Origin of the sequence: Paenibacillus tengchongensis (assembly GCF_008973665.1) — a bacterium.
In the GTDB taxonomy this organism is placed as follows: Bacteria; Bacillota; Bacilli; order Paenibacillales; family Paenibacillaceae; genus Paenibacillus_AQ; species Paenibacillus_AQ tengchongensis.
Window position 1 is genome coordinate 1 of the sequence record NZ_WACP01000004.1, and the last position, 57,671, is coordinate 57,671.

Sequence of the window (57,671 nt, forward strand, 5' to 3'; positions counted from 1 at the left end):
TATCCATTAGAGGCTCCTTTGTAAGGGGGTATGGACAACGTGCCTACCTTCTTACAATAGAGTTTTTTCTATTTATGGACAGTTAATTTATACCATTTGGCTAATGTCAGCTTTTATGCAACGCTAGTGGATAATCGCCACTTAATCGCAGGGAAAATGATGCCTGGTGTGAATTTTAGCCGGAATAGATGGCGGAAATCCAACTAGATTCGGAAAATGGCAATGTGCGCGAAAAATAAGTAGCGGAAATCCAACGAACTAAGAACGAACTAAGAACGAACTAAGAACCCACTAATACGAGCTAAGAACGAACTAAGAACGAACTAAGAACGAACTAAGAACCCACTAATACGAGCTAAGAACGCACAAGCTAGAAACGCACGAGCTAAAATCGCACCAGCTAAATCGCATCAGCTAAGAACGCACCAGCAAAACCCCACTAGCCCCTGACCGCATCAAATAGCTTTCTGCCATCTATAGTTACAAAACCGGAATGTCCTTGGAGTTGACTTGGTCAAGCCCGGTTATTACTCCACCTGCAGCTTCTTGGCCAGTGCTTCGCCATCGGCTTCGGCCGGAGCGGCGGTCTGGTTGCTCTGGCGCAGCGGCAGCTCCTTCAGGAAGAAGACGAGGATGAAAGCAGCCACGAGAACGATGGTACCGGTCATGAATACGGTGGACAAGGTCTGTCCGAGCGCATCGCGGATGCCGTCGATCATTTGTACGAAGAGCGGCTGCACGTCAGCCGGCAGGCTGGCTTGCGTCTGCTCCAGCAGCGGCTTGTTCATCAGCGCCGTCGGGTTCGCGAAGGCGGTCAGCTGCTTGGAGACCTCCGGATCAAGCTGGCTGAGGCCTTGAGCGGCAGGAGAAGAAGTCAGCGCTTCTTTGAGATGCTTAGTCAGGTTGTTGGACATTACTGTACCCATTACGGCGATGCCGATAGTGCCGCCCAGGTTACGGAACAGCTGGGTCGAAGCGGTAACGGCTCCGAGCTCCTTGTGGGATACGGCATTTTGCGTAGCCAGCGAGAAGACCGGCATGCCCAGGCCAAGGCCCAGACCGAACACGATCATGCTCAGGATGGCTGTAGGCACGCTGTTCATGAAGATCATGATGGCCATACCGCCGATCATAATCGGTACACCGGCCATCGCAAAACGTTTGTATTTCCCTTTCTTGGCGATCAGCTGGCCGGTAACAGCACTGGCAATAACCATTACAATGGACATCGGCATGGTGACATAACCGGCATACGTAGCGGAAATGCCCAGCACGCCCTGCACGAAGAAGTTCAGGTAGATGAGTGCGCCCATCATACCGAAGTTCATAATGAAGCCGATCAGGTTCGAGACGGTAACGACACTGTTCTTGAACAAATGCAGCGGCAGAATCGGATTCTTCGCTTTGGTTTCAGTAAAGATAAAGATCAGCGCCGAAACGACGGAAGCGGCCAGCAGCCCCAGAATTTGCGATGAGCCCCAGGCATACTCCGTACCGGCCCACGAGAAGGCGAGCAGCAGCGGAACAATCGTTGTGGTCAGGAACAGGGAGCCCAGATAGTCGATGCTGGTGGATTCGCCGCGTTTCGCTTTCGGGAACAACGCCATAATCAGGACGAAGGCTACAACACCCAGCGGCAGGAAAATCCAGAACAGCCAGTGCCAGTCGAGATGATCGATAAGATAGCCGCCAAGGGTTGGTCCCAGAACACTGGAGAAGCCGAATACAGCGGTCATCAGACCCATCCATTTGCCGCGTTCACGCGGCGGGAACAGGTCCCCTACAGCGGTGAAGGCAGTGGACTGGATAATACCGGCCCCAATCCCTTGAATCCCGCGGTATAAAATAAACTGGTGCACATTGTCGGAAGTGCCAGTCAGAAATGCGCCGACCATAAACAGCAGGATACCGGTCAGCAGGAATGGCTTGCGTCCAAACATATCGGACAGCTTGCCGACAAGCACGGTAGCAATCGTAGAAGTGAGCAGATAGATGTTGATTGTCCAGGTATAGAGATCCATCCCGTCAAGGATGGCGATAATGCGCGGCATAGCCGTGCTTGTAATTGTCTGGTTGATCGCGGCGAACAGCATCGCTGCCATGATGGCGATCATAATCGTAAGCTTGCGCTTATTGGATAAATGTTCCATATAATTTCTTCCCCACCATTTTTTATTATTTGTCTAATTCAGCTATCAATGCGCCAAAAATACGCCGCAAATGCTCAATATCTTCGTCCGGCAATATCCGGAAATACGATTCCAGCACCTCCCTCTGCTTGTTCTCCACCACTTTAATCAGTTCTTTGCCTTCGGTTGTAATCGTGATGTTAACCACCCGGCGGTCGCCGGAAGCCCGTTCCTTCTGCACATAGCCTTCGGACAGCAGGCAGTCCGTTACGCCTGTAATGGCGGCGGGTGTCATGTCCAGCGCAGCAGCCAGCTGCGAGACCATCATCGGCCCGTCTTTGCATATGACAAACAGTGCTTTGAACTGTGTAAGGGACAACGGAAAGCCTTGCTTATTCCACTTATGGGAAATCCCCTTCAGGAAGGTCTTGAACATGGATGAGATTTCAATGAAATCTTTATTGGGATCGGTCAAATTGTCACCTCCGGAAACACCACTAACGGACAAGATCATTTAGTATTTAATGATTAACTAATTAATAGTTAAACACTAAATTATTAAGCTGTGAACTAATATATCACCTGCCCATACTTCAGTCAAGCCGGCAAAACAGCTCAAAAAATGGCGAATCCGGCGCTCACAGACGATTTATCCCTAGACTCTGGAGAATATAATAATCATTCAGGCCCTGGTGCCGGATGATATCGCTTGCAGGATTTCAGCAAGGAATCTTGCGGGACATCCGTTTTCTTTTATACAATTAAAATAAGAACTTTGTGATCATAAAAGTTTCAATAGGATGTGAAACTGATGCGTATGAATATTCTCGTTACGTTAAATTCGCATTACATTAAGCCGCTGACGGTCATGCTGAAATCCCTGTTCATCAACAACCCCGGTGAATCGTTCCACATTTATCTGATGCACTCCAGCATGACGGAGGAAGAGCTTGCAGGCATCCGCAGCTATGTGGAGCGGGAAGGGCACGCCCTATCGGTTATTACCGTAAGTGATGACATGTTTAAGGATGCGCCGGTCATCAAACATTATTCCAAGGAAATGTACTACCGGATTTTGGCCTATCAATTTTTGCCTGAAGCACTGGATACCATTCTTTACCTGGACCCGGATCTTATCGTCATCAATGAAATCCGCAGCTTGTACAGCACGGATATCTCGCATGCGCTGTTTGCTGCGGCTTACCACGACAGGCTGTCGGTCAAAGAGATCAACCGTTTGCGTCTGCGGCCGTATGACATCGAAGCCTATTACAATTCCGGGGTTCTGCTGATGAACCTGGCGCGGCAACGGGAGCGGATTGATGAGCATGAGGTGTTCGCTTTTGTGGAGGAGAACAAGCTCCGGCTGATTCTGCCTGACCAGGACATTATCAACGCTCTGTACGCCAAGGACATTGTGAAGGTGGATGAAGTGCGCTTTAACTACGATCCGCGGTATTATTTCTACTATAAATTAGCAAGCAACGGTAAAGTGGACATGGATTATGTCGTCAAGCACAGCTCGATTATTCATTTCTGCGGCAAGAAGAAGCCCTGGAACAAGAACTACTCCGGCAACTTCCATTCCCTCTATAAGCATTATGAAAAAATCGCACTGATGCCGCAGCCGGTGTAACCCGCCCGGCTTTTCTTCGGCAGAACAAACAAGGCTTCCCTTATTCGCTTGGGCGAAAGGGAAGCCTTGTTTAGCGTGGAGGAAAGATTAGCCTGCACCTGGACCCCGGCTAGAGTCCGCCGGTGTGCAAGGCATGGACGTACACCAGGTTGCAGATGAGCTTCGCTCCTGGCCGGCTGTACCGGCGCTAAGGAGCCCGGAGCCTGCCGGCATACGCTGCAGTCTGAGCGGGCGTGCACCTGTGTCACCGCCTGGGCCCCTGTTGCGCCGCTGCGTTAGCCCAACTGCTCGACCTCGCGCATCCAGAGCGCGGAGGAGGCATCGCTTGGCATCCGCCAGTCGCCGCGCGGCGAGAGGCTGACCGTACCGACCTTCGGCCCGTCCGGCAGGCAGGAGCGCTTGAACTGCTGCGTGAAGAAGCGGTTCACGAATACGCGCAGCCAGCCGACGAGCTGCTCCCGGGTGTAGCCGTCGCCGAAGGCGTGCTGGGCGAGGTGCAGAATTTTGGCCGGGCCAGCGCCTGTCCGCAGCATATAATATAAGAAGAAATCATGCACGATATAAGGGCCGAGAATATCCTCGGTCAGCTGGACGATCTCGCCAGTGGCCGACGGGGGCAGCAGCTCCGGGCTGATGCCGGTCTCGATGATGCTGGTCAGCAGCTTCTCTACCGTCTCGTCGGCTTCGTGATCGGCGTACCAGCGCACCACGTATTGGATCAGCGTCTTCGGAATGCCCGAGTTGACGCTGTACATCGACATGTGGTCGCCGTTGTAGGTGCACCAGCCAAGGGCCAGCTCGGACAGGTCGCCGGTGCCGATGACAATACCACCGTTCTTGTTGGCGAGATCCATCAGAATCTGCGTACGCTCCCGCGCCTGCACGTTCTCATAGGTCAGGTCATGGACATCCTTGTCGTGGCCGATATCCTTGAAATGCTGGAGACACGCTTCCTTGATATCGACCACCATCAGCGAAGCGCCGAGCGCCTTGATCAGACCGACAGCGTTGTCGTAGGTGCGGTTTGTCGTACCGAAGCCCGGCATCGTCACCGCGAGCACATCGCTGGCCGGACGGCCGAGCTGTTCCATCGCCCGCACGGCGACCAGCAGCGCCAGGGTCGAATCCAGCCCGCCGGAGATGCCGATGACGGCCTGCTTCGTCCCGATATGCCGGATCCGCTTCATGAGGCCGGTGGTCTGGATGGACAGAATCTCCCGGCAGCGCTCGTCCCGTTGCTGCGGGTTGCCCGGAACGAACGGGTTCATCGCCACCATGCGGTTCAGCTTGCGTTCCATACTTTGCGGAGCAGGCTCCGCGTAAGTAATCTCGCGATAGTTGCGGCGTCCCTTGCCGGAGCGGAAGGTTCCCATGACTGTACGCGAATACTGGAGGCGCGGCACGTCGATGTCGGCGAGGGTGAGCCGGCTCTCGAAGGTGAAGCGATCCGATTCCGCCAACAGCTGGCCGTTCTCGGCAATCAGCGAATGGCCGCCGAACACGACATCCGTCGTCGATTCGCCGGCGCCCGCGCCCGCGTATACGTAAGCCGCTACGCAGGAGGCGGACTGGCTGCTGACGAGCTGGCGGCGGTAATCCGCCTTTCCGACAAGCTCATTGCTGGCCGACGGGTTGAACAGCAGCACTGCACCGGCCTGGGCCAGCAGGCTGCTTGGCGGAACCGGTACCCACAGGTCCTCGCAGATTTCCACGCCGAAGGACAGATTGTCGTTGTCCTCATGGACGAAGATTAGATCCTTGCCGATAGGTACACTGCTGCCTCCGATCCGCAGCTCGGTTACTTCCAGCTCCTCCGCCTCTGCGAACCAGCGGGGCTCGTAGAACTCACTGTAGCCGGGAAGACAGGTCTTGGGTACAATGCCCAGTATTTTGCCCTGCTGCAGCACGGCGGCACAGTTAAAGAGCCGGCCTTTGATGGAGAGGGGCAGTCCGGCGACGACAACCAGGTGCCGTCCTTCCGTGGCGGCAGCCAGCTTCAGCAGCGAATCCAGTGCCGCATCCAGCAGGGTCTGCTGAAGGAATAAGTCCGCACAGGTATAACCCGTAATGCACAGCTCGGGCAGAACCAGGTACTCGGCCTGCTGCTCCTGGGCTTGCCGGATGATCTCGATGATTTGCGTGGTGTTAAACTCGCAATCGGCCACCCGCAGCTCCGGGGAGCCGGCGGCTACTCTTGCGAATCCGAAATTTTGCATGGGTTTCACCTGTTTCTTTGGAATAATGACATCTTCAATTCATTGTACCCATCCTGTGGTTGCATTAACAAGTGCGACCTTCTGCGTCAGCGGAATCTGGAATAGCGGACGGGTGAACTGCCCGCTCTATGATTACATATTCTTTTGACAGGGGGGTTCTTCGTGGACTGGATCTGGAAATCAGCACTGCTGGTCTCTGCGGGAATGATTCTGCTGTGCATTGCCGGGCGCAAATCGATTTCACAAAAGACCATCGCACCACGGTAATCATGATCTCCACCCGGAACGACAATCGTCCAGCCGATTGCCAACCATGACTTATGAAAAGCCATTGACTCGGCTGCGGTGTTTATCCTGTTCCTGCTGCTGATCGAGTAGTTGCAGCTGAAGTTCGATTGGATGGAGCGCCTGTTCAATGGACGTGCGAAGCTCCTTGTCGAGAACGGCCAAATTCAGACCCGGAACCTGCATTCCTTGCGGATGTCCGTCGACCAACTGGAGATGCGCCTGCGCCAGAACGGCATCGCCCGGATCAGCGATGTGAAATATGTAACGCTGAAGCCCAAGGGTGAGCTTGGCTATGAACTCATGCGGCACGCCCAGCAGGTGACAGTCGGTGATCTCGAACGCCTGCTGCAAGTCCGGTTGGCCGCACCTCCGGAGCTGCACACCATGTTCCAGGAAACCGCAGGCCAGCGCCATCCGTCTCCTACTGATCCCAAGCTGCAATAATGTGCAGGCAGGAGAGAGGTTGTAGCGGGAACCCGGTAATGAGCAGCATTCCCCGGTAACCTTAAATGCACTTTGTACAACTAAAACTGCTGGTTGGCGGTACATAGGGGATGTAATTGCATTCGGTGCAGCTATACTCCGATCAAAATGCCGCTTCCCCGGAATTCCTTCTCTTTAGGTGTACTAAATACAATTAAACTGAAGGATGAGCTGCTGCTGGATTAAATAGCTGTACACTATACACTTATCCTGCTTAAGTATCGGTAACAGAAGGGGAGCAGAGGCCTAAACAGAAGAAGCAGTGTTTCTCCGGGAGAAACGCTGCTTCTTTGGCGTGCCTAGCTTTATTAGGTATATTTCATCGGGCTACACTTCGTCATATAGCCGCTGCAGGTAATCGATGCTTCCCGGCAGATGCTCTTCAGTGGTGCTCTCCAGGATGCCCTGGATATGCGGGCGTCTATATTTCATATAGCGCAGAATCGGTGCGAATTGCAGCCTGCCCTGCCCGACAGGGACAATGACAATCTGCCCGTCCCGGACGTCAAAGTCCTTCAGATGGATGAGGGCAATCCGATTATCCAGCAGCTCCAGCGCTTCCTGGATGACCTCTTCTTGCCGGAGGTAATTGTCCGGTGACATGAGGTTCGCGCAATCCAGGATGATCTGCAGATTGTTCGACGGAACCAGCTCCAGCAGCCGTTTGGCCAGGGGAGCAGAGTGGAGTGGATGGTTCTGGCCAGCCTCGATGCCGACCGTCACGCCGAAGCGCTCCGCTTCCGTTACCATCCGCCGTACGGAATCGACGACCTTCAGGAAGGCATCCTCCGTAAAATTGTCCGTCGTATACCCTTGGCCCACGCTACCGGTCTCCGTTCCGACGAAAGTGGCGCCGAAATCACGGGCCAGGCGCAGATGCACGGCGAAATCCTGCAGCGCCTGCTCTCTGGCAGCCGGGTCGGTGGCCACAATGTTGACGTAGCAGCCGAGCACGGCGATACGGATGCCCGCCTGGCGGAACGCTTCGCCGAAATAGGCGGCTGCTCCCGGGCTTAGGGAGGACAGGGCTGGAACGCTGTCCGGGAACGATTTGCGCGCCGCGAACTGGATATGATTGAAGCGGTAAGCCTGCAGCTTCCGGACGAGCTCCGGCAGTGACTGGTGCCGGATGTCATGGGCGCGGACTCCAAGATTCAGCGGAATGCCGGGTCTTAGATTCAGGCCGCTTTCCGTCCCGGCGCCCGGTACCAGCGCCGCCAACGCCGGACAGCCGGCAATCGCGGCTCCTACAAGCTCCGCTATGCGAACAGCGCCTTCCTCGCTGAAATGCGTATCATCCGTTACACCTTCCGGATAGTTCGGATGCTCTCCCGGCGCCAGGTGCAGGAGCAGCCGCCTGGAACCTTCGGTCCCAAGCGACCGGTACAGCTCCTGCGAAGCGGCAAAGATGTCCAGCAGCGGCGTTCCCGTGGCTTCCGCCACCTCGCGCATCGCCTGCGGATAGGGCCCGACCGCAAGCGGGTCGGGTTCTCCGTCCGCTGTGAACCGGCGGCGGCTGACCGAGGTCAGCAGCACGGGGAAGCCCCCGCGGCTGCGGGCGGCTTCGATGAACAGCCGGAGATTGCTGCGGTAATCACGATCCGGATCGGTATAACGAAGAGGGTCTTCGATCTTCTCATCATTATGGCCGAATTGGATGAACAGGTAGTCTCCGCTGCGGAAATCGCGGAGAATATCGTCCAGCCTTCCTTCAACTATAAACGATTTGGTGCTGCGGCCGTTGATGGCCCGGTTGTCTACGGCAATGCCGGGAGCAAGCTCCTTCGGCAGATGCTCGCCCCAGCCGGTCTCAGGCTTGCGGTCAGCGGCCTTCCGCGCCGCTGTGGAATCGCCGGCTATAAATATAGTAGGCATGCTAGTCGACTCCTTCCACAGCTATTCGGCCGTTTCGAACCCGAAATAACCGGCGGCATTGTTGTAGGAAATATCCTCTACCAGCTTGCCGAGCAGAGCGGCATCGTCCGGCGCTTCGCCCCGGTCCGCCAGCTCGCCGAGCAGGCCGCACAGCACCCGGCGGAAGTATTCGTGGCGGGTATAGGACAGGAAGCTGCGGGAATCCGTCAGCATCCCGACGAAGTTGCCGAGCAGCCCGCCTTCGGCCAGCAGCGTCATCTGCTGGCGCATGCCGCTGTAGGTATCGTTATACCACCAGCCCGAGCCGAGCTGGAATTTGCCGACGGTATCCTTCTGGTAGCAGCCCATCAGGGCGAGCAGGGAAGGGTAGTCCCCGGGATTCAGCGAGTAGAGAATGGTCTTCGGCAGGCCGGAACCGCATTCCGCGCGGTCCAGCAGTTGGGACAGCGATTCGGTCAGCGGCAGATCGTTCAGGCCGTCGTAGCCGGTATCTGGTCCGAGCTTCCGGAACATTGGCGTATTGTTGTTGCGGTAAGCATGGATATGCAGCTGCATCGTCCAGCCTTTGTCGTGATAGAACCCGATCAATGCCGTCAGCAGCTCTGTCCGGTACAGAGTGATCTCTTCCGGTGACAGCGTCTCGCCGCTGAGGCGTTTGGCGAGAATCCGTTCGCACTCGCCTTCGTCGCCTGCCCGGTAGCGCAGCACATCCAGTGCATGGTCGGATAGGCGGCAGCCGTTCTCATGGAAGAAGTCGACGCGGCCGCGCAGCGCTTCCAGCAGGGCGGAGTAGGAGTTCACCTGGACTCCGGAGGCCTCCGTCAGTTTTGCCAGCCAATCGGCGAAGCCGGGAGCGTCGATATTCAGCGCCTTGTCGGGGCGGAAGGTCGGGAACACACTGAAGGTGGTTTCCTCTTCCTTAAGCAGGCGGTGATATTCGAGCGTATCCACCGGGTCGTCGGTGGTGCAGATGACCTTGACCTTGGAGCTGCGGATCAATCCGCGCCGTGTGAATTCCGGCTCCGCCAGCTTACGGTTGACTTCCTCCCAGATGGCCGGAGCGTTCTCTTCATTCAGCGGCGTATCGACGCCGAAGAAACGGCGCAGCTCCAGGTGAGTCCAGCTGTACAGCGGATTGCCGACCGCCTTCGGCAGCGTACGCGCCCAGGCCAGGAACTTGTCGTAGTCGGATGCGTCGCCCGTAATATGCGATTCCGGTACGCCGTTGGCCCGCATGAGACGCCACTTGTAGTGGTCGCCGTAGAGCCAGGCAGCCGTCAGGTTGGCAAAAGGGCGGTCCTCATAGATTTCCTTCGGGTCCAGATGGCAATGGTAGTCGATGATCGGCATCTCTTTGGCATGCTGGTGGAACAGCGCTTTGGCGGTATCCGTGGTCAACAGAAAATCATCATTTAAGAACATGAATGCGTCTCCCTTAACTCATAATAGAAATAGTAGTCCGGTAATTAGAGTGTAACCCCTGTTTTAAAAATCGCCAGCTCGCGCACTTCGTTCTGCTCATTGCGCGTCTTCTCGCCGCTGGCGACGCGGATAATGTAATCGATGAATTCTTCCAGCACCTTCTCCATCGGCTGTTCAAGCAGCGGTCCGGCGTTGAAATCCATCCAGTGCCCCTTCTTGGCGTACAGCTCGTTGTTTGTTGCCACCTTGACGGTAGGCACGAAGCTGCCGAACGGCGTTCCCCGGCCTGTAGTAAACAGCACCAGCTGGCAATCTGAAGCGGCCAGTGCGGAAGCGGCCACCAGGTCGTTGCCCGGCGCCTGCAGCAGGCTAAGGCCTTTCTTGCGCAGCTTCACGCCGTATTGCAGCACATCCACAACCGGCGAGGAGCCGGCTTTCTGCGTGCAGCCCAGCGATTTGTCCTCCAGCGTGCTGATGCCGCCGGCCTTGTTGCCCGGGGAAGGATTCTCATACACAGGCTCTCCGTACGAGAGGAAGTATTGCTTGAAGTTGTTGATCAGCGAGACGATGTCTTCAAATACCTCACGGCTCTCGGCACGGGCCATGAGCACCTTCTCGGCGCCGAACATCTCGGGGACTTCCGTCAGTACCGACGTGCCGCCCTGGGAGATGATGAAGTCGGAGAAGGCGCCGAGCAGCGGATTGGCGGTAATGCCTGAGAAGCCGTCGGAGCCGCCGCATTTCAGCCCGATGTTCAGCTCGCTGAGCGGCACAGGCTCACGGACGTCGTCCTTGGCCGCCTCGTACAGCTCATCGAGCAGCGTGAGGCCGGCTTCGACTTCGTTGCCGACTTCCTGGGCCACGAGGAATTTCACCCGGCTTTCGTCATAATCGCCAAGAATGCTGCGGAACTCCGAGACAATGTTGTTCTCGCAGCCCAGACCGAAGACGAGCACGCCGCCGGCGTTCGGATGGTTAACGGCATCCAGCAGGATGCTGCGGGTCATCTTATGGTCGTCGCCCAGCTGCGAGCAGCCGTAAGGATGCTTCAGTACGGTAAGATTGTCGAAGCCGCCAAGATCGGGATGGCTGGCCTTAAATTCCTGGATCATCTGCTCGGCGATGCCGTTGACGCAGCCGACCGTCGGAATAATGAACAGGTCGTTGCGGATGCCGACCTTGCCGTTCTTGCGGCGGTAGCCCTGGAAGGTCAGATTGCGGCGGGGATAAACGACCGGATGCAGTTCAGGCTTATATTCATATTCTTCTTCTCCGGCCAGATTGGTCTTGACGTTATGGGTGTGCACCCAGTCACCGGCTTCAATATCCGCGATGGCGTGGCCGATCGGAGAACCGTATTTCATGATGTTTTCGTCTGTTTTGATGGCCGTCAGGGCGATTTTGTGGCCTTGCGGAATATCCTGACGGGCCGTGACCTTCACCCCGTCAATTTCCAGCTCTTCCCCGGCATTAACAGGGCGCAGGGCAACTGCCACCGTATCGCGGGCATTCATTTTCATCAGACGTTTCACGTTAAGCGTCGTTTCTTGCATGTGGACCACCCTCCTGAAAGTTATAAATGTCCGTCCAATTTATCCGAAAGTTATTACTGAACGACAAGCTGCACCAAGACAGAGCGGCTGTCTGTGCTCTCCAGCTTCAGCAGGTCGGACTCAAGCGCAGCCTTAAGCCCCGGTACCTGCGTCAAATCCTGGCCCCACAGGCTTTCATCGCTGAGAATACTCTGCAGAAAGCGTTCACGGTCCTTCCAAGCGCGGTCAAAGGCCTCCAGCACATCGGCACCGTCCTGGCGCTGGATCCGGTCGCCCCGGTAGCTGAGCAGCAGTCCGGCAAAAGCAAGCGTCATCCGCTCCGGCAGTACGCCGCGTTCCTGACGGTACCGGAGCAGCACAGGCAGCAGGCGCGTCTTGAATTTGGAGATGCTGTTGAGCGAGATGGAAGTCAGCTCATGGCGGATAAACGGATTCTTGAACCGCTCCAGTACAGCTTCAGCATAGGAACGCAGCTCCGATTCCGGCAGATCGAGCATCGGGATCAGCTCCTCCTGCATCAGTTCCTGCACGAAACGGTAAAAGGCCGAATCATTCATTACATCCTCAACGGTCTCCAGGCCGGCCATCAGACCCAGCGGAACCATTGCCGTATGCGGTCCGTTCAGCAAATGCACCTTGCGTTCACGGTAAGGCGTCATGTCGGCGGTAACGACGACGTTCAGTCCGGCTTTGGCCAGCGGCAGCTTCTCTTCGAGCCAGGCCGGTCCTTCGATGACCCAGAACAGGAAAGGCTCGGCTGTAACCATCAGGTTGTCGAGATAGCCCAGCTCTTCTTCCAGCTGAGCCGCCTTGTCGCGCGGATAGCCCGGAACAATGCGGTCGACCAGGCTGCAGCAGAAGGTGTTCTCGTTCTCCAGCCAGGCCAGGAAGCCTTCACCCAGCTGCCAGTCTTCCGCATAACGGCGGACGATCTCCAGCAGCTTCTCGCCATTGCGGTCAATCAGCTCGCAAGGAATAATGACGAAGCCTTTCTTGCCGAGCTCATAACGTCTGTGCAGCAGCGCGGTCAGCTTGGCCGGGAAGCTCTTCGGCGGAGCATCAGCGGCAGCATCGCCCGCATGATAAGCGATACCGGCTTCTGTGGTATTGGAGGTGATGAATTCCAGTTCGTCGTTCTCCGCCAGGGCAAGGTATGCTTCATAATCGGTATAAGGATTAATCACCCGGCTGACGCTGGTGATGATCTCGCGGGAGTTGACAGACTGCTGGTTCATAATGCCGTTCAGCAGCACCGTGTATAAGTTGTCCTGCTCGGCCATCAGCTTGCCGAGGCCTTGCTCGATCGGCTGCACAAGCACGGCGCTGCCGTTAAACAGACCCTGGGAGTTCATCTGATGCAGCTGCCAGTCTACGAAGGCGCGCATAAAGTTCCCTTCGCCGAACTGGATCATCTTCTCGGGATATTCCGTCAGGTCAGGGCGTGCGGAGCGGGAAAGTCGGTTAGTCATAGTGTCACAAGTCTCCTTTTAAAATAAATTGGAATGATGCACACGTGAACATTTTATTTAAAAAATGGACTCCTTGCCGCGCGGTTTGCAGGGCTGGGGACAGCCTGCGGCGGCAGGAGTTTTTTCTAAATACGAAATTGTAAAAAGCCTGTTGGGACAGATGTTACAGCCCGGCAACGGTATCCCGCACCACAAGCGATGTCTTGACGAACAGCTGCTGCGGAGTTAAATCCGGCTGCTGCATTAGCTGGATCAGCATCTTCGTGCCCAGCTCGCTGATGTCGGCAATCGGCTTGCGCACGGTAGTGAGCGCCGGGTTGGTATAGCGCGCGAACATAATATCGTCGAACCCGATCAGTGAGACCTGCTGCGGGACGGCGGCGCCGCTGGCGTAGCAGGCGTTCATCGCGCCGATGGCCATGTCGTCGTTCGAGCAGAAGACGGCGGTCGGCGGATCGGCCAGCTGCAGCAGAGCGGTCATTGCCGAATATCCGCTTTCGATGCTGTAATCCCCGGCGGCGAAATAATCCGGACTGAGGCTGAGGCGATGGGCGATCAGGCTGTCCATGAAGCCCTGTTTGCGTTCAGTGGAGGATTTGAACCCCGGCTTTCCTTCAATAATAGCGAATTTCCGGTGACCTTGAGATACTGCGTAATCCAGCGCCTCTTTGACGCCTTCGCGGTCATTGGCCACAACGTTCATGATCCCCGGGTCCTCCAGCTGGCGGTTCAGTACCACAAGCGGAATGCCCATCGTCTTGACATGATAGATGAACGCATTGTCCTCGTCGCTCTGGCTCATCACCAGAATGCCGTCGAACCGCTGCGGCTGAATCGCGGCGTAATTGTGGACGCTGTCGATGCCGTGTACGGTCAGGTTATAATTCTCGTCGAGCGCATGACTGATGCCCTTGATGGCATCCACCAGGAAGCTGGAGGAGGTGCCCTGCTCAATGCTGGAGAAGAACAGCCCGATGGTAAAAGAGCGCTTGGTCACCAGACTCTTGGCGCTGTAATTGGGTACATAATTCATCTCGGCGGCGATTCGCTCGATGCGGTCCCGGGTGACCTTCTTGATCAGCGGGCTGCCGTTGAGCGCCCGGGATACGGTCGTATGGGAGACGCCGGCGACGCGGGCGATATCCTTGATGGTAATCATAGCATCTCTCCGGGCTGCAGAATTGTTAACGATTCCAGTTTAGTTCCTGGCACTCTACAAGTCAAGGCTTAAATGAAATGCACACGTTAAAATTTTTGTGGAATTGCTTCGCCCAGGACGCTATAATCAACTTGTTTGTATGATCGAAAAGGCGCGCTGTGAACAACCGGTGAACAGCGGGTGAACCGGAATTACAAGGAGGAGCATGTATGCTGGTTGGACAGGAGATATTTTGCGATTACAGCTCGATACAAGAGGCGGTCAATGCCCTGGAGGCGCTGCCGGCGGGCGAGCCGGAGACACTGGTAATCCTGCAGGGCGTTTACGAGGAGAACGTACAAATCTACCGATCGGATCTGACGGTGGTCGGCCTCGGCCATGTGGAGATCCGGGGCTCCCGTTATGCACGGCAGCGGGATGAGGCGGGGGAGGAGATCGGTACCTTCGGGACTCCGACACTGTTCCTGGGGGGTAGACGGCTGCTGCTCTCCAATCTGACCGTGACCAACACGGCAGGAGCGGGAGAAGCCGTCGGGCAGGCGCTGGCCGTATACGCCAATTGCGACGAGGCGGTCTTCCGCGGCTGCACGTTCAAGGGCCACCAGGACACGCTGTTTACCGGACCGCTGCCTCTGGTGGACAAGCGGGGCTTTGCCTTCGGGGGTGTTCCGCTGCGGGAGCGTCATGAGCAGTACCGCCAGCTGTATCAGGATTGCCGGATCGAAGGAACCGTCGATTTTATTTTTGGCGGGGCGGCCGCTTATTTTGAACGCTGCGAAATCCGCAGCCTGCGGCGCGATACGGACAGTCCTTCATACGTTACGGCGGCCTCCACGCCGGAAGGCCAAGCCTACGGTTATGTATTCCGGGACTGCTTCTTCACTGCTGAAGAAGGTGTACGGGAAGTATACCTGGGGCGGCCTTGGCGGGGCTACGCCAAGACGGAGCTGGACGGCTGCCGCCTGGGCGGACACATTCATCCGCTGGGCTGGGACAACTGGGGCAATCCGGACAATGAGCAGACGGTTACCTACCGGGAATACGGCGTTGCGGCCGATGACCTGCGGCGTACCAGCCGCACGTCCTGGACGCAGCTGCCGGATGCGCAGGCGAAGGGTCCGGCTCCGGCAGAAGTGTTCGCCGGAACGGATTTCTGGCGGGATACTCAGCACCCGGGTTCATAGCGCTCTGATGATCTGGGTTTCTCGACAATCGGAGGTGCAAGAATTAGGAGTAAAAACTACCTCTAATTCTTGCATCTTTATCTTAAGATGGGTATAGAGGTAAAAACTATCTCTAATTTCATGGATATAGCTGGTTTGGCGTTTTTAAGCAGAAATAGAGGCGGGAAATGCCACTAATGTTCAAAAAAACGGGCTATGGGCCGGAATTAGAGGGATAAAATGCCACTAATTTCGGGCCATCAAGCAGGTGCGCTTCGCGGCATCAAGTAGGTTATGTGCGCTATGTAAGTCATGTTTGCTATGTGGCCACGAAACTCATGTGTGCTTGCATGCCATGTGCACCATGCCTGTTATGGATGCCAGGCAGGCGGGCAATTTGCACCATGCACCAAGCTTGCCATCGAGCACATTAAGCCACGTTCCCATCTAAACCAAACAGACCGTTCCCGGGGAAACGGTCTGTTTGGTTTGTGCCTGCTCAGGCCTTGTTATGCTGGAATTTCGTAATCTCCCGGTCGTAGTGGGAGACGGTGCCGTCGTATTTTTTCAGGCGAACATAACGCTCGGAGAATTTCTCAATGATCCCGTATCCGACCTGGGCGTACATTCCGTCGGGATCAAGCTGCAGCGCGGACACATAGGTTTGCGACAGGGCTGCGACAAAAAAATCGAGATTCTTGCTCAGTGTCTGCGGCATAAGGGGCACCTCCTGTTAACCCGAATATTTAACAGTCATTGTAACACGGACGGTGATCACGTTGACAGAGGAAAATGCAAACAGTTGGGACGATTTCGTGATTAGCCGGCTGTGAAAATGAACATAGTTGACATAGGGCTGTCCGGTTCTCTATGTTACGCTTAGCAGGACTTCCCTCGCCGGAAGAATACAGGAAACGAACACATGCTGGAGGGAAACAATATGGCAGAACCTTTGAAAGCAATGTATAACCAAGCGTTTATAGATAACTTGGGCGGGATGATTCAGACTGCTTTTGCCGGATTTGACAGGGATGGATTTGTCCGCTCCGCCTTGCGGGAGCCCTGGGAGGAATTGGAGCTGAAAGCGCGGATGCGGCGTATCACGGAAACGCTGGGCGCTTATTTGCCCCCGGATTATGAGGATGCGCTGGCAGTCTTGTTTGCGATAGACGGGAAATGTGCAGGATTTCCGTATCTGATCTTTCCTGATTTTGTTGAAGTGTATGGTCAACAGGAGAAGCATTGGCAGCTCTCCATGACTGCGCTCGAGCGGTTTACGGGCAAGTCCTCCGCCGAATTTGCCGTGCGCCCGTTCCTGCTGAAGCAGCCGGAGCGCATGATGGCGCAGATGCTTCAATGGTCGCGGCATCCCGATGAACATGTGAGGCGGCTGTCCAGCGAAGGCTGCCGCCCGCGTCTGCCCTGGGGGCAGGCGCTGCCGCTGTTCAAGCGCGATCCGGCGCCTGTTCTGCCGGTGCTGGAACAACTTAAGACCGATCCTTCGCTGTATGTGCGCAAGAGTGTAGCCAATAACCTGAACGACATCGCGAAGGATCATCCGGAGGTGGTCATCGCACTGGCCCGCCGCTGGATAGGCACAAGTGCCCCTACCGACTGGATTGTGCGGCACGGCTGCCGCTCGCTCATCCGCAAGGCTGTGCCTGAGGTTATGGAGCTGTTCGGTTATGCCGCCGGGGCGGAGCATGACCCCCTGTTTACGGAGGCCTCGCTGTCTGCCGAACCGGAGCAAGTGCAGATCGGCGACAGCTGCAGGCTGGACTACCGGCTGAAGATCCGGGAAGGCGGGCCGGTGCGCATCCGGGTAGAATACGGGATCGATTTCGTGAAGGCCAGCGGCAAAACCTCGCGCAAGCTGTTCCTGCTTGCCGACCGGACGGTGCCGGGAGGTAGCGCGGTCGCCGGCATGCGCGAACACAGCTGGCGTGATCTGACGACCCGGCGCCATTATCCGGGAGAGCACCGGATCGTATTGCTCTTGAACGGGAATGAAGCGGCAAGCATGGTTCTGAACCTTCGCACATAAATTTTTTATTTATTTTTTTGCAGTAGCTGAAACCTTTCTCCCCCCTTTGTCCGTCTACACATAGAGAGAGTATGAAAGGATGAAGGCACATGCGCAGACTGCTATTCCGTCTTCCCATATTGCTGCTGCTACTCCTGGCCAGCTGCGGACCTGCGGACGATAATTTGGCCCGGCCCGGTATGCCGGAACGGATGCCGGACGATTTTGCCTTCTCCGTCCGGTTCGGGATTACGGGGCGGAACGAGATCGATACCTTTGCCGGTACGGTGACCAAAGATCTGGTCAGCAGCGGGACGGCCACGGTCAACTTGACACTAAACGAAGACGAGCTCTTAGAGATTTACAACCGCATGCGTGAACTGCAGGTGATGGGCGATCTGAAGCTGGAGACCACTACATTGGGCTGTGCGCAGATTCCCTATGAGGAAGAGCACTGGCGGATCCGGGTAGACGGTGCGGAAGTGCTATGGAGCTGGTCGGAGGAACGGTGCAGGGTTACAGAAGACGCCGCCCGGCTTAAGGCTCTGCGCGAATATGTAGACGGGCTGATCAAAGCGAAGACTGAATATGCGAAGCTGCCGGAAGCAAGCGGCGGCTATGATTAAGAGCTATTACATACCGGCATGTTTAAGAGGTTGTTCACGCCAGGCTTTATTCTGGCCAGAACAACCTCTTATTTTATATGATGATCCGCTTAGTCAGGGTCTGCTTAATCCTTGATGTTCCCGGCCATCTTCAGCCGTTTGGCGATTTCCTTGAATTCTTCTTCGGAAATTCCAGGTGCAAATTCCTCGGGAACTTCCGGGGATGGCGGAATCGGCACACCCTTCGGTGCTCCCGGAATGACCTCCAGCGGTGATCCGTCCTCCGGATGAGTGCCTTTCCAAATTTGGCCGATGTCGGTAAAATCCTTGTCGCTCCAGGTATAGAGCTTCGTATGCACGCCTTTTTCCTCATATTTCGCAGCTTCACTGAACTTCTTGTTGCTGAGCGAAGGGATTGGCACCAGCTTGGTAACGTTGACGCCGGTAGCGATTTCCAGCGCTTTGGCATAGGCCACGACATGGACCCCGCCGCGCACCAGCAGGAAACCGACCACGGCTCTTGCCGCAGGATGGTCCGTCATTTCGTATACCTTCATTTTATGGGTGCGGGCGCCGCATTCCAGGAAGAAATTATGCAGCAGATCCTCGACCAGGTTGCCGCTGTTGAAGACATACGTCCCGTTCCAGGGGTTGCCCATGGAATCGAACGGCATCGCCCCTTGGGCGCCGGCCAGGAAATGATAGGACAGCCGCGCATCCTTGACCGGTGCAAGCGGGCTTGAATCCGGCTCCTTATACTCGCTTGATCCGCGTAAACACTTGTTGACGGCGTGGGAGACCAGCTCCACATGACCGAGTTCCTCCGCCGTAATGCTCATCACCAGATCATAGAACGGCTTCAGCTTGTCCTTGGACCGGAAATTGAAGGATTGGTATAGATAGTTGTTCAGCGTCGACATCTCTCCGAACTTCCCGCCCAGCAATTCCTGCACGGCCGCTGCCGCGTTGGGATCGGGCTTTTCCACCTCGGGAATTTCTATCATGATCTCATCCATACGTTTGAACATGTATCGATTGTCCTCCTTCGCTCTGAGCAATAGAGTAGATGCTGCTTTGCAAAATTAACCAAATTTTGCATTTGCCAAACAGATGCGAAAGAGAGTGAATCGTATAATGTTCATATAACAAGGTGAAATAGCGTGTGACAAAAATTCAAACTTTTAGACGGAAGCAGTTTCGAGGCTATTTCCGCACCTCTGTAACGCCCGTAACGATTCCCTGGTCGGCGGAATTAAACGTGGATTGATATTGCTCATTGGCAAAATACACATTTCCCTGAACAGTGGCATTCATGACAGTGAAGCCGTCGGCCTCGACATAAATGTCCCCGGCAAAGATGCCCCCCTGAAGCTGGGTATTTTCGCTGCGGATCGTCATTTTCGGTGCTGTAAGCCTGAAGGAAGCGGTAATATTATGCTCCGCATCCTGGGTATAAAGGGCGATTTTGCGCGCCGGCTTCTCCTTGTTGATAAATTCGCCTTCCACGACCAGGTCCTCAGTAAATGTCAAATCATTGAGGGTGGCAGCTATCCAGGTGCCTTCTTTACTGATCGCCTGTTTGAAAGCTTCATTGTTGTCTACTACAGAAGCCGTAGTGACGGCATCGGGAGCTTCGGTCGCCGCCGCTGATCCATTGCCTGCCCCGTTATCTGCGTTGTTGCCGGAATTGCCGCAGCCGCTGAGGACAAGCAGTGCCAGCGTGAGTGAAAGAATGAAGGGGGTGATTTTGTTCATTCGTGTTGCCTCCTTAGTTGGTGTGATCCTATTATTTACCGGTCGTTCTATAAATGATAAAATAAACTCCGTAAAGGAGCGGGTGACGATGGCCAGAAGCAAGGAATTTGACGTCGACGATGTGCTGGGCAAAGCCATGGACATCTTCTGGCGGCAAGGCTATGAAAATACCTCCATGCAGGATCTGGTTGCCGGAATGGGCATTCATAAACGCAGTATGTACGATACCTTCGGCGACAAGCATACATTGTACCTTAAGGCCATGGACCGGTATGCCAAAAGCTTCGCGGCCAGAACCTATGGGCCGCTTGAAGCGGTTCCCTCCGTCAAAGAAGCGGTCCGCCGGCTCTTTGAAGCCGTTGCTTACCGGGCGGAGCACGAGCCGAAGGGCTGTCTGCTGGTGAATTCGGCAGTCGAGCTGTCACTATCCGATCCGGAGGTTGCGGACCGGGTTAACGATGCCTTCTCAGGCACCGAGAAGGTGCTGGAGCAACTGATCGCCAAAGGCCAGGCGAGCGGCGAGATCACAGCGGGGCTCCCGGCGGCAGCGCTGGCAGCTTGCCTGCACAACGCCCTTGTCGGGTTGCGCGTCATGGTGAAGACGGCGCCGGATAAGGAGAAGCTGCAAGCCGTCATTGATACGACGCTGGCGATTCTTGATTAATTCGCTACACCTAGTATAAGCAGCCGGACGGAGAAATATCCGGAAAGACAGGCTTCGGACTTCTATTGGAGGCTTCTATCCGGCCGGGGTTTGGATTACAATATTCTTCTGACGCTTATGAAGCGAATAGAACGATTCAGCATGTAGAAGGGAATGTGCCAATGGCCAAGCAAAAATATTACGTAGTATGGGAAGGAAAGCGGCCGGGTGTATACGGCACCTGGGCGGAATGCCAGGCCGAAACCAATCATTACACCGGCGCGAAATATAAGTCCTACGAATCGCGGTCTGAAGCCGAGGCCGCCTTCAAGGCCGGCTGGAAGGGCAACTGGGGTAACGGAGCCGCTTCCGGTGCGGCCAAGGGGAAGCCGGGTTCTGTCTATAAGCGGAGCGCGGCTGCCGCGGCCGAACCTTCGGAGATTGATTATGACAGCATTTCCGTGGATGTGGGTACGCGCGGGAATCCGGGTCCTGTGGAATACAAGGGTGTGGATACCCGGACCGGCGAGGTGATCTTCTCCTGCGGGCCCATCCGCAAGGGCACGAACAACCTCGGTGAATTTCTGGCCATTGTCCACGCGCTGGCGCTGCTGAAGAAGCAAGGCAGCAGCATGACGGTCTATAGCGATTCGGCCAATGCCCTGAAGTGGGTGAAACAGAAAAAAGTGGCCACCACATTACCGCGCGATGGTTCCACGGAAGAAATCTGGACACTGGTTGACCGGGCGGTACACTGGCTCCAGACGAATACTTATGACAATAAGGTGCTTAAATGGCAGACCGGCGAATGGGGCGAGATCAAGGCGGACTACGGTCGGAAATAAGCTAATAATCGGGTAATAACGGGTAAAGAATGAATCATACGGGAAAGCGGAGGAGAACATCATGTTCGGCAACGATTGGGACGAGGTGCTGCAGGAAGAGACGCAGAAGGAGTATTTTCAGGAATTACGCTACACATTGGCGCGCGAATATAAGCAGCATACGGTATATCCGCCGAAGGAAGAGCTGTTCTCGGCGCTCAAGCTGACACCCTACGGCCAGACACGGGTGGTTATACTCGGACAGGACCCTTATCACGGGGCGGGGCAGGCCCATGGCTTAAGCTTCTCGGTGAAGCCTGGAGTGCGCGTACCGCCGTCCTTGCGCAACATTTATACGGAGTTGCACGACGATACCGGAGCCCCTGTTCCTAATCACGGCTCCCTGCTGCATTGGGCGGAGGAGGGGGTACTGCTGCTCAATGCCGTACTGACTGTGCGCGAGGGGCAGCCCAATTCGCACAAGGGGCTGGGCTGGGAACGGTTTACGGATGCGATTATGGAGAAGCTGAATGAACGCAGCGAACCGCTGGTATTCATTCTCTGGGGCAGTCATGCACAGGGCAAGGGGGCGTATATCGACCGCAACCGCCATCTGGTCCTCCAGTCTCCCCATCCCAGTCCGTTCTCGGCGCATCGCGGATTCCTGGGCAGCCGCCCGTTCTCGAAGGCCAACAGCTTCCTGGAATCACACGGGATGAATGGCATCGCTTGGTCCATACCAAATCTATAGGATACTTGAGACAACGTGAAGGGGGTGGACACATGAAGCATTGGGTTGGCAGAGCGGTCATCATGTATTGCGGCGAGAAGCCGTACACGATTCTAAAAGGAGTTCTGCGCAAATGGGACACGCAGGCCGGAGTAGCAGTCATCGGTCATCAGGAAATTGCCGTCCCCTTTCACGATATTGTGTTCATTAAGGCGCTGGCCCCGAAGGAACGGGCGCTGGCGCCGGTGCTGCACTCCGTCGGGTATTGCCTGAGGGAAAGGCTGCAGTTCGACAACGCCATCTATTTCAAATCGGCCGTCACCGTGTGGAAAGGCGAGCAACTGATCGCTTATAATACAACGATTATCTCGCACACCAAAGGTTCGGTCACCTTGCAGGGCGGGCAACACGTGCCGAAGGGCGCGCATCTGTTTGTTGTCCGCTCCCTGCGCGGCTGATTCGTTCTTCCGGCGCCGGGCTATCATTTATACCCGCCTGTAACGAAACAAAGGCCGTCCCCGCAGCAGCATTCGCAGCTGCCAAGGGACGGCCTTTTTACAGTTTACATCTGTTCGTCCTGCACGGGTTGCTTCTCATCTCCGCGTTCGGCAACAATGATGTTATAGACCTTGAGGAAGATGATCTTGAAGATCATATAGACGGGTAAGGCGATCAATACACCGATAATGCCGTAGAAATCCCCGCCGATGAGCACCAGGAGCACGGTCGTGAGCGGATGCACATCGAGTGATTTGCCGTAAATGATCGGAGACAGCACATTATCCTGAATCTGCTGGGCAACGATGATAATCGCGACCGACCAGATGGCCATCGTCGGAGATTCAATGAAGCCGACAATGACGACGGGAACCGAGGCCAGCAGCGAGCCGACATAAGGTATGAAATTCAGCGGAATGGAAATAACCGCCAGCAGCAGGGCGTAAGGCAAGCCAATCACCAGGAAGCCGATGTAGAGCATAACGCCCAGAATCACATTGAGCAGGACACGGGTAACGATGAAGCCGCTTAGAGCCGTATCAATTTCCTTGAGCGTATCCTGGCCTTCCTTACGGAATTTGCGCGGAACAAGCCCGACTAAGATCGGGTTCAGCTTATGCCCGTCCTTCAGCATGTAATACAGGATGATCGGCAGCGTAGCAATCACTACGAAAATGCTGGAGACGACACTGATCAGGTTGCTCATGGAATTGGTGACCCAGGCAATCGCCCGGTTCAAATACTCGGTAATCTTGGAAGTCAGCTCAACATCCTGCTGGAAAAAGCGCGACAGCGCCGGCTCATTCTGCAGCCGCGTAATCTGACGCTGAATGTCCTGGACCAGATAAGGTGTATTATTGATAAAGTTCTGAATCTGCTCGCGCAGCGTCGGCCATACAAGCATCCAAAAGAGCACAAAAATACCGACAATCGCCAGGTAAATCAGCAGAATAGAAAGCGCACGGTTTATCTTTTTACGCTCCAGGAGCTTGACCAGCGGCCGCAGCAGGTAGTAGAAGAATCCCGACAGCATCATCGGCACCAGCAGCAGGTTGAAGATATTGATCAGCGGGTTAAACAGAAAAATGACCTTAGAGCCCAAATATAGAATGGTCAAAAAGGCGATAATAGCCAGACTTGTCCGAAAATACTTGCTTTGCAGCACAGCGGCACCTCATTTATGTATAAGATATGACTCTTTAATACGGCGGAGATTTATCCCGGTTCTATCTTTTTAACCTATTTTAAAAGAATTGATTCAGCCGGTGAATCCGGTTTAAGCAAATGTGTCTGCGGTTAATACCGGTGTATCGGGAGGGATGTCATGTGACCAAGCTTGTAGTGGGGATATTCGGGCATCACAGCGATGCTGCGTTGGCCATTGAAGATCTGTTGAGCGGCGGAATTAAAAAGAAGCAAATATCGGCGGTCACTAAGCAAAAGAATACAATGGCGCGTATCAGCGAGGATACGGGGATCGGTCCAACAAAGCTCGGGGCGGGAAACGGAGGCATGTTCGGCACAGCCCGGGAAATCGGCGTAGGCCTTGACATGATTCCCGACACGGCAGTCGCCGCAGGTCCTGCTGCCACTAAGCTGGCTGGGGCGGATCTGGATATCGACGGCCTGGCTGTCAGTCTGATCGGCAGCGGCATTCCGCAGGAGGATGCGCTTAAATATGCTGAGCATGCCGATCTTGAGCATATTATTGTGTTTGTGGAGCTTTATGCCGAATCCGGGGCGGAGGAGCAGGAGAAGGCGCACGCGATCATGGCCGGGCACAATGCTCTGCCGCTGTGAGCTTAAGCTGGTTGTCTGAAGAACAGGAACATTAACGCGGCAGACGGGATTTTCGTTTGGCCGCTTTTTTTTTCGAGCGGACGAACAGAATCGGCTCTGTATCGACCTGGCCTCCTGTACTTTTCGTTGCTTCCCTGGCCTTAACCAGCGCCAAAAAATCGAAAAGATCTCCTAAAACGTTAAATCCGGCAGCGAGAATCGCCAAATCCTCCGCAGAAAGCTCCTCGGATTCAGCCGGAGTTTCGCCGGTGCCTCCGCTTGAACTGTAGCTCTTATTGTTGTTATTGGCCATTGTCTCACCCGCTTTTCGCCATATGTATTATAGCTTATGAAAGGAACCGGTTAGAGGAAATGGGCATTCAGGAGCTTATTTCGCTGAGGCTGCTGTGTGCGGGGGGATTAGAGTTGAATGGTGCGGCTCTGAGCAAACTATGAATGAAGTGATTAAAAATAATCACTTTACAGTGAATGAAAACGCTGTTAAAATCATAAATGAGCAGAAATGATCAATAATAATCACAAATGAGCAAATGAAGAATTAAATGGAGTGAGCGATATGCTGTTTGAGGAAGAAAGAAAACGCAGCATTGTGCAATATATCGACAATCATACCCGGGCCTCCGTGCAGGAGCTGAGCCGGGAACTCGGCGTCTCGGAATCAACCGTACGGCGGGATTTGAAGGAGCTGGAGGAGGCGCGCTTACTGAAGCGCACCCACGGGGGAGCGGTATCCCTGCGCGGAGCCCAGTACGAACCGGCTGTTCCCGAGAAAGAGGAGCGGCTCCTTGAGGAAAAGCAGCGGATCGCCCGCAAGGCGGCGGAGCTCGTATCCGAGGGAGACACGGTTCTGCTCGACGGAGGAACGACAACCCTGCAGGTTGCCCGTGAACTGAAGGCGTTCAGCCGTCTTACTATCATCACCAATTCGCTGCTGGTGCTTGCAGAGCTGAAGGACAGCCGCCATTTGGACATCTCGATTACCGGCGGAATGCTGCGCCCGGATACGCAGGCCTTTGTCGGGCCGATGACCGAGCGGTCGCTGGAGATGATACGGGTAGACAAGGCGTTCATCGGCACGAACGGGCTTGACGCCCGGGAAGGCATGACGACGCCGAATATGCTGGAAGCCGCTACGAAGCGCAAAATGATTGCCGTGGCGAAGCAGGCCATACTGGTCGCCGACCACAGCAAGATCGGCCAGGTGTCCTTCTGCAAGTTCGCCGATCTCCAGGAGCTTGACCGCTGTTTAATGGACGCGCAGACACCGGACAGCTTCCTCCGTGATCTTCGGCAGCAGGGCGTGAATTATACGCTGGCTTAATGACCTGTAGTTACGACCACAACCTTGTGACAGAAACCTGAAAGGGCTCATCATTCGATCGTATTTAAATCTATCAATAATCGAGGGATAACCATGATCTATACAGTGACGCTTAACCCTTCCATCGATTACATCGTGGAAGTGGATGAAGTAAAGCTGGGCGGCCTGAACCGCATGAAGCGGGACCTTAAGCTGCCCGGAGGGAAGGGAATCAACGTTTCGCGTGTGCTCACCCGCCTTGGCGTGCCGAATACGGCCACTGGCTTTCTCGGCGGATTTACCGGAGGCTACATCGGGGAATGGCTGAGCGCTGAGGGCATTACCGGCGATTTCGTTAAGGTGTCCGGAGATACACGGATCAATATCAAGCTGAAGGCCGGAGAAGAGACGGAAATTAACGGCGCCGGGCCGGAAATCAGCCCGGAAGAAGCGGAGGCGCTGCTGCAGAAGCTTGATGTCTTGCGTCCCGGCGATATCGTCGTCCTTTCCGGCAGCATACCTCCGTCTGTAGGCGGCGATTATTATGAGCGTCTGATCGCCGTATGCAAGCGGAAAGGCGCCGAATTCGTCATCGACACGACGGGCGAACCGCTGAAGAGGGCTTTAACGCTCGGGCCGCTGCTCGTCAAGCCGAATCATCATGAGCTGGCCGAGCTGTTCGGCGCCCAGATTCTCTCCCGTGACGAAATTATCGTCTACGGGCGCAAGCTTCTGAAGATGGGTGCACAGCATGTGCTGATCTCCATGGCCGGCGAAGGCGCGCTGCTGCTTAGCGGCGGAGAGGTATACTCGGCGAACGCGCCGAAAGGGGAAGTCAAGAACTCTGTCGGCGCAGGCGATTCGATGATTGCCGGATTTGTCGGTACGCTGTCGCAGGGCGGAGATGTGCGCGAGGCATTCCGGGTAGGCGTCGCCTCCGGAAGCGCCACGGCGTTCTCCGATGATCTGGCGGAAGGCGGGTTCATCCGGCAGCTGGAACCAGGCATTCAAATAACTCAACTGTAATGAAGACATCATAGATCGAACCAGGGAGTGATCAACATGAGAATTACCGATTTAATGATACAGGAAACCATGATTCTGGATTTGCAGGCGACCACGAAGGAGGCGGCGATCGACGAGCTGATCGCCAGCCTGGCCGCCAGCGGCCGGATCAATGATCCGGTGCTGTTCAAGGAGAAGATTCTGGCCCGCGAAGCCCAGTCCAGTACGGGAATCGGCGGCGGCATCGCGATGCCGCATGCCAAGACGAAAGCGGTGAATGAAGCGACGGTAGTGTTCGCCCGCAGCACCGGCGGTGTGGATTATGAAGCGCTGGATGAGCAGCCGGCCCATCTGTTCTTTATGATTGCCGCTCCGGAAGGCGCTGGCAATGTGCATCTGCGCACGCTGGCCGCTCTCTCGCGGCTGCTCATTGAAACCGAATTCACCGCGCAGCTGATGAACGCCCGCACACCGCAGGACGTAGCGGCGCTCTTTGACGCCAAGCAGGCGGAAGAGGAAGCACGGGAGGAACAGGAAGCCGCCCAGACTGCAGCCAGCCAGCCGGCTGCCGAGAAGGCTCCGGCGGCGCAGGCGGCGCAGGCGGCTCCGGCATCTAAAGGCTTTGTCGTTGCTGTAACAGCGTGTCCGACTGGCATCGCCCATACTTTTATGGCTGAAGATGCCCTGAAGAAGAAGGCGCGGGAGATGGGGGTAGACATCCGCGTCGAGACGAACGGCTCGGAAGGCGCCCAGAATGTGCTGACGCCGGACGAGATTGCCCGGGCCAGCGGTGTTATCGTGGCGGCCGACAAGAAGGTGGAAATGGAGCGGTTCGCCGGCAAGCCTGTGCTGCAGACACCGGTCAGCGACGGTATCCGCAAACCGGAGGAGCTGATCAACAAGGCACTGAAGGGGGATGCTCCAACCTACCGCGGAACCGGAGCGCCAAGCGGCGGCGATGCCCAGGAAGGCAAACGCGGAAGTGTCGGAAGCAAGATTTATAAAGACCTGATGAACGGCATTTCGCATATGCTGCCGTTCGTGGTCGGCGGCGGTATCCTGCTTGCCGTGTCCTTCCTGCTGGAGCAGACCCTGGGTGCGGATAATCCGCTGGTGGAACTGCTGATGAGCATCGGCGGCGGAGATAACGGGGCGTTCCACTTCCTGATTCCGATCCTTGCCGGCTTCATCGCCCTCAGCATCGGCGACCGGCCGGCGCTGATGCCGGGTATGGTCGGCGGCTTCATGGCCCTGAACTCCGGTTCCGGCTTCCTTGGCGGTCTGGCCGCAGGCTTCCTGGCCGGTTATGTGATTCTGCTGCTGCGTCGGGCGTTCGCCGGACTGCCGAAATCACTCGAAGGCCTCAAGCCGATCCTCTTGTATCCGGTATTCGGCCTGCTTATTACCGGAGCAGTTATGTTCTATCTGTTTGATCCGGTCTTCAGCTGGCTTAACGAGCAGCTCATTGATGGACTGAACAATTTGGGTACCGGTAACGCTGTACTGCTGGGCCTGGTGCTCGGCGGCATGATGGCTATCGATATGGGCGGACCGTTCAACAAGGCGGCCTACACGTTCGCTATCGGCGTCTTCACCTCCAGCGGCAATGAGAACGGCCTGATGATGGCCGCCGTTATGGCCGGAGGCATGGTTCCTCCGCTGGCGATCGCACTGGCTACAACGCTGTTCAAGCATAAATTTACGGAAACGGAACGTAAATCCGGACTTACCAACTATGTGCTCGGGCTTTCGTTTATTACCGAAGGTGCGATTCCGTTCGCTGCAGCCGATCCGCTGCGTGTACTGACCTCTTGCATTATCGGTTCGGCCATCGCGGGCGGCCTCACACAGCTATGGAGCCTCAACGTGCCTGCACCGCACGGCGGGATCTTCGTCGCTGCCCTGTCCAGCAACGCGCTGCTGTTCATTCTGGCGGTGCTGATCGGCGCCGTGGTGTCTGGCCTGATACTCGGCTTCTGGAAGAAGCCGCTTGCCAGTAAATAGAAACATCCAACGAAAAGAGCCCGCAGTTCCATTCCGGAACTGCGGGCTCTTTCTTCATCAGCGGCTGTGCTTTCGCTCGATATGCGTTTGTAATGTAACTTAATGCGCGGCTCTGGCCTTGCTCTTATTTCCGTGCAGGAAGTAATATCCGATAATCATCGCCAAGATCAGCACCCCGAGCGAAGCGTACAACGTTCTGTAGCCGGTCGAAGGGATGATAAGGCCCAGCGCGTAAGGACCGAAGCCCAGACCGGCATCAAGGAAAATAAAGAAGGTCGAAGTGGCCAGTCCCATCCGCTGCGGCACGGTCGATTTAATCGCAATGGCCTGGGTGGTGGACTGCATATTGCCGAAGCCGAGGCCGATCAGCACGCCGGCAAGCAGCAGTACTGTGCTCGTGCCTGCCGCGCTGAGCAGCAGCAGCCCGAGACCGTAAGCGATAAACGCCGGATACATAATGTGGTTCTCGCCCTTCGCGTCCATCAGCCGACCTGTAAACGGGCGTGAGGCAAGCACCGACACGGCGTACACAATGAAAAAGAAGCTGGCCGCTTCCACCAGCCCGATTTCTTTGGCGAAGAAATTAATATAGGACAGCACGCTGGAATAGGCGAAGCCGGTGACCAGCACGACCACTGCAATCGGCAGGGCTTTGGGTTCAATCAGCTTGGACACGCTGAACGGTTCCCGCTCGGCTCCGGCGCTCCGGCTGTGCTCAGTTTCGTTGGTGCGTACCGCCAGCGCTCCTATAAAGCTGATGATGCTAAGCGCGAAACAGAAGGTGAAGATCGCGGTGTAAGAGGCGATCTGCGTTAAGTATAGGCCCAGGAATGGCCCGATCGCTGTCGCTAACGTCGTGCTCATGCTGTAATAGCCAATCCCTTCGCCTTTGCGCGATGCCGGAATGATCGCCGCAATGAGCGTTCCGGTTGCAGTACTGGCGATGCCGAGGGCAATCCCGTGCAGCAGGCGGGTAACGAGCAGGAAGGCTATGCCTGCTTCAATATAATAGAGCAGGGAAGTCAGGATAAAGAGAAACAGCCCGAGAAACAATATTTTTCTCTTGCCGAAGGAGTCGATAATGCTGCCGGTCACCAGCCGCCCGATAAGCGCACCGATAATGAAAATGCCGGTCGCAAGGCCCGCCTGGCTGGTAGAGGCGTGAAGCTCGTCTACAGCATAAGCCGAGATGATGACGATCAGCAGATAAAAGACAAGCATGACAAAAAAATTGATGACGGAAACGACGGTGAAATTTTTGGTCCAAAGTGGTTCTTTTGAAGCCTTCACTTACAGGAACTCCTTTAATCTGGATTCGAATGCTAGGATTAATGTTCGCATAAACGGCTATAAGCTGTCAATAAAAATGGAAATAACAAACAATTAAATAATATTATTACTCTTCAGGACGACTCTTTGCTTTTTTTGGCCGGTCCCGCTCCATTTTGCATGCGTAATTCGGTATAATTAGCCATATAATCTACAGAACACAAAGGAGAGAGCGAGATGATATTGCACAAGGGGGAGACCTTATTCCGCCAGGGAGATCCCGGCCAGAATCTGTTTCGGGTGAAGAGCGGCCTGTTCAAGGTTACGCGGCTGCACGAGAACGGGAACATGGTGCTGTTCAACCTGCTGATTCCCGGAGAGACAGTTCCCCATCATTCCCTCATTTCGCCGAAGGAGGCGCATGGAACGGCTGTCGCCATGATGAAAAGCGAGGTGGAGATCATTCCCGCCGCGGAATGGTACCGCGAGCTGCGCGATGATTCGGGGAAGGTGATGGAGATCGCACTGCTGCTGCAGGAGAAGGTGCGGTTCATGCAGACGCGCATTGATCACCTTACGGTCGGATCGCCGGGAGAGAGGCTGGAGCTGCTGAAACGCTGGCTCGGCGAATACGCGCATGGCGCTACACTTACCGACCTGTTGACGCAAGAGGAGATCGGACAATTGATAGGCGTGCGGCGCGAGACAATCAACCGTCTGCTGCGCAGCCAGGACTGATGGATGAAATGCCTGAACGGACTTCCCTGCAGCGGCATCATTTGCGGGAAGGCTGCACGGAAATTTGCTTTTTTTTGGCAAGCTGTTTAGCCTTCACCCTTCGCGTGGTATAATGTAAGCAGAACATATCCAAATAAAGAAAGGATCAGGATACCATGTGTCCCCGAAGGACGATTCCCCAAAGGACGATTTGGAAACGTTATGATCTCTCTTATACTTAGCTTCCCTGCCGGAGATGCGCGTCGTTCAATCAGCTGACGAAGCCGCCTCGAACGCGGGAAGGGAGCAGGAAGTATGCGAAGGACCAACTCCTCAAGGTATACCCGTCGTAGAGGCTGCGGATACGTCTAGCCGCCATTTACGATAAGGGGAGACCTGTATGAGGAAAGACAACGGCGGTATGCCAATGCCGCTTCGACTCACCATGATATTGCTGGGAAGTTTTCTGCTTGCATTTACTTATTATCATATTAATTATCAGAACCATTTGACCGAGGGCGGCTTTGTAGGCTTATCCCTGCTGGGCAAATACGTATTAGGGATTTCACCATCGCTGTCGATACTGATTATGGACATTCCAGTGCTCATTATTGCCATGCTATTTAAAGGAAAAACGTTCGTCTGCAACACATTCATCTCAGTGGGGGCATACACGCTCTTCTACGGGCTGATGGAGCGTTATTCCGGGTGGGTCATTGATTTGCACGATAATTTGCCGGTGGCGGCATTGATATCGGGCGTTCTGACAGGCCTTGGAGCAGGCTTGGTCCTGCGCGGCGGCGGGGCAAGCGGCGGAGACGATATTTTCGCCGTATTGATCAGCGAATGGAAGGGAATTAAGGTAGGTACGGTGTTCATCCTGATGGATGTAGCCGTTCTGGCACTGTCACTCTTGTATGTGCCGCTCAAGGAGACCTTGTTTACGGTAATGGCCGTGGTCGTAGCAGGCTACTGTGTTACCTTTACAACGACCGTGGGCAGACGGAAGCTCGTCAAGGCGCCGAAGGTACAGTCCAAGCTGGGCCAGGCGCAGGATGGTACGGTAGCATAAGTTCAGTAATGTAAGACTGCAGCAATATTGCCCTGGAGATCAGGGATCAGAAAGACCAGCCGGAATAGCTCCGGGCTGGCCTTTTTTTATGCGCGGGAACTAATGTAAGGCTGGTGGAAGAATGGAGTTATGAGAGTACTGCATCCACCCGGCTAGTCCCTGTACGTCTCGGCGTGTTTGAATGGTCTGCGGCCATCCCATGCGCCATGCAGAGGAGCCATACTGTACTGATAAATCCGGCCGTTCTCTTTGCGGTAGAAATACCGCGAGCCCCGGTCATCGCTGAAAATAACCGTGGTGCTGACCACCGGCGCCTTGCCGATCTGAGTGTAAATTGTGCTGATCAGCTGCCGGCTGTACCCCTTCCGGTTGATCAAATAAGCTTCAATCTCGCGGTTGGTTCTTTGTTTGAACAACTGGAGGCCGGCAGAAGCGGCACCCCAGACAACTGTAAGCGCCAGTGCTGTATACAGCAATGGTTTGCGTTTCATGCCGGCTCCTCCAATTCACTGTGATTTACGCTAATTCAGCAGACAATGGACAACAATCGCCTGCTGGACGCGCAGCAGATGCTTTTTGAATCCGTAACCGGCGAAATACTCCGAAGCTGGCACATTCTCATGAATTTCCAGGCCGCGGGTAAACGGTGGGCACGGGTTAATGAACGCATTCTTGTGGGACATTCTCATCCTAGGCACAGTAATCTGATACTTCTCTATATATTCGGGGGTTCTCAGTTCAGCGGGCAAGGAGTCGGTCAAGATAACGTCGCTCTCTCCGAGGATATCCTCCAGTTCCGTATAGAAACGATAGTTGCGGCGGGTATCGCCTTGCTGATAGCGGCTTAAGCAGACATGGTTAAAGTTCAAATTGAGCACTTCGGCCGCCTCCATCCAGGAGTTGAATACATTTCCCGGAGGACCCACGAAAGTATAGGTTAGGTCACGATAGTCCGCTCTAAAGGACCGGATGGCATACAGGTCGGATAAAACTTCGCAGGGATGGTGGGCCGCGCTCATGGCATTGATCACCGGAATGGGGGAGTGCTCCGCTAACAGCCGGATCCTGGCATCCTTACTATGCCTTACGATGATACCGTCGGCCCAATTGGCCAGGTAGCCGGCGACATCCCGCAGCTCTTCCTGTTTATCCAGCGTTTGCGGAGGAAACAGCATACAACTGCCGCCCAGCTCCTGAATTCCGCGCTCAAACGTGATCCGGGTCCGGAGACTGGTTTCCGGAAAAAACAATACAAAATGCTTCCCGGTCAAAATGTTAGGGTTCTCTTCCGCGGCAAGCTTGTCGGCCCGTTCAAAAATATTCAGGACCTGCTCTTCACCGAGGGTACGGATATCCGGCAGATGCATGGTTTCACCAGGCTTTCACAGTAGATTTGATTGTGTATCATTATACATCTGCCTGCTTGGATTTCTGTTTATATTTTTGCGCAGCCAAAAATAAATAGAAACAACCTTTCCCTTGTTCTGCGTTCGGGCCTCTTGGTATGCTGGTTGTTGACTATGCTAAAAGCACCTGATGATATGCAGAAAAGAGGCTGATCCTATGACCACAACGAAGCTCATTCTGGTGGAGGGACTACCCGGAGCCGGAAAATCGACTATAGCGCAGCTTACCAGCCGGTTACTGGCCGAGAGGGGGCTTACAGTAAAGCTGTTCCTGGAAGGCAATCCGGCGCATCCGGCCGATGCCGAATCCATCGCCTGCCTTACCGGTGCCGAATATGCCGGGCTGCTGCAGGCCGGCAATGAACAGCAGCGGCAGCTGTTTATGGATGCGGTATCTCGGCAGGGCGGGGATTATCTTCTTCCTTACGGGTTGCTCGAGCAGAAGACGGATGAACGGCTGCCCGATGATCTGCGGCAAGTGCTGGCCGGCAAGGATGTATACGAACTGCCGTTAGCTCATAACAGGGAGATTATTGCCGGCCGTTGGCGGGACTTCGGTGCAGAGGCGCAGAGCGGCGAAACGGTCTACGTGTTCGAGTGCTGTTTCATCCAGAATCCCGTAACCATCGGTATGATCAAAAACGGGGCTACGTTCACGGAAGTGCAGGAGTATGTCACAGAGCTGGCGGAAAGTGTGAAGGCACTTGATCCGCTGGTGATCTACATTGAACAGAAGGATCTGGAATTCACCTTCCGAAAAGCGCTGCGCGAGCGGCCCAGAGAATGGTCAGAGGGCTTTATGGACTATTATACCGGGCAGGGATTCGCCAAGACGCTGGGGGTCACCGGAATCAGTGGGACGATTCAGGTGCTGGAGGCCAGAGCGGTAGTGGAGCGGAGGCTGGTGGAGGAATTGGCGCTGCGTAAAGCGGTCATTGACAACTCTGCTTATGATTTCGGCATGGCTGAACAGGAGTTAAGGGCGATCATCGAGAAACATATAGATTAAGATTGAAACCGGAGAAAGCCAACGCGCGTATATGTCTCATTCAATCTTGTGCAACGTTAATGGAGGAGGAAGCGGCAAATGAGTGCTCACGAAATTGATTACCGGATTATGGGCGAGGAAATGCAGTGCGTGGAGGTGGAGCTGGACCCCGGTGAGAGCGTCGTTGCTGAAGCGGGCAGCTTTATGATGATGGACCCGGATGTATCCATGGAAACGATCTTCGGCGACGGCAGCGGCGGACGGGGCGGCGGCCTGATGGGCAAGCTGATGGGCGCAGGCAAGCGGCTGCTGACCGGTGAAAGTCTCTTTATGACCGTCTACACCCACACAGGCAGATCCGGAAAGAGGAACGTGACCTTCGCTTCGCCTTACCCGGGCAAGATCATCCCGATGGACCTGCAGCAATACCACGGCAAAATTATCTGCCAGAAGGATTCCTTCCTCTGCGCGGCCAAGGGCGTCTCGGTCGGCATCGAATTCCAGCGTAAGCTGGGCGCGGGCCTCTTCGGCGGCGAAGGCTTTATTATGCAAAAGCTGGAGGGTGACGGCCTGGCCTTTGTCCACTCCGGCGGCTATGTACTGGAGCGCACGCTTGCGCCCGGCGAGACCATCAAGATCGATACAGGCTGTCTCGTAGCGATGACATCCTCTGTAGACTATGACATTGAGTTCGTCAAAGGCATCAAGACAGCCGTCTTCGGCGGCGAAGGCCTCTTCTTCGCCACTCTGCGCGGGCCGGGCAAGGTCTGGATTCAGTCCCTGCCGTTCAGCCGCATGGCTGACCGCATTCTCTCGGCCGCCGGTAATGCCGGACGCCGCGAGGAAGGCAGCATCCTCGGCGGCCTGGGCAATCTGCTCGACGGCAGATAACATTATATTGTGGCTTGGAACAGCCGTCTTCTGCGGGTCAACCTGCGGAAGGCGGCTGTTTGGTATTTCGGCGCCTGACTATAAGGATGAATCGGCCTTCCCTAGTGATAGAATATTTACAAATATAAAAAAAGATTTACAAGGATGTGAATCATAGCATGGCGTATAACTAGTGATAGATGTATATTTATGTAATTTACTGATCCTACTATTATAGAAGATCATGAGGCGATCCTATTGATTCGGGAATCCTTTACATCCGTATCTATTGTGTATAAATATGCGAGAAGTAAGGCGGTTATTTACATAGCCATGCTTATGGCAAGTTCCTGCTTGACTCCTTTCAGCATTATAGTGATGCAGAGGCTGATTGACAGCATCGGGAGATATCTGGAAGCTAAAGAACAGCTGTCCGCGGTCTCGCTGGGGATTGGCTTTGCCTGTTGAAGTGGAGACAAACGGCTGCGGGCGGTTTGGCCCGCCAAGGGGGACTCTTTGGCTGTCCCCAAGTAGCGGCATCTGTGTCCGTAAGGAGTCAGCGGTATAACCTGCTTTTTTCTTCTGATTGCTGCGTAATCCGAGCTCCTTCATGTACACTCCCACAGTGCGCTCATTAATGGTCTCGCCTTCCTGATGGAGCAGCTTTGTAATCCGCGGCGCGCCGTACCGCTGCTATGAAGCGGAAAAATGGTGCAAAATCCGTTCCATCAGCCGCTGCTTCTGCAATTCCTGTGCGCTGGGTTCCCGGCTGAGCCAGGCATAGTAACCGCTCCGTGAGACTTTTAGTACCTTGCACATCTTCTTCAAAGGGAAAAGGGAACGGTGCTCTTCCATAAACTGAAATATCAGCTCTTTGGGTGGCTGAAGATATGCGTTGCTTTTTTTTAGGAAGGCCAGTTCTTCCTTGGTGTTAGCGAGCTTAAGTTCTGTCCTTTGGAGCTGACGACGCAGCTCTTCCAATTCAGCTTCATGATCGTGTACCGGGTCTTCCTCTACTGCAGGTCCCGGATTTTGGTATTGGCCCTTCCATTTATACAAGGTGCTTTTCGGTATATTTAAATCTTTAGCAAGTTCGTCAAGCGTTTTGTTTTGTTCTGCGATAATCGTACCGTCTGCTGTTTAAATTCCTCGCTGTACCGTTGCCGGTATTTAACCATCTGGGCCACCTCCGCAGATTTTCTTAACTCCTTATTGCTAGCCTGTTAACGGCTGTCCATTTTTCATTTAAGATCAGTGTGTCCGTTGACTTTGAGGGTCCAGCTCCCCTGCGTCCAGTATACCGTAAATTTGACTAACCGGCAGGTACTGGTTATATTATGGGCAAACGCCCCGGCCCGGTCCGGGGGCTGCAACCGGAGGCCTGATTGATGTTTAAAATACTGATTGTCGAGGATGACCAGGGACTTGTGGCACTGCTGCAGGAATATTTACATAAGTTTGGATACGAGACACAGGCGGTACGCGATTTTGATGAGGTGCGGAGCCAGTTTGAAGCCTTTGCTCCGCATCTGGTGCTGCTGGATGTCAATCTGCCCCGCTTCGACGGCTACTACTGGTGCCGCCAGATCCGGGGCATATCTACCTGCCCGATTCTGTTCATCTCCGCCCGCGACGGCAAAATGGAGCAGGTGATGGCGCTGGAAAACGGTGCAGACGATTACATCACCAAGCCGTTCGATTATGAGATTGCCATCGCCAAAATCAAAAGCCATCTCCGCCGTGCTTACGGCTCCTACGCGGCCGGCGGACAGGAACGCAGCCTGCATGTAGACGGGCTGACGCTGGATGTAGAGCGGCTTGTCCTCACGCGGGGCGGAGAGAAGGTCGATCTCAGCCATACCGAGGCGAAGATTCTCGATGAGCTGATGCAGAAGAACGGCCGGGTCGTCACCCGCGACCGGCTGCTGGAGAAGATCTGGGACGATCAGGCGTTTGTCGACGACAATACGCTGAATGTCTATGTTACCCGTGTACGCAAAAAGCTGGCCGCGCTGGGCATACAAGACGGCCTGCAGACAGTACGCGGCCAAGGCTACCGACTTCAAGCGAATTGGGGAGATGAGTGAGTGAAGCTTTTTTTGCGGGAACAGACGCCTTTGATTACGGTATATCTGGCCCAGCTGCTGATGATTACCCTAGTATACCGGCTGGAGGGGGGCAGCGGGATGAACGTGAGCCTGTACGCTGCTCTGCTCAGCACCTGTCTGCTGCTGGCTTATTTGGCATACCGTTATTTCACAAACCGTTCCTTCTATATAAGGCTGCAGAATCTGCCGTCCTCCCTGGAGGAATGCGGGGGCCCGGAGCAGAGCTCGCCGCTGGCGGAGAGTCTGCGGGCTCTGCTGGCCCGGCAATTCCGGCTCTACCAGAGCGATTTGCACAGCTACCGCCACAAGCTGGAGGAGCATATTCATTTCATTAACCAGTGGGTCCACGGGATGAAGACGCCGCTGTCCGTGATTCACCTGATGATTCAGGATATGGACGGGATGCCTTTCTCGGCAATAGGAGATGAGCTGGACCGGCTGAAAAAGGGCCTGGACACGGTGCTCTACACCGCACGGCTGGATACGTTCGAACATGATTTCTATGTGGAGCGGCTGAATCTGGAGGAAACGCTGCGGCGGGTAACGTCGGAGCAGAAGCGGCTGTTCATCCGCAAACGGGTATTTCCGTCCATTGAAGCGGACAAAAGCATCCATATTACCTCGGACGAGAAGTGGTTGTCCTTTGTGTTGACCCAGCTGATTACTAATGCGCTGCGCTATACGGTCGATGAAGGGCGGATGGTGCACTTCCGCGGATACGAGCAGGAGCCGGGAAAGGCTGTACTGGAGGTGCGCGACGAAGGCGTAGGCATTCCGGCGGGCGATTTGCCGCGCGTGTTCGACGCTTATTTTACCGGGGTGAACGGCCGCAGCTTTCAGGAGTCCACCGGCATGGGACTATATCTGGTGAAGCAGATTTGCGGCAAACTGGGCCACCGGGTGGAGATCGACTCTGAGGTGGGCAAGGGGACCACGGTGCGGATCCTGTTCTGAGGTGAAATTTCCAGCGTAATGGATAGGGCATGATGTAAGGAATTGTACAGAACCCGGACCTGCTTGCTTCATGGATGCGGCTGTTAAGCTGATCGGACTTCTTAGATGTATTTCCTACAACTAAATCGTCCCGCTATAAATGAATTAACCGAATAAATGTATTCTGTACAATTAACTTGGGGGAATTGATCCCATTGTTCATAAATCAGCCGATATAGCTGTACAGAGTGCAATTAAGACTCTTATTAGCGGTGAAAGCTGAATAATAGATGTACAATCTGCAATTATTTTTATGACGCTGAACTTACAGATGGGGTGCGGGAACAATAATGCGGCACCACCCTGTGCTCAGCCAGCTTTCATCTCAAAAACAGCTAGCGGTAGCGCAAAATCAGCCCCACCACCGTCAGCACAACAGCCAGCGACAATGAGTTGGTGATCAGAAAGGCGAGGCCGACTCCTCCGGTCGCCAGATTGACCGCGTAAGCCTCCATCAGGCCGATGCCGAGCAGCATCAGCAGATAGGCGTTCAGGCTCAAATCGGCAACGGAACGGGTCTTCACTATCTTGGCGATCTGGGGAATCCAGCCCAGCGACAGAATCAGGCCGCCGATCAGCTGCAGCAGGGAGAAGAGCATAGGTACACCTCGTGCTTTCTGCGGGATGAGGGCCTAACGGAAGGTCCTGTTTACGGTATATTCGCCGCAGTCAGATATGGTGCACCGGCACCAAACCATATGTCTGATAGACAAGGCCGTAATCCGCCTGGGAGTCCACTGTAGAGAATTGCAGGCTGTTTTTTGCGGCTTACATTATTGTAAGTTGACTGTAAGTTTCAGAAATAGCAGCCTCCGGTTACTGTTTGTATAATGAAGACAATCCAGCTATAGGGAGAAGGAGCGAGAAGACTTGCCCATCGTCGATGTCCACAATTTATCCAAAATATATGAGGGCAAGGTGTCAACCCATGCGCTGAATCATATCCGGTTCGCGGTGGAGCCGGGGGAATTCATCGGCATCATGGGACCTTCCGGCAGCGGCAAAACAACGCTGCTGAACCTGCTCGCCGGGAGCGACGAGCCGACCTCGGGCGAAATACGGATCAACGGCCAGGATCCGAATGTGCTCTCCCGCAATGACAAGGCGCTGTTCCGCCGCAAGGAGCTGGGATTTGTCTTTCAACATTTCAACCTGCTAGACACGCTGACTGTAGAGGAGAATATTGTGCTGCCGCTGACACTGGCCGGTGCGTCCGTGTCCGAGATCGAACGGCGGCTGCAGGAGGTGGCGGCAAGGCTAGAGATTGTTCCGCTGCTGCCAAAGCGGACGTATGAGATTTCCGGCGGGCAAATGCAGCGCGCGGCGATTGCGCGGGCGCTGATTCACCGCCCATCGCTTATTCTGGCGGATGAGCCGACCGGGAGCCTGGATTCACGGGCGGCGGGCGAAATTATGCAGCTCATGGCTGAAGTTAACGCCGCCGAAGGCGCCACGATTCTAATGGTAACGCATGATGCGCATAGCGCCAGCTTTTGCAACCGGGTGATCTTCATCAAGGACGGGCGGTTTTACAACGAAATGTACCGCGGCCAGAGCCGTGCAGCCTTCTTCCAGAACATTATCGACATGCTGTCGCTGATGGGGGGAGCGGGCCATGACGTTTCGGCAGTTCGCTTATAGAAATGTAATCCGCAACAAGCGTAAATACGCCGCTTATTTTGTCAGCAGCGCCTTCTCCGTGATGATCTTCTTCCTGTGTGCGCTCTTTGTCTTTCATCCGAATATCGCCGGGGATATGATCCTCCGTACGGCGGCCGATACGATGCTGGCGGCGGAAGGCATTATCTTTGTGTTCTGCTCGCTGTTTGTGCTGGTGTCGGTCGGCAGCTTCCTGCAGTCGCGGCGGACCGAATTCGGTATACTGCTGATGCACGGCATGACGAAGCGGCAGCTGAATACGATGGTCTTTCTGGAGAATATGATCATCGGCAGCACTGCCATTGTCAGCGGAACCCTGCTTGGCCTTCTGCTCGGCAAGCTGTTCCTGATGATCGGCTCCGGCTTCCTGGGCATCGCGCCGCTTCCGTTCTATCTCTCCTGGCACGCGCCGGTGCTGACGGTCTGCAGCTTTGCGCTGCTGTTTATACTGATCTCGCTGTCCACCTTCGCCTTCATCGGCAATGAGTCACGCGGGATGTTCCAGGCCGGACGGCGGGGGGAAGAAGCGCCGAAGGGTTCCGCTCCGCTTGCGGTGCTGTCGGCAGTGCTGCTGCTGGGCGGCTATGTGCTGGCAGCGACAACGGGTGCAGCCACGGTGGAGCGGATGATGGCTCCCGTCGTACTCATTACCGTACTCGGCACCTATCTCTTCTATACCCAGCTGAGCCAGTACCTGGTCGGCAGGGTGCGGAAGAAGCGCCGACTTTACTGGAGACGCACGAATATCATCACGTTCTCCGGGCTGTCCTACCGCTGGAAGGATAACGGGCGGATGTTCTTTATGGTCACGATCGTGTCCGCGGTATCGTTTACCTCGGTTGGCGTGTTCGCCTCGATTCATACGTTATCGCGGGAGCTGCAGCTGGATTATCCGGCGGCTGTCGGCTACGTCGCCAAGGGCGGGTACAGAGGTTTGACGCCGGAGCGGGATTTGGCCGGCATCGCCGCCGAACTGGACCGGCTGGGAGAGCCTTATGCCACACTGACCATTCCGATCAAATATGCGGAGGTCGCCTCGCAGACCGGACCGGACCGGACTGAACGGCTGCCGCTCATGGCCTACAGCGATTACCTGCAGGCCCTGAAGCTGGCCGGGTTCTCCCCGCAGGAGCCGCCACTGGAAGGGGGCGAGGGCCTCGTCATGATCGGCTCGCAACGAGACCGCAGCCTGACCGCTGACCGGGTAAGGGCGGTTTATACGCTGAAGCAGGGCACGGTGATTGAGGAGACCGGCTATACGGGACATGTGCCCATTGCCGAGTATCTGTTGCCGGAGCTGGACGGCCGGGACGGCGGAGATTTTAGCGGAATTGTGGTCAGCGACAGCCTGTTCGCCGCAGTGACGCCGGTGCAAAGGGACTGGTACACAGGCTTTTACATGAAGAATTTCGAGCGGACCGTCGGGATTGCCGCAGGGCTGGCGGAGAAGGGCAAGGTCGCCCACGAGAACGACAAGCCTTATGCCGTTGTGGTCAGCGGCACGCTGTTTGAAATCCAGCGCACCTTGTACAGCACGATGCTGTTTGCATCGCTGCTGGTGGGCACGGTCTTTTTTATCGCGGCAGGCAGCTTCCTGTATTTCCGGCTATACATGGATTTGGACCATGACCGGCTCCAATACGCAACGCTGGCCAAAATGGGCCTGACGGAAACGGAGCTGAACCGGACAGTAACACTTCAATTGGCCCTGATGTTCTTCGTGCCGGTGGGGCTGGCGGTGCTGCACAGCCTGTTCGCATTCATTGCGCTGCAAAGATTGTTCTACTTGTCGATCGTCCTCGAGACGGGAGCGGTGCTGCTTGGCTATCTGGCGGCCCAGGGGCTGTATTTCTTCATGATCCGCAGCCGTTATTTGCGCAACCTGAAGAAAAATTTGATCTGACGCGGAGGTCAGGACCATGAAAACTTGGATTACCGATATTATGGAGCAGTTCGGCTATTTAGGCATCTTTCTGATGCTGGCGCTGGAAAATATTTTTCCGCCGATTCCTTCGGAGATTATTCTGCCGTTCGGCGGCTTTATGACAACCACCAGCGGGCTGACGATTCCCGGCGTGCTTGTGGCCTCGACTCTGGGCTCTCTGCTGGGGGCTGTCATCCTGTACTGGATCGGCCGGCTGCTGGACGTGGAGAGGCTGGAGCGCATTGTCGACCGCTGGGGCGGCATTATCCGCATTAAGAAGAGCGATATCCGCAAAGCGGACGCCTGGTTTGACAAATACGGCTACTGGACGGTGCTGTTCTGCCGGATGGTGCCGCTCGTGCGCAGCCTGATTTCGATCCCGGCAGGGATGTCGAATATGAAGTTCGGAGTGTTCATGATCTTCACCACGATCGGCACCCTGGGCTGGAACACGCTGCTGGTGCTGCTGGGAGCTGCGCTCGGCGAGAATTGGGAGGATATCGGCGGATACATTGATACGTATTCCAATTTCGTATATGCGCTGCTGGCGGCGGGCATCGTCGTGCTCGGCATACTCTTTTTCCGCAAACGCCAGCGGAACGGCAAGGCCGCAGGCAATGCCGATTAACAGATGGGCGATAGCCCGCTGACCCGGGATAATCCAATAGAAGTTCCGCTGCTAAACAGATGTAGATAAGGCCCAAGAGACAATGGGCTATCCAAATTGTACTCCACGGAGTGGAGGCTAATAAGGGGGAGAACCATGGAGCTGCTCACGATTATTAAAGCCATCATACTCGGAATTGTGGAAGGATTAACGGAATTTGCTCCGGTATCCTCCACGGGCCACATGATTATTGTTGATGATATGTGGCTGAAGTCGCAGGAATTTCTCGGAAAATATACGGCCAACACGTTCAAAATCGTCATCCAGCTCGGCTCGATCCTCGCGGTCGTCGTAGTGTTCCGCAACCGGTTCATCGACCTGCTCGGCCTGAAGCGCTTCAGCCGCAAGGAGCTGGCGGCAGTACCTGACGGTCAGCCGCAGGTTGAGACCTCCGGCCGCCTCAAGCTGGCGCAGGTCATCGTGGGCCTGATTCCGGCCGGTATCCTGGGCGTTCTATTCGAAGATTATATTGATGAGCATCTGTTCTCTACCTCAACGGTGCTGATCGGACTGGTCATCGGGGCCATCTTTATGATTATTGCCGACCGTTTCGCCCCCAAGCAGGTGAAGGTGGAAACCGTCGACCAGATTACATACCGGCAGGCGTTGTCGGTCGGGCTGGTGCAGTGCCTGTCGCTGTGGCCGGGCTTCTCGCGCTCCGGCTCGACGATCTCCGGCGGCGTGCTGCTGGGCATGAGCCACCGTGCGGCAGCTGACTTCACATTCATTATGGCGGTGCCGATTATGGCCGGGGCGAGCCTGATTTCGCTGGTTAAGAACTGGGAGTATTTCACAGCCGACGCACTGCCGTTCTTTATTGCCGGCTTCATCAGCGCGTTCGTGTTCGCACTGATTTCCATCCGCTTCTTCCTGAAGCTGATCAACCGGATCAAGCTGGTGCCGTTCGCCATTTACCGGATTGTGCTGGCTGCCGTAGTTTATCTGGTGTGGTTTTAATTATAAGAGAAAGCCGATTTCAAGAGCAGGCCGATTGGCTGTAAGTGCACCGCGTCTCCGGTTCCGGGGACGCGTTTTTTTGTGCTGCTACCTATAATGTGGAGCGGATTATAGTTTTTGTTTATAGGGTGATCCGGGGGCTCGCGGGCAATGTCCGGTCCGGCGGGCAGGGAGGGGAGAGCCGTACTCACGGCAGAATCTTGCTCTACGCTTTATGGGAGCTTGCAGCTGCAGCAGGAAGGATTCTCCACCCGCTATAGCTAACACGTATAGCCGGATACGCTCCAGGTCTATTGCCGCGCCGCAGGAGATTCAGTATGATGGCATCAGTTCCCAAAGGGATTTCAGAGAATAGGTTAACCGCCGGGGCTAACGGCAGCGGAGCAGCCGGGCAGTTCCCGATCATCAGCTCAATAAGATAAAACGTATAACAACGACAATACAACAATCAGGAGGATGGAGAAATGACTACTAGTCTCACTACCAGCAATCTGGGATACCCGCGAATCGGCAGGAGCCGGGAGTGGAAGAAGGCGCTGGAAGCGTTCTGGAGCGGTAAAACAGACGAAGCATCCTTCCGCGAAGAAATGGAGAAGCTGCAGCTGCAGCATCTGCTGGCACAGCAGCAGGCCGGTATCCAGCTGATCCCGGTAGGCGATTTCACCTTCTATGACCATGTGCTGGACACGGCCGCTATGTTCGGCCTGGTGCCGCCCCGCTTCCGGTATGATGGCGAAGCGGTGCCGCTGGAGCTGTATTTCTCCATGGCCCGCGGAAACAGTGAGGCCCCGGCTTGTGCCATGACCAAGTGGTTCAATACGAACTACCACTACATTGTGCCGGAAATCGGCGGCCTGCAGCCGCGGCTGGTCGAGAACAAGCCGCTTGCCGCGTACCGTTTCGCCAAGGAACGGGCCGGCATCGCAGGCAAGCCGGTGATCGTCGGCCCTTATACCTTCCTGAAGCTGTCCAGGGGCTATGCGCCAGAGGAGATCGGGGAAGTGGCTACGCGCTTTATCCCGGTGTACAAGCAGCTGCTGCAGGAGCTGCAAGCCGAGGGCGTGGAATGGGTGCAGATCGACGAGCCGGCAGTCGTCACAGGACTTGGCGCAGCCGAAATCGGCTTGCTGGAGAGCATCTACAGCGAGCTGGCGGGCGCGGTGCCCGGTCTGCGGCTGCTGCTGCAGACCTACTTCGCGGCGGCGGAGCCGCTGGAAGCGCTGCTGGCGCTGCCGGTCCAGGGCCTGGGCCTCGACTTCGTCCACGACCGCGGCGCGAACCTGGCGGCGATCCGCCGCCACGGCTGGCCGGCGGACAAGTGGCTCGCCGCCGGCATTATCGACGGCCGCGGCATCTGGCGCGCCGATCTTGATGCCAAGCTTGCGCTCGTCGCCGAGCTCAGCTGGCATGTCCCGACGGAGCGGCTGCTGCTCCAGCCGTCCGCAAGCCTCCTGCACGTGCCGGTCACCGTGCAGGGGGAAGACCGCCTGCCGGCCGCCGTGCGGCAGGCGCTGGCGTTCGCGGACGAGAAGCTGGGCGAGCTCCAGCTGCTTGCCGCGAACGCGGGAGGGCGGCAGGCAGAGCATGCCGCCGCCCTTGAGGAGAGCCGCCGCGCGCTGGCGGCTCTGCAGGCCCTGCCGGAGCGCGGCAGGGCGGATGTGGCCGGGCGGCTCGCGGCCTTGCCGCCCGGCCGCCTCTCCCGCGGTTTGCCGTACGCGGAGCGTGCGGAGCTGCAGCGGGAGAGATGGCGGCTGCCGCTGCTGCCGACGACGACGATCGGCAGCTTCCCGCAGACCGGCGAGGTGCGCCAGGCCCGGCTGAAACGGCGCAAGGGCGTCTGGAGCAAGGAGCGCTATGACGTCTATATCCGCAGCTGCATCGACGAAGCGGTTGCCTTCCAGGAACGGCTCGGGCTGGATGTGCTGGTGCACGGGGAATTTGAGCGCACGGACATGGTCGAGTTCTTCGCCGAGAAGCTGGACGGCTTTCTGTTTACGGCGAACGGCTGGGTGCAGTCCTACGGCTCCCGCTGCGTGAAGCCGCCGGTCATCTATGCCGATGTGGCCTTTGTGCAGCCGATGACGGTGGAGGAGAGCCGGTACGCCCAGTCTCTGACCCGGCTGCCCGTCAAGGGCATGCTGACCGGACCGGTTACGATTCTGAACTGGTCGTTCGTCCGCGAGGATATCAGCCGCGAAGAGGTGGCAGTGCAGATTGCACTGGCGCTCAGACAGGAGGTCGAGGCGCTGGAGCAGGCCGGAATCGGCATGATTCAGGTCGACGAGCCGGCCATCCGCGAAGGCCTGCCGCTGAAAGCGGCGGAGCACGGGGCTTATCTGGACTGGGCCGTCCGCGCCTTCCGGATCGCCACGACCAGTGTACAGGATGCAACACAGATCCACACCCATATGTGCTACAGCGATTTCAACGAGATGATTGACTGCATCCATGAGATGGATGCCGATGTCATTTCCATTGAGACCTCCCGCAGCCACGGGGAGCTGATCTCCGCCTTCGAGGATAAGGCGTATGACAAGGGCATCGGGCTTGGAGTCTACGATATCCACAGTCCGCGTGTACCGGCGGCGGAGGAGATGGTACACAACATTGAGCGGGCGCTGCAGGCGCTGGATCCGGCACAGTTCTGGATTAATCCGGACTGCGGGCTGAAGACGCGCGGCTGGGAGGAAACCGAAGCGGCCCTGGTCCATATGGTCGAGGCGGCCAAGCGGGTCCGCAGCAGTATTGCTGCCCTCGGCAGTGCCACGAGTTAAACGGCTGAACACTTCTGCGGATGGCAGACGGCAAGCAGCTATCTGCACTGCGGAGCAATAAGAGAGCAGACATGATGATTTGCCTCATATCAGTTCCTGTGACGGCTATCCTGGTAGGAGTCCGCACGCACTGCCGTTCCGGATGTGTCCTGTGATTTAAGAGGCGGGATGGTTTACAACACAAAAACCTTAATACCGGGGTTATCCACCCGGTATTAAGGTTTTTGAGCGTTTTTTATCCAAACGCTTGATAATAATTCTCAATGCTGTTACAATAAACACAGAAAAAGAAGGAACCGTGGAGGGTTCCTTCGCGAAGAGATTATTTCTTTTTAAAGGTTTTGCAATCCGTTTCTTCCGGCTCTGTAGGCTGCTTCGCGGCATGGTAAGCAACGAAGATGGATTCGGCTTTGCATCTGTTCTCTTCTTCCCAGTAAGTGCAGGAATTCACTGCGCACAATACGTCTTTTGCCATGAGGGTTCACCTCCCCTGCTTGGAAATGACCATCTGCCCAGATCACAAATATCATTCCGGCCGGCAAGGTGGAGCTTGTCCGGTTAGAACCTCACCCTATTCTCTAAGGATAGGGTTTTTGTTGTTTGTCTGTGCAGTCACCAACATTTTAACAAATTGCCGATATTTTCGCAAACCAAGCCCTCATGTGCCGATTCTGACAACAGTTACCCGGAAAAAAACTGAATTTCCCAAGGGGCCGCAACTTTCCAGCATCTTACACGTCTGGAACAGTAACGCGGAGTACCATAGAGAAGATAAAGCTCTGCGGCAGGCAAGCTGTACGATGTAAGCAGTGGCAATCATTACACATGGGAGGTCAATCGAAATGCGCAAATGGGGTCTGCATTATCTGCTCAGTCTGATGTTTGTGGCGGTGCTTCTGGCCGGGTGCGGTTCAGCGGGAAACGATAATACGGCGGCTGACAATGCTGCAACAGAAAGCTCATTATCCGTAAGCGGCTCCGACTCTTCTGCCGACAGCGGTGCGGCTCCGGCGGAGTCCGCGGAGGAGAGCGGGGCAATGGCAAGCACGACCTCGGCCGATCAGGCAGGGGGCGCGAATGCGGTGGGCGGCGGCGGGAGTGCTTCAATTCCCCGGCTGGACAGCGAGAAGACCGCGGAAGCGGCAAGTGGAATTTCCAGCGGCGACGTCGCCGCCGGACTGAACAAGAAATTGATATATAAGGCCAACTTGGTTATGGAAGTCAAGGATTACACTGCGGCGCAGACCGAGGTGCGGAACATGGTCACCTTGGCAGGAGGCTATATTATTGAGTTCAGCGAGAATGTAAGCGATTTTGAACGCGGCGGGACCTTTATCCTGAAAGTTCCGGCCTCGGGGTTCTCGCCGTTCCTGGACAATCTGGAGAAGATTGAGAATGAGAACCTCCAGCGCAGCATCCAGGGCCAGGATGTCTCGGAGGAATACGTCGATCTGGAATCGACACTTAAGGCTAAGGAGCTGATGGAGAAGCGGTATTTGGAGTTTATGGAGCAAGCGACGAAATCCGCCGATCTCGTTGCCTTTGCTAACCAGCTCGGAGCCATCCAGGAAGAGATTGCGCAGATCAAGGGCAGAATGCGCTACATCGATCAGAATGTCTCGTTCTCTACAGTGGAGCTTCGTTTGTATCAAGTGGACGATCTGACCGCAGATGCAGCGAAGAAAGAGCAGGACCCGCTGCTCAGCAGAGCTTCTGACGCCTGGAAAGGCAGCCTTAACGCCCTGTCCGTCACCTTTCAATGGTTATTCGTATTTCTGTCCGGGGCTCTGCCGGTATTGGTTGTCATAGGTGTCATTGTGGCCATTGCTTTGTTTATCCGCAAAAAATCGAAGCGGCGCGAGTCCGAGCTGCTTGAGCGTCTCCGCAGCATCGGCCGGCCGAAACCTGGGGAAACGTTGCCGCCCGGCGAACCGCTGCAAGCGGAGGACCCGTCCGGGCCTGGCGATGACCGCGAGAAGTCTTGATTTGGATTTTCCGTGAAATAGTAGGAGGAAGAACAATGTCGTTACTGGTGAGCGCCGGGCTTCCCGGCCTGCAGGAATATTATGAGCTGTACAGCTCCACCGGCTGGGACCCGGACGGCCAATGGGATGCGGAGCGGCTGCATCAGGCGCTGCGGAACAGCTGGTATGTCGCTGTCATTTATAGCAATGGAAAGCTGGCCGCTTCGGGGCGGATCGTCTCGGACGGTGTGATCCAGTGTCTGATCTGCGATGTAATCGTGTCCCCGGAATACCGGAGCCGCGGATTCGGCAAGGCCATGATGGAGCACTTGCTGGAGCACTGCAAGCAAAGCGGCATCCGCTGGGTACAGTTGTCTGCCGCCGCAGGCAAAGCCGGCTTCTATGAACAATTCGGCTTTGTCCGGAGACCGGCCGATGCACCCGGCATGAGCCTGCATTTTTGACAGACAAAGCCTCCGGGCCGGCCATTGTGGGCGGCCCGGAGGCTTTTGTAGTGCTATTCCCTTAAGCGGATTGAATCTAAGGTCGTGTGCGCGGACGTGCAAGAGCTTTCTTGCAAGGTAGAAGGTGCCTGGCTATGAAGCGATCAAGACGCTAGTTAGATTTCCGCCACTTATTTTCTGTGTACAGTGCTATTTTGTGAAAGTAATTCGATTTTCGCCATCTATTTCGACAAGAATTCACTCAGGTACTAATTATCACTGCATTTAAGTGGCGATTTTCGAATTAGATTACTGCAACCAGGAGGATAGAGGCAATTTAAACGGTGAAAATCAAACTAATGTCTCGTTTAAGCCAAATCTATGGATTCCAGCTACAGACGTCTCCTGGCAGTCCTTTCTTGCGAGTTAGATGGCGCATTACTGCAACTTGCTGCGTTCCAGACGCTGGAGCGATGAATCGTCTCAGTTGGACGAACTGTTCTCAAACAGCACGTGGTATTCCCCGTAGCCTTCCTTCTCCAGATCCTCTTTCGGCACAAACCGCAGGGCCGCCGAATTGATGCAGTACCGCAGGCCATTTGGCCCCGGCCCATCGGTGAACACATGGCCGAGATGGGAATCGGCAGCGCGGCTGCGAACCTCAGTGCGGATCATCATATGGCTGAGGTCGGTTTTCTCCTTAACGGAATAATCGCGCAGCGGCCGGGTGAAGCTTGGCCAGCCGCAGCCGGAGTCGTATTTGTCCTGTGAGCTGAACAGCGGTTCGCCGGAGACGATATCCACATAGATGCCATCGCCGTGATGATCCCAGAATTCATTGTGGAACGGCGACTCGGTGGCATTGTTCTGCGTGACCTCGTATTGCAGCGGCGTTAACCGTTGCTTCAGGCTCGCTTTATCCTCGTTGTGCTTCCAGTGCTGCTCGATAAACGCCTCGCGGCCGGAAGCCTTGCGGTAACGTTTATAATGGCCCGGATTTTTGCGGTGGTAGCCTTGATGGTACTCCTCCGCAGGGTAGAACGGCTTGGCTGGTAGGATCGGGGTTACAACCGGTCCCGAGAAACGTCCGCTGGCCGCAACCTCTGCTTTGGAAGCCTCGGCAGCCTGCCGCTGCTCCTCGGAGTGGTAGAAGATCGCCGTTTCATAAGAGGAGCCCCGGTCATGGAACTGTCCGCCGGCATCGGTAGGGTCGATTTGCTGCCAGAACAGCTCCAGCAGCTTGCTGTAAGGGAAAATAGACGGGTCAAACGTAATCTGCACCGCTTCTACGTGGCCGGTCGTTTCCGAGCAGACCTCTTCGTAGGTGGGGTTGACGGTATGACCGCCGGTATACCCGGAGACGACGGAGAGGATGCCGGGCAGCTCTTCGAACGGCGATACCATGCACCAGAAGCAGCCGCCGGCAAAGGTGGCCTTTTCACTGGTTTGGCCGGGAGTGCTGTTTATATGTTCAGACTGAATATCACTCACTTGTATCCCTCCAGTTCGTATTGTGCAATTAAATAGATCACAATTTATAACTAATTATAAAGGAAATTTACGATGGCTGCCAGTTGGCTGTGCCTCTTCTGCGTGTTGGCAGGTGATTATACGGATTTATTCCTGGACCTGCTGTACTTTACGGACCATCCGGCAGTGAATAGAACTGCAGCATACACAAGTACAGCAATTACTGCATGCTGCGGGCGGCGGAGCAATTCTTCGCCGAGGAAGGCGTAGAGCGCGATCCCGGGGATTTTGCCGAGGCTAGTAGCGGCAAGATAGCTCCAGAAGGGCAGCCCGGCAGCTCCGGCATATACATTTACCGCAGCCTGAGGAATCACCGGGGCCAGCCTGGCCAGTACCACTGCAGCGAACGGCTGGCGTTCTACTGCTGCGGTGAACTTGTCCAGGGCCGGCACCGTAGCCAGATAGGCTCTGGCCTTGTTGCGGGCCAGGTGTTTTACTAGGCCGTACATCAGCGCAGCGGCAAGTGTAGTGGCCGTCCAACTGGTCAGCGCCCCTCCGGCAGCGCCGAGGCTGTACCCGAATACGCCGATCACCAGCTTATACGGCAGCACCGGAATTAAGGCCAGCAGTGTGGCGGCGCCGATCACCAGCGCCGGATTATGATCCCCGCGCAGCCAGGCCAAAATATCATATCTGTAGATAAACGTGCAGATTACAGCTGAAACATAAACCGCGGCGGTCAGCCATTTGCTCATCATAGATTGCCCTTTCATCCGGTTATTCATCTCATCATACTGAAAAAAATGCAAAACATGAAGCAAAGATCATTTGTGCGGGAGCGTTGTGCCTGTATAATACATCTATAAAAGCATAAGGGGAGATCTCAATGAATCATTCCGGCGTCATCCGGGTCGGATTAGTCGGCCTGGGCGATATTGCCCGTAAAGTGTATCTGCCCTTGCTCTCCCGGCATGAGCAGGTGGAGGTGGCGGGCGTTCTCAGCCAGTCCCCGGCTACTGTACAGAGAGCGCTAACCTCCTACCGGTTTTCCAAAGGAACTACAGATCTTAATGAACTGCTGTCCTGGGACCTGGACGCGGTATTTGTGCATAGCCCAACGGAGACTCATTATGACATTGTCATGAAGTGTCTGGAAGCAGGGGTTTCAGTATATGTAGACAAGCCGCTGTCTTATCATTTGGAGGAGTCGCGGCGGATGGCGGAGCTGGCCGGGGACAAAGGGCTGCTGCTGGGCGTCGGCTTCAACCGCCGCTTTGCTCCAATGTATACGGCGGCCAAAGCCTGGCTGACGAAGGGCGGCGGCATCAGCCATTGTCTTGCCGTGAAGCACCGGACCCGTCCGCAGGCCTGCAGCAGCAAAGAGACAGTGTATGACGATCTGATCCATATGCTGGATCTGCTGTTGTGGTTAAACGGCGGCGATTACGAGCTGCTGCAGGGCAGCCTGAAAGCCGACGCTGCCGGGCGGATGCTGCGTTCTTCGGGCATGCTGGGCTGGAACGAAGGCCCCACTGGCATGTTCAGCATGGTCCGCGATGCCGGGGCCGATCTGGAGAAGCTGGAGCTGCACGGAAACGGACGGTCCGTTGAGGTAACGGATATGGAACGGGCGGTCTTGTATGAGAAAGGCGCGCTGCCCCGCACCCAAGGCTTCGGCAGCTGGGATACCGTGCAGGAGCGCAGGGGATTCAGCGGAGCGGTCAATCATTTTTTGAAATGCATTCATTCACCGGAGCAATGCGGCATCTCCGCCTCAGCGGTATTGTCCAGCCATGAGCTGGCCGCGAAGCTTGCCGATTGACGTAAATCAGCTAGAGAGGAGCTTATATGATGGACGATTACCGCAAGACTATGGAAGAACAAATTATCGAAAGCTATAAACGGGATGAAGAAATGATGATCCTGGTCTTCGCCCAATGGTGTGTAAACAACGGATTTGATCCGCAAGCGCTGTATTTGCAGGCGTATCCGGAACAGGAAGACAATGCCGCACTTGGCAGAGCCCTGGCTTTGACCGTTCCCAAAGAAGAGGCAGGGAATATTTCGAGTGATACGGTGCTGGGTGTTCTTTCCCTCTACGGCAACGACGATCTGGCATTTGTCGTTACCGAGGCGTTAGCCGCCAAATCAGCCAAACCCGGAACAGGGGATTGACAGCGGGGATATAATAGGTATGGCAAATGAACTTTTTTTGTAAAACGATGTTCATTCTGTGTTAAATGTGTTAAAATTATATATACTAACTAATTGTAAGCTTTACAGGCGAGAGGTGAGAACAATGGAAGAACATCAACTGACGATGTGCCCAAGATTCGAAACAGCCTTCTCTTTCTTAGGCAAGCGTTGGAATGGACTGATAATCCAGACATTGATGAGCGGACCGAAGCGCTTCAAGGATATTTCCGGCCTGATTCCGTCGATGAGCGACAAGATGCTGTCCGAACGGATGAAAGATCTGGAATGTGAAGGTATTCTGGTCAGACATGTGTACCCGGAAACTCCGGTAAGAATTGAATATGAATTGACGCCGAAAGGCCGGGCTTTGGAGCCGGTCATGCAGCAGATTCAGTCCTGGGCCGAGCATTGGGTCGAATAGACCGGATGCGGCAGCCCTTAAGAAATGCCTCTTTTTCCGCTTACGGAGATAGAGGCTTTTTTAACTTTATTTACAAGATTGTTGCACATTGTATGTGAGATTGTAATATAATAAAACAAATTTTATAGATTGCGGAAGTATGTAATGGACGGATAGGCATTCTCGGATGGATTGTGATTATGGACACGCCATGCGGTACATCGGAAGAAATATATTCCAGCAGGAGGCGAGGAAGATGACAACCACTTTGTTTTCCCGGGAAATAACCTATGGGAAAGAAGCCGTCGCAGAATTGGAACGGGCTGCAATCAGGGTACAGCTCTTGTATGACAGAACGCTGGCCATGCTACATAGGCATCTTCCGGATTCCCTGTGGGACTCATGGATCGGTGTACCCTATGACATTATCTCTTCATTATATAAAGGCGATAATTCCGGCGGTACGGTGTTTCAGAAATGGATTCAAAGCCCGTCCGGCTGGAAGTGTATCGGCTGTGAACGGCACTGTCTGGAGGCGGATCCGGCAGCGGAAGAGGGCGCGCGGAAGCGGCGGTATGTGTTTCATAACGGCTTCCGCCAGAGCATGGTGCTGCAGGCCGTAATCTGGTCGCTGTATGAGAATACGCTGCTTTTTCATCCGGTTCTGCGGGAAGATTCTTTTTTGGATGCTGACGATTTAGAACTGGTGTCCAGTTATTTTGTGCCCACCTATCTTACCGACCGGCCATTGCGGGAGAGCGGCAGAATCAGCAAAGAATACCGGGAACAGAACATCCGGGTCTATCAGGAATGGATTTCTGCACCTGACCTGGAGCTTCACTGGAACGGAGGACTGACAGAGGGCCGCTGGATGACTGGCGTCTATATGAATGAATCACGTTTTGCCGGGCTCGGTCCTTATCTGAAGGATGCCCAGGGGAAGCGGACGTATATGAAGGCGATGGTGCAGTGAGAGATTATTGTAGCTTGGCACTAATGACAGAGCTTGCCTATTCCATACTGAAGCAGACCGGAAGAGACTAGTTTCGCAAATACTGATTCCCGTTCATCAACCCTCCACACCTCCAGTGCGTAGAATCACTACTTCACTGCCGGGTTCGCGTTAAGGTGTATAAGTAAGCAATAACTTATATCACACATGTGAGGGAGGGCCATTAAATGGCAGCCAATCAATTACAGGATAGAGCACCGCTTCAATTTACCGGGGAGAACTTCGTACGGGACATCGTTCTGCAATTCCCGAAAGCGGCGGATTATTTTAAAGCACAAAAGATTGATTTCTGCTGCGGAGGCGCGAAGCCATTGGCTGAAGCCGCTGCGGAAAAAGGCTTGGAAACAGAAGGACTGCTCGGAGATCTGCATAAGCTGGTTCAAGAGCATCCGGTACTGGAAGAGGATACAGCCTGGAATGACGCCCCGTCCCGTGAGCTGATTGATTACATTGTGAACAAGCACCACCGCTATCTGCGGGAGGAGCTGCCGCAAATCGCCCAGAACGTGACTAAAGTCTTCCGGGTGCACGGCGAGGATTCCCCGCATCTGGCCGAGATGTACCGGCTGTTCCATCTGCTGCGCGAGGATCTACTGAAGCATACCGCGCAGGAAGAGGAAGCAGAGTTCCCCAAAATGCTGGCGTATGAAGAGAACCCGAGCGCCGAAGGGCTTGCGGAGCTGCGCGGGCTGCTGAATACACTGGAGGAAGAGCATGACAGCGCGGGGGCGATTCTGCGGGAGCTGCGTCAGGTGACCAATGATTTTACTCCGCCGGCGCATGCCTGCACCACTTACCGGCTGACCTATGCCCGGCTGGAAGAGCTGGAAGGGATGACCTTTGAGCATGTGCATCTGGAGAACAACATTCTGTTCCTTCGCTATCAATAAGAGGATATTTGCAGCTGATTAAGTCCCTCCGGGGACTTTTTTCATTTGAGAAGAGCGCCGGTTTGCGTTATCCTTGAATAGACTGTGTACAGAAGCGATAAGATGCCTATCCGGCAAGCAGCAGCGCAAGGCGTATGGACGGGGGAGGACGAGACGGGAAATGGCCGCGAGGGTTGAGAAGCATAGACACATATGGTTTACCATTTTAATGCTTTTGGTGCTGGCTGGCTGTTCGCGGGAGGACGCCGGTTCCGGAGATAAAGCGGCGGCCCACAGCGCAGGCGGCCCGGCGATTTCGGTAGTGGTCGGCGACCGCGATCTGTCCGGCAATGCGGCCCGGCAGCTATCGGAGGCTTATCAGGACGGCAATTCGCTGCAGGAGCTATTCATTAACAGCGGGGTGGTCACCAGTTACAGCGGCATTGAGGGGATTGCGGCAGTGAACGGAGTAATGCTCGGAGCTGATTTGAGATGGGAATTGCAAGTGAACGGTAAAGTCGTTACCGATTGGACAGTTCAGGCGAAACGGGAGGACAACATTGTGTATACCGCACAGCCCGGGCCGGGCGAGGAAATGCCGCAATTTGTTATCCTTACTGTCAACGGTGGTACGGAGCAACCGGAACTCTCGCTATCTCTGGTTCTTCCCTATACAGAGGATATGACAGTCAGAAACTTGCTGAAGAACAGTGATATTGTTGAACTGGCCGAGGACAATAAGACTGTAGTCAAAGCCCAAGGGTATGCCCCGCTCAGCAACGAGGAATGGAAGCTCCAGGTTAACAACAAAGGCCTGCGGGACAGCGGAATCGATATGATGCTTAAGCCGCAGGATGAGCTGGAAATCATGCTCACCTTGCAATAGAACATATCTGAATCGGCTCAAAGGTATAGCCCCACTTTGTGGGGTTATTTGGTGTTGAACAGTTTCGGAGAAATATGTGAAAACATTCACAATTAATGTGATTGTAATCACAAATGCTCTTTAAATTTAAAACGTATAATTTGACTACGAACTGATATTTGCATGAGATATCGAAGTCTTAAGGAGGTTCATCCAAGTGAGTCTGGAGAGAGAAAAACTAGTATTGATCGGCAACGGCATGGCGGGCGTAGGCACCTTAGAGCAGATTTTGAAGCTGGGCGGCGCGTATGATATTACAGTGATCGGCAGCGAACCGCATCCCAACTACAACCGGATTATGTTGTCCTATGTCCTTGAGGGCAGCAAGACCATTGAGGATATTATTCTGAATGACCTTGGGTGGTATGCGGACAATCACATCACTCTGCACACAGGCACAACTGCTGTGCGTATTGATGAAGCCTCCCGGCAGATCGTTACAGACAACGGGCTAAACATTCCATTTGACAAAATTATTATAGCAACCGGGTCCAACTCTTTCATCTTGCCGATCCCCGGCAATACGAAGGAAGGCGTCGTGGGCTTCCGCGACATCGCCGATTGCGATGCCATGCTGGCGGCGGCCAAGCAGTACCGCACGGCGGCGGTGATTGGCGGAGGACTGCTCGGTCTGGAAGCAGCCAAAGGGCTGGTCGGCTTGGGCATGGACGTTACTGTAGTGCATCTGCTGGAAGACTTGATGGAGCGGCAGCTTGATCATACAGCTTCCTCGATGCTGAAGGCTGAGCTGGAGCGCCAAGGCGTGAAGTTTGCGATGGGCAAGCAGACGGTGGAATTAGTCGGCGAAGAGCGGGTCAGCGGATTGCGCTTTAGCGACGATACCGTGCTTCCGGCGGAATTTGTGGTCATGGCGGTGGGCATCAAGCCGAATGTGCAGCTGGCCAAGGACAGCGGAATCACTGTGAACCGCGGGATTGTGGTCGACGATTTCATGCAGACCTCCATGAAGAACGTCTATTCCGTAGGAGAATGTACGGAACACCGCGGCGTCTGCTACGGTCTGGTTGCTCCGCTATTCGAACAGGGCATGGTCCTCGCCAAGCATCTCTGCGGCGCAGCAACCCAGCCGTATGAAGGATCGGTTGTAGCAACCAAGCTGAAGATTTCCGGTGTGGACGTTTTCTCGGCCGGTGAATTTACCGAAACCGCTGAGCACACTGTAATCTCCTCCAAGGATGAATGGAAGCGGACGTACAAGAAAATTTTGCTCAAAAACAACGTGATTGTCGGTGCCGTACTGTTCGGTGATATTACGGATTCGGCCGCTCTGCAGAAGCTGGTGAAGCAGGGTGCGGAAATGACTGATGAGATTTATGCCGATGTGATGGGCGGAAGCGGCTGCTGTGGCGGCGGAGCCAAGAAGGGCGTTTCCGTAGCTGCCATGGCCGATGAGGAAATCGTCTGCGGCTGTAACGGCGTAACAAAGAAAGCGATTGTCGATGCCGTAACCGAGAACGGCTTCACAACGGTGGATGAGATTAAAGCCTGCACCGGAGCGACCCGTTCCTGCGGCGGCTGCAAGCCGATGGTCGAACAAATTCTGCAATATGTGCTCGGCGACAGCTTCCAGGAGAGCGCGAAGCAAGGGATTTGCAGCTGCACCACCCTCAGCCGCGATGAGATCGTGGCCGAGATTCAAGCTAAAGGTCTGCGCACGACCAAAGAGGTTATGCATGTGCTGGACTGGAAGCAGCCTGAAGGCTGCTCCAAGTGCCGTCCGGCCGTCAATTACTATCTCGGCATGCTATACCCGGATACGCACGAGGACGAGAAAGAATCGCGTTTTGTCAACGAGCGGATGAGCGCAAATATCCAGAAGGACGGTACCTTTACAGTAGTGCCGCGTATGTACGGCGGGGTTACTACACCTGAGGATCTCAAACGGATCGCCGATGTCTCCATTAAATATGATGTCAAAGTGGTAAAAGTGACCGGCGGCCAGCGGCTCGACCTGATCGGCGTGAAGAAAGAGGATGTGCCGAAGGTATGGGAGGAGCTGGATATGCCTTCCGGTTATGCTTACGCCAAATCGCTGCGGACGGTGAAGACTTGTGTCGGTTCCCAATTCTGCCGCTTCGGTACGCAGGATTCGATGGGTATGGGCGCGCTGCTGGAACGCAAATACGAGCGGCTGGACTTCCCGGCCAAGTTCAAGATGGCAGTGAACGGCTGCCCGCGCAACTGTGCGGAATCCTGCACGAAGGATATCGGCATCGTCGGCAACGACGGCGGATGGGAAGTGTTTATCGGCGGCAACGGCGGTATCAAACCGCGGATTGCGGATTCCTTCTGCAAGGTGAAGACCGATGAAGAACTGGTGGAGGTCTGCTCCGCCGTCATGCAGTACTACCGGGAGACCGGCAACTATCTGGAAAGAACCTCGGAAT

54 protein-coding genes and 2 pseudogenes (1 of these 56 running past the window's edge) are annotated in these 57,671 nt (G+C 55.2%); 34 read left to right on the plus strand and 22 right to left on the minus strand.

Annotated features, from left to right (window positions below; all coding sequences use genetic code 11):
* Positions 1-527: 527 nt before the first annotated feature.
* Positions 528-2,150 (minus strand): MDR family MFS transporter, encoded by a 1,623-nt coding sequence (locus F1381_RS07655; protein ID WP_151734253.1) that lies wholly within the window; start codon positions 2,148-2,150, stop codon positions 528-530.
* 25 nt (positions 2,151-2,175) lie between these two features.
* Positions 2,176-2,604 carry a MarR family winged helix-turn-helix transcriptional regulator gene (locus F1381_RS07660; protein ID WP_246187948.1) on the minus strand — a complete coding sequence of 143 codons (429 nt, stop codon included), beginning with the start codon at positions 2,602-2,604 and terminating at the stop codon, positions 2,176-2,178.
* Positions 2,605-2,940: 336 nt separating this feature from the next.
* On the opposite strand from F1381_RS07660, the gene F1381_RS07665 reads away from it, so the two are divergent.
* Positions 2,941-3,765 (plus strand): glycosyltransferase family 8 protein, encoded by an 825-nt coding sequence (locus F1381_RS07665; protein WP_246187949.1) that lies wholly within the window; start codon positions 2,941-2,943, stop codon positions 3,763-3,765.
* A 275-nt stretch (positions 3,766-4,040) separates the two neighbouring features.
* On the opposite strand, the gene F1381_RS07670 is transcribed toward F1381_RS07665, so the two are convergent.
* The gene (locus tag F1381_RS07670) at positions 4,041-5,981 is read right to left on the minus strand and encodes an NAD(+) synthase (protein WP_151734255.1); all 1,941 of its coding nucleotides are present in this window, start codon (positions 5,979-5,981) and stop codon (positions 4,041-4,043) included.
* 378 nt (positions 5,982-6,359) lie between these two features.
* Between F1381_RS07670 and F1381_RS07675 the strand changes: the two genes are divergently transcribed.
* Positions 6,360-6,713: a YetF domain-containing protein gene (locus tag F1381_RS07675; RefSeq protein ID WP_151734256.1), complete on the plus strand. Its 354-nt coding sequence runs from the start codon at positions 6,360-6,362 to the stop codon at positions 6,711-6,713.
* A gap of 366 nt (positions 6,714-7,079) precedes the next feature.
* Here the strand turns inward: F1381_RS07675 and F1381_RS28780 are convergent, their stop codons facing one another.
* The 5 genes from F1381_RS28780 to F1381_RS07705 form a co-directional block, all read right to left on the minus strand.
* On the minus strand, positions 7,080-8,627 hold the full coding sequence (locus F1381_RS28780) for a TIM barrel protein (protein WP_246187950.1): 1,548 nt from the start codon (positions 8,625-8,627) through the stop codon (positions 7,080-7,082).
* A gap of 21 nt (positions 8,628-8,648) precedes the next feature.
* Positions 8,649-10,049 carry a glucuronate isomerase gene (gene uxaC, locus F1381_RS07690; protein ID WP_151734257.1) on the minus strand — a complete coding sequence of 467 codons (1,401 nt, stop codon included), beginning with the start codon at positions 10,047-10,049 and terminating at the stop codon, positions 8,649-8,651.
* 44 nt (positions 10,050-10,093) lie between these two features.
* Positions 10,094-11,602 (minus strand): UxaA family hydrolase, encoded by a 1,509-nt coding sequence (locus F1381_RS07695; protein WP_151734258.1) that lies wholly within the window; start codon positions 11,600-11,602, stop codon positions 10,094-10,096.
* A gap of 53 nt (positions 11,603-11,655) precedes the next feature.
* Positions 11,656-13,071, minus strand: coding sequence for a tagaturonate reductase (locus F1381_RS07700; protein ID WP_151734259.1), 1,416 nt, complete (start codon positions 13,069-13,071; stop codon positions 11,656-11,658).
* A gap of 163 nt (positions 13,072-13,234) precedes the next feature.
* Positions 13,235-14,230 (minus strand): LacI family DNA-binding transcriptional regulator, encoded by a 996-nt coding sequence (locus F1381_RS07705; protein WP_151734260.1) that lies wholly within the window; start codon positions 14,228-14,230, stop codon positions 13,235-13,237.
* Positions 14,231-14,439: 209 nt separating this feature from the next.
* On the opposite strand from F1381_RS07705, the gene F1381_RS07710 reads away from it, so the two are divergent.
* Positions 14,440-15,414, plus strand: a complete 975-nt coding sequence (locus F1381_RS07710; RefSeq protein WP_151734261.1) for a pectinesterase family protein — start codon at positions 14,440-14,442, stop codon at positions 15,412-15,414.
* 478 nt (positions 15,415-15,892) lie between these two features.
* Here F1381_RS07710 and F1381_RS07715 read toward each other — a convergent pair whose 3' ends face one another.
* The gene (locus F1381_RS07715; RefSeq protein ID WP_151734262.1) at positions 15,893-16,111 is read right to left on the minus strand and encodes a hypothetical protein; all 219 of its coding nucleotides are present in this window, start codon (positions 16,109-16,111) and stop codon (positions 15,893-15,895) included.
* Between the two features lie 222 nt (positions 16,112-16,333).
* Here F1381_RS07715 and F1381_RS07720 point away from each other — a divergent pair, with 222 nt between their 5' ends.
* Positions 16,334-17,437, plus strand: a complete 1,104-nt coding sequence (locus tag F1381_RS07720; protein WP_151734263.1) for a DNA alkylation repair protein — start codon at positions 16,334-16,336, stop codon at positions 17,435-17,437.
* 89 nt (positions 17,438-17,526) lie between these two features.
* On the plus strand, positions 17,527-18,042 hold the full coding sequence (locus F1381_RS07725; protein WP_151734264.1) for a hypothetical protein: 516 nt from the start codon (positions 17,527-17,529) through the stop codon (positions 18,040-18,042).
* A 104-nt stretch (positions 18,043-18,146) separates the two neighbouring features.
* On the opposite strand, the gene F1381_RS07730 is transcribed toward F1381_RS07725, so the two are convergent.
* Positions 18,147-19,049, minus strand: a complete 903-nt coding sequence (locus tag F1381_RS07730) for a manganese catalase family protein (RefSeq protein ID WP_151734265.1) — start codon at positions 19,047-19,049, stop codon at positions 18,147-18,149.
* 175 nt (positions 19,050-19,224) lie between these two features.
* A complete protein-coding gene (locus tag F1381_RS07735; RefSeq protein ID WP_151734266.1) occupies positions 19,225-19,776 on the minus strand; it encodes a hypothetical protein in 552 nt (183 codons plus the stop codon).
* Between the two features lie 88 nt (positions 19,777-19,864).
* Here F1381_RS07735 and F1381_RS07740 point away from each other — a divergent pair, with 88 nt between their 5' ends.
* From F1381_RS07740 to F1381_RS07755, 4 genes are all read left to right on the plus strand, one after another.
* Positions 19,865-20,440 carry a TetR/AcrR family transcriptional regulator gene (locus F1381_RS07740; protein WP_151734267.1) on the plus strand — a complete coding sequence of 192 codons (576 nt, stop codon included), beginning with the start codon at positions 19,865-19,867 and terminating at the stop codon, positions 20,438-20,440.
* A 161-nt stretch (positions 20,441-20,601) separates the two neighbouring features.
* Positions 20,602-21,264, plus strand: a complete 663-nt coding sequence (gene rnhA, locus F1381_RS07745; protein ID WP_151734268.1) for a ribonuclease H — start codon at positions 20,602-20,604, stop codon at positions 21,262-21,264.
* 61 nt (positions 21,265-21,325) lie between these two features.
* Positions 21,326-21,994 (plus strand): uracil-DNA glycosylase, encoded by a 669-nt coding sequence (locus F1381_RS07750; RefSeq protein ID WP_151734269.1) that lies wholly within the window; start codon positions 21,326-21,328, stop codon positions 21,992-21,994.
* A 32-nt stretch (positions 21,995-22,026) separates the two neighbouring features.
* A complete protein-coding gene (locus F1381_RS07755) occupies positions 22,027-22,431 on the plus strand; it encodes a hypothetical protein (protein ID WP_151734270.1) in 405 nt (134 codons plus the stop codon).
* Between the two features lie 104 nt (positions 22,432-22,535).
* On the opposite strand, the gene F1381_RS07760 is transcribed toward F1381_RS07755, so the two are convergent.
* On the minus strand, positions 22,536-23,636 hold the full coding sequence (locus tag F1381_RS07760; RefSeq protein ID WP_151734271.1) for an AI-2E family transporter: 1,101 nt from the start codon (positions 23,634-23,636) through the stop codon (positions 22,536-22,538).
* A gap of 161 nt (positions 23,637-23,797) precedes the next feature.
* Here F1381_RS07760 and F1381_RS07765 point away from each other — a divergent pair, with 161 nt between their 5' ends.
* Complete coding sequence (locus F1381_RS07765) at positions 23,798-24,271, plus strand: general stress protein (protein WP_151734272.1); 474 nt, start codon at positions 23,798-23,800, stop codon at positions 24,269-24,271.
* Positions 24,272-24,302: 31 nt separating this feature from the next.
* On the opposite strand, the gene F1381_RS07770 is transcribed toward F1381_RS07765, so the two are convergent.
* Positions 24,303-24,563: a hypothetical protein gene (locus F1381_RS07770; RefSeq protein ID WP_151734273.1), complete on the minus strand. Its 261-nt coding sequence runs from the start codon at positions 24,561-24,563 to the stop codon at positions 24,303-24,305.
* Positions 24,564-24,812: 249 nt separating this feature from the next.
* Between F1381_RS07770 and F1381_RS29170 the strand changes: the two are divergent.
* The 4 genes and pseudogenes from F1381_RS29170 to F1381_RS07785 form a co-directional block, all read left to right on the plus strand.
* Positions 24,813-24,995, plus strand: a pseudogene (locus tag F1381_RS29170) (DeoR family transcriptional regulator); the annotation flags it as partial.
* 9 nt (positions 24,996-25,004) lie between these two features.
* Positions 25,005-25,592: a DeoR/GlpR family DNA-binding transcription regulator gene (locus tag F1381_RS07775; RefSeq protein ID WP_343043395.1), complete on the plus strand. Its 588-nt coding sequence runs from the start codon at positions 25,005-25,007 to the stop codon at positions 25,590-25,592.
* A gap of 93 nt (positions 25,593-25,685) precedes the next feature.
* The gene (gene pfkB, locus F1381_RS07780) at positions 25,686-26,597 is read left to right on the plus strand and encodes a 1-phosphofructokinase (protein ID WP_151734275.1); all 912 of its coding nucleotides are present in this window, start codon (positions 25,686-25,688) and stop codon (positions 26,595-26,597) included.
* Between the two features lie 36 nt (positions 26,598-26,633).
* Positions 26,634-28,580 carry a PTS fructose transporter subunit IIABC gene (locus F1381_RS07785; RefSeq protein WP_151734276.1) on the plus strand — a complete coding sequence of 649 codons (1,947 nt, stop codon included), beginning with the start codon at positions 26,634-26,636 and terminating at the stop codon, positions 28,578-28,580.
* A gap of 99 nt (positions 28,581-28,679) precedes the next feature.
* Here F1381_RS07785 and F1381_RS07790 read toward each other — a convergent pair whose 3' ends face one another.
* Complete coding sequence (locus F1381_RS07790) at positions 28,680-29,870, minus strand: MFS transporter (protein WP_151734277.1); 1,191 nt, start codon at positions 29,868-29,870, stop codon at positions 28,680-28,682.
* A 216-nt stretch (positions 29,871-30,086) separates the two neighbouring features.
* Here F1381_RS07790 and F1381_RS07795 point away from each other — a divergent pair, with 216 nt between their 5' ends.
* Entirely contained in the window at positions 30,087-30,587 is a 501-nt protein-coding gene (locus F1381_RS07795; RefSeq protein ID WP_151734278.1) for a Crp/Fnr family transcriptional regulator, read from the plus strand.
* 379 nt (positions 30,588-30,966) lie between these two features.
* Positions 30,967-31,638, plus strand: a complete 672-nt coding sequence (locus F1381_RS07800; RefSeq protein WP_151734279.1) for a YitT family protein — start codon at positions 30,967-30,969, stop codon at positions 31,636-31,638.
* A 152-nt stretch (positions 31,639-31,790) separates the two neighbouring features.
* On the opposite strand, the gene F1381_RS07805 is transcribed toward F1381_RS07800, so the two are convergent.
* Both F1381_RS07805 and F1381_RS07810 read right to left on the minus strand, forming a co-directional pair.
* Positions 31,791-32,129 (minus strand): DUF3139 domain-containing protein, encoded by a 339-nt coding sequence (locus F1381_RS07805; RefSeq protein ID WP_151734280.1) that lies wholly within the window; start codon positions 32,127-32,129, stop codon positions 31,791-31,793.
* A gap of 30 nt (positions 32,130-32,159) precedes the next feature.
* Positions 32,160-33,005, minus strand: a complete 846-nt coding sequence (locus F1381_RS07810; RefSeq protein WP_151734281.1) for an ornithine carbamoyltransferase — start codon at positions 33,003-33,005, stop codon at positions 32,160-32,162.
* Between the two features lie 196 nt (positions 33,006-33,201).
* Here F1381_RS07810 and F1381_RS07815 point away from each other — a divergent pair, with 196 nt between their 5' ends.
* Both F1381_RS07815 and F1381_RS07820 read left to right on the plus strand, forming a co-directional pair.
* Positions 33,202-34,053, plus strand: a complete 852-nt coding sequence (locus tag F1381_RS07815; protein WP_187355243.1) for a P-loop NTPase family protein — start codon at positions 33,202-33,204, stop codon at positions 34,051-34,053.
* Positions 34,054-34,131: 78 nt separating this feature from the next.
* Positions 34,132-34,923 (plus strand): TIGR00266 family protein, encoded by a 792-nt coding sequence (locus F1381_RS07820; protein WP_151734283.1) that lies wholly within the window; start codon positions 34,132-34,134, stop codon positions 34,921-34,923.
* Positions 34,924-35,487: 564 nt separating this feature from the next.
* Here the strand turns inward: F1381_RS07820 and F1381_RS29250 are convergent.
* Together F1381_RS29250 and F1381_RS07830 are read right to left on the minus strand one after the other, a co-directional pair.
* Positions 35,488-35,583: pseudogene (locus F1381_RS29250) on the minus strand (IS3 family transposase); the annotation flags it as partial.
* Positions 35,584-35,595: 12 nt separating this feature from the next.
* Positions 35,596-36,027: a transposase gene (locus F1381_RS07830; RefSeq protein ID WP_151734284.1), complete on the minus strand. Its 432-nt coding sequence runs from the start codon at positions 36,025-36,027 to the stop codon at positions 35,596-35,598.
* A 263-nt stretch (positions 36,028-36,290) separates the two neighbouring features.
* Here F1381_RS07830 and F1381_RS07835 point away from each other — a divergent pair, with 263 nt between their 5' ends.
* Positions 36,291-36,989, plus strand: a complete 699-nt coding sequence (locus tag F1381_RS07835; protein WP_151734285.1) for a response regulator transcription factor — start codon at positions 36,291-36,293, stop codon at positions 36,987-36,989.
* Entirely contained in the window at positions 36,990-37,964 is a 975-nt protein-coding gene (locus F1381_RS07840) for a sensor histidine kinase (RefSeq protein ID WP_151734286.1), read from the plus strand.
* 374 nt (positions 37,965-38,338) lie between these two features.
* Here F1381_RS07840 and F1381_RS07845 read toward each other — a convergent pair whose 3' ends face one another.
* Positions 38,339-38,602 (minus strand): PQ-loop domain-containing transporter, encoded by a 264-nt coding sequence (locus tag F1381_RS07845; protein ID WP_151734287.1) that lies wholly within the window; start codon positions 38,600-38,602, stop codon positions 38,339-38,341.
* Between the two features lie 271 nt (positions 38,603-38,873).
* Here F1381_RS07845 and F1381_RS07850 point away from each other — a divergent pair, with 271 nt between their 5' ends.
* The 5 genes from F1381_RS07850 (at position 38,874) to metE (ending at position 45,984) form a co-directional block, all read left to right on the plus strand.
* Positions 38,874-39,644 carry an ABC transporter ATP-binding protein gene (locus F1381_RS07850; protein WP_151734288.1) on the plus strand — a complete coding sequence of 257 codons (771 nt, stop codon included), beginning with the start codon at positions 38,874-38,876 and terminating at the stop codon, positions 39,642-39,644.
* Positions 39,619-41,565 (plus strand): ABC transporter permease, encoded by a 1,947-nt coding sequence (locus tag F1381_RS07855; protein WP_151734289.1) that lies wholly within the window; start codon positions 39,619-39,621, stop codon positions 41,563-41,565. The genes F1381_RS07850 and F1381_RS07855 overlap by 26 nt, the downstream gene beginning before the upstream one ends.
* Before the next feature lie 16 nt (positions 41,566-41,581).
* Entirely contained in the window at positions 41,582-42,214 is a 633-nt protein-coding gene (locus tag F1381_RS07860; RefSeq protein ID WP_151734290.1) for a DedA family protein, read from the plus strand.
* A gap of 135 nt (positions 42,215-42,349) precedes the next feature.
* Entirely contained in the window at positions 42,350-43,210 is an 861-nt protein-coding gene (locus tag F1381_RS07865) for an undecaprenyl-diphosphate phosphatase (RefSeq protein WP_151734291.1), read from the plus strand.
* Positions 43,211-43,674: 464 nt separating this feature from the next.
* Complete coding sequence (metE, locus tag F1381_RS07870) at positions 43,675-45,984, plus strand: 5-methyltetrahydropteroyltriglutamate--homocysteine S-methyltransferase (protein ID WP_151734292.1); 2,310 nt, start codon at positions 43,675-43,677, stop codon at positions 45,982-45,984.
* Between the two features lie 322 nt (positions 45,985-46,306).
* On the opposite strand, the gene F1381_RS07875 is transcribed toward metE, so the two are convergent.
* Positions 46,307-46,459 carry a DUF1540 domain-containing protein gene (locus tag F1381_RS07875; protein WP_151734293.1) on the minus strand — a complete coding sequence of 51 codons (153 nt, stop codon included), beginning with the start codon at positions 46,457-46,459 and terminating at the stop codon, positions 46,307-46,309.
* A gap of 367 nt (positions 46,460-46,826) precedes the next feature.
* Between F1381_RS07875 and F1381_RS07880 the strand changes: the two genes are divergently transcribed.
* Together F1381_RS07880 and F1381_RS07885 are read left to right on the plus strand one after the other, a co-directional pair.
* A complete protein-coding gene (locus F1381_RS07880; protein WP_151734294.1) occupies positions 46,827-47,969 on the plus strand; it encodes a DUF4349 domain-containing protein in 1,143 nt (380 codons plus the stop codon).
* Positions 47,970-48,004: 35 nt separating this feature from the next.
* A complete protein-coding gene (locus tag F1381_RS07885; RefSeq protein WP_151734295.1) occupies positions 48,005-48,412 on the plus strand; it encodes a GNAT family N-acetyltransferase in 408 nt (135 codons plus the stop codon).
* A gap of 462 nt (positions 48,413-48,874) precedes the next feature.
* Here the strand turns inward: F1381_RS07885 and msrB are convergent, their stop codons facing one another.
* Complete coding sequence (gene msrB, locus F1381_RS07890) at positions 48,875-49,873, minus strand: peptide-methionine (R)-S-oxide reductase MsrB (RefSeq protein ID WP_425495259.1); 999 nt, start codon at positions 49,871-49,873, stop codon at positions 48,875-48,877.
* Positions 49,874-49,998: 125 nt separating this feature from the next.
* A complete protein-coding gene (locus F1381_RS07895; protein ID WP_246187952.1) occupies positions 49,999-50,634 on the minus strand; it encodes a TVP38/TMEM64 family protein in 636 nt (211 codons plus the stop codon).
* Positions 50,635-50,747: 113 nt separating this feature from the next.
* Between F1381_RS07895 and F1381_RS07900 the strand changes: the two genes are divergently transcribed.
* The 7 genes from F1381_RS07900 to nirB form a co-directional block, all read left to right on the plus strand.
* On the plus strand, positions 50,748-51,683 hold the full coding sequence (locus tag F1381_RS07900) for a Gfo/Idh/MocA family protein (protein ID WP_151734296.1): 936 nt from the start codon (positions 50,748-50,750) through the stop codon (positions 51,681-51,683).
* A 29-nt stretch (positions 51,684-51,712) separates the two neighbouring features.
* Positions 51,713-52,036, plus strand: coding sequence for a hypothetical protein (locus F1381_RS07905; RefSeq protein ID WP_151734624.1), 324 nt, complete (start codon positions 51,713-51,715; stop codon positions 52,034-52,036).
* 124 nt (positions 52,037-52,160) lie between these two features.
* Positions 52,161-52,478 carry a winged helix-turn-helix transcriptional regulator gene (locus tag F1381_RS07910; RefSeq protein ID WP_151734297.1) on the plus strand — a complete coding sequence of 106 codons (318 nt, stop codon included), beginning with the start codon at positions 52,161-52,163 and terminating at the stop codon, positions 52,476-52,478.
* A 235-nt stretch (positions 52,479-52,713) separates the two neighbouring features.
* Entirely contained in the window at positions 52,714-53,430 is a 717-nt protein-coding gene (locus F1381_RS07915) for a hypothetical protein (RefSeq protein ID WP_151734298.1), read from the plus strand.
* A gap of 206 nt (positions 53,431-53,636) precedes the next feature.
* Complete coding sequence (gene ric, locus F1381_RS07920) at positions 53,637-54,359, plus strand: iron-sulfur cluster repair di-iron protein (protein WP_151734299.1); 723 nt, start codon at positions 53,637-53,639, stop codon at positions 54,357-54,359.
* A 208-nt stretch (positions 54,360-54,567) separates the two neighbouring features.
* Positions 54,568-55,224 (plus strand): hypothetical protein, encoded by a 657-nt coding sequence (locus F1381_RS07925; RefSeq protein ID WP_187355244.1) that lies wholly within the window; start codon positions 54,568-54,570, stop codon positions 55,222-55,224.
* Positions 55,225-55,420: 196 nt separating this feature from the next.
* Positions 55,421-57,671 carry the 5' portion of a nitrite reductase large subunit NirB gene (gene nirB, locus F1381_RS07930; RefSeq protein WP_281349887.1) on the plus strand. The gene runs 176 nt beyond the window's last position, so only the first 2,251 of its 2,427 coding nucleotides appear in the window; the start codon lies at positions 55,421-55,423; its stop codon lies off the right edge, out of view.

Excerpts from the sequence above, each read along its gene's own strand:
- F1381_RS07655 (WP_151734253.1), bottom strand. The coding sequence starts at position 2,150 with ATGGAACATTTATCCAATAAGCGCAAGCTTACGATTATGATCGCCATC.
- F1381_RS07665 (WP_246187949.1), top strand. The coding sequence starts at position 2,941 with ATGCGTATGAATATTCTCGTTACGTTAAATTCGCATTACATTAAGCCG.
- F1381_RS07670 (WP_151734255.1), bottom strand. The coding sequence starts at position 5,981 with ATGCAAAATTTCGGATTCGCAAGAGTAGCCGCCGGCTCCCCGGAGCTG.
- F1381_RS28780 (WP_246187950.1), bottom strand. The coding sequence starts at position 8,627 with ATGCCTACTATATTTATAGCCGGCGATTCCACAGCGGCGCGGAAGGCC.
- uxaC (WP_151734257.1), bottom strand. The coding sequence starts at position 10,049 with ATGTTCTTAAATGATGATTTTCTGTTGACCACGGATACCGCCAAAGCG.
- F1381_RS07695 (WP_151734258.1), bottom strand. The coding sequence starts at position 11,602 with ATGCAAGAAACGACGCTTAACGTGAAACGTCTGATGAAAATGAATGCC.
- F1381_RS07700 (WP_151734259.1), bottom strand. The coding sequence starts at position 13,071 with ATGACTAACCGACTTTCCCGCTCCGCACGCCCTGACCTGACGGAATAT.
- F1381_RS07705 (WP_151734260.1), bottom strand. The coding sequence starts at position 14,230 with ATGATTACCATCAAGGATATCGCCCGCGTCGCCGGCGTCTCCCATACG.
- F1381_RS07710 (WP_151734261.1), top strand. The coding sequence starts at position 14,440 with ATGCTGGTTGGACAGGAGATATTTTGCGATTACAGCTCGATACAAGAG.
- F1381_RS07715 (WP_151734262.1), bottom strand. The coding sequence starts at position 16,111 with ATGCCGCAGACACTGAGCAAGAATCTCGATTTTTTTGTCGCAGCCCTG.
- F1381_RS07720 (WP_151734263.1), top strand. The coding sequence starts at position 16,334 with ATGGCAGAACCTTTGAAAGCAATGTATAACCAAGCGTTTATAGATAAC.
- F1381_RS07725 (WP_151734264.1), top strand. The coding sequence starts at position 17,527 with ATGCGCAGACTGCTATTCCGTCTTCCCATATTGCTGCTGCTACTCCTG.
- F1381_RS07730 (WP_151734265.1), bottom strand. The coding sequence starts at position 19,049 with ATGTTCAAACGTATGGATGAGATCATGATAGAAATTCCCGAGGTGGAA.
- F1381_RS07735 (WP_151734266.1), bottom strand. The coding sequence starts at position 19,776 with ATGAACAAAATCACCCCCTTCATTCTTTCACTCACGCTGGCACTGCTT.
- F1381_RS07740 (WP_151734267.1), top strand. The coding sequence starts at position 19,865 with ATGGCCAGAAGCAAGGAATTTGACGTCGACGATGTGCTGGGCAAAGCC.
- rnhA (WP_151734268.1), top strand. The coding sequence starts at position 20,602 with ATGGCCAAGCAAAAATATTACGTAGTATGGGAAGGAAAGCGGCCGGGT.
- F1381_RS07750 (WP_151734269.1), top strand. The coding sequence starts at position 21,326 with ATGTTCGGCAACGATTGGGACGAGGTGCTGCAGGAAGAGACGCAGAAG.
- F1381_RS07755 (WP_151734270.1), top strand. The coding sequence starts at position 22,027 with ATGAAGCATTGGGTTGGCAGAGCGGTCATCATGTATTGCGGCGAGAAG.
- F1381_RS07770 (WP_151734273.1), bottom strand. The coding sequence starts at position 24,563 with ATGGCCAATAACAACAATAAGAGCTACAGTTCAAGCGGAGGCACCGGC.
- pfkB (WP_151734275.1), top strand. The coding sequence starts at position 25,686 with ATGATCTATACAGTGACGCTTAACCCTTCCATCGATTACATCGTGGAA.
- F1381_RS07785 (WP_151734276.1), top strand. The coding sequence starts at position 26,634 with ATGAGAATTACCGATTTAATGATACAGGAAACCATGATTCTGGATTTG.
- F1381_RS07795 (WP_151734278.1), top strand. The coding sequence starts at position 30,087 with ATGATATTGCACAAGGGGGAGACCTTATTCCGCCAGGGAGATCCCGGC.
- F1381_RS07800 (WP_151734279.1), top strand. The coding sequence starts at position 30,967 with ATGAGGAAAGACAACGGCGGTATGCCAATGCCGCTTCGACTCACCATG.
- F1381_RS07805 (WP_151734280.1), bottom strand. The coding sequence starts at position 32,129 with ATGAAACGCAAACCATTGCTGTATACAGCACTGGCGCTTACAGTTGTC.
- F1381_RS07810 (WP_151734281.1), bottom strand. The coding sequence starts at position 33,005 with ATGCATCTGCCGGATATCCGTACCCTCGGTGAAGAGCAGGTCCTGAAT.
- F1381_RS07815 (WP_187355243.1), top strand. The coding sequence starts at position 33,202 with ATGACCACAACGAAGCTCATTCTGGTGGAGGGACTACCCGGAGCCGGA.
- F1381_RS07820 (WP_151734283.1), top strand. The coding sequence starts at position 34,132 with ATGAGTGCTCACGAAATTGATTACCGGATTATGGGCGAGGAAATGCAG.
- F1381_RS07835 (WP_151734285.1), top strand. The coding sequence starts at position 36,291 with ATGTTTAAAATACTGATTGTCGAGGATGACCAGGGACTTGTGGCACTG.
- F1381_RS07845 (WP_151734287.1), bottom strand. The coding sequence starts at position 38,602 with ATGCTCTTCTCCCTGCTGCAGCTGATCGGCGGCCTGATTCTGTCGCTG.
- F1381_RS07855 (WP_151734289.1), top strand. The coding sequence starts at position 39,619 with ATGACGTTTCGGCAGTTCGCTTATAGAAATGTAATCCGCAACAAGCGT.
- F1381_RS07860 (WP_151734290.1), top strand. The coding sequence starts at position 41,582 with ATGAAAACTTGGATTACCGATATTATGGAGCAGTTCGGCTATTTAGGC.
- F1381_RS07865 (WP_151734291.1), top strand. The coding sequence starts at position 42,350 with ATGGAGCTGCTCACGATTATTAAAGCCATCATACTCGGAATTGTGGAA.
- metE (WP_151734292.1), top strand. The coding sequence starts at position 43,675 with ATGACTACTAGTCTCACTACCAGCAATCTGGGATACCCGCGAATCGGC.
- F1381_RS07875 (WP_151734293.1), bottom strand. The coding sequence starts at position 46,459 with ATGGCAAAAGACGTATTGTGCGCAGTGAATTCCTGCACTTACTGGGAA.
- F1381_RS07880 (WP_151734294.1), top strand. The coding sequence starts at position 46,827 with ATGCGCAAATGGGGTCTGCATTATCTGCTCAGTCTGATGTTTGTGGCG.
- F1381_RS07885 (WP_151734295.1), top strand. The coding sequence starts at position 48,005 with ATGTCGTTACTGGTGAGCGCCGGGCTTCCCGGCCTGCAGGAATATTAT.
- F1381_RS07895 (WP_246187952.1), bottom strand. The coding sequence starts at position 50,634 with ATGAAAGGGCAATCTATGATGAGCAAATGGCTGACCGCCGCGGTTTAT.
- F1381_RS07900 (WP_151734296.1), top strand. The coding sequence starts at position 50,748 with ATGAATCATTCCGGCGTCATCCGGGTCGGATTAGTCGGCCTGGGCGAT.
- F1381_RS07905 (WP_151734624.1), top strand. The coding sequence starts at position 51,713 with ATGGACGATTACCGCAAGACTATGGAAGAACAAATTATCGAAAGCTAT.
- F1381_RS07910 (WP_151734297.1), top strand. The coding sequence starts at position 52,161 with ATGGAAGAACATCAACTGACGATGTGCCCAAGATTCGAAACAGCCTTC.
- F1381_RS07915 (WP_151734298.1), top strand. The coding sequence starts at position 52,714 with ATGACAACCACTTTGTTTTCCCGGGAAATAACCTATGGGAAAGAAGCC.
- ric (WP_151734299.1), top strand. The coding sequence starts at position 53,637 with ATGGCAGCCAATCAATTACAGGATAGAGCACCGCTTCAATTTACCGGG.
- F1381_RS07925 (WP_187355244.1), top strand. The coding sequence starts at position 54,568 with ATGCTTTTGGTGCTGGCTGGCTGTTCGCGGGAGGACGCCGGTTCCGGA.